Raw genomic sequence first — 54966 nt, 5'->3', positions numbered from 1 at the left:
TGTGCTACGTCACGCCGAAGGAACATCTCGGCCTGCCGGACCGCGACGACGTGAAGACGGGCGTGATCACGTACAAGATCGCCGCCCACGCCGCGGATCTGGCGAAGGGCCACCCGGGCGCGCAGGCCTGGGACGACGCGTTGTCGAAGGCACGGTTCGAGTTCCGCTGGGAGGACCAGTTCAACCTCTCGCTGGATCCGGACACGGCCCGGTCCTTCCATGACCAGACGCTGCCGGCCGAGCCCGCCAAGACCGCGCACTTCTGCTCGATGTGCGGGCCGAAGTTCTGCTCGATGCGGATCACCGCCGACATCCGCGCGTACGCCGAGGAGCGCGGCCTGACCTCCGCCGAGGCGATCGAAGCCGGCTTCACGGAGATGTCGGAGACCTTCAAGTCCGCCGACCAGAAGCTGTACCTGCCGATCACGGACTGAGTCCGTGTCCCGTCCGGCCCGGCGGAGCACTCCTCCGGGCCGGATACGGGGAGTGATCGGCTGAACCGCTTCAGGTTGTGGCCTTCACTGAGTGTGAATAAGACTGTAGCCTTAAGGCGTCCGGAAGGAGGTACAGGGCGATGGTCTTCGTTCTCACGGTAGATCAGCGGGGCAGCCGAAGCACGAGCGATCTCGTACCCGAGCTACTGAATTCCCTGAACCGCCGGCCGCGGCGGCCCGGGCTGCTGCGCAAGTTCGAGCGGACCGCCGGCGACGAGGTCCAGGGCGTGCTCTCCGAGCCGCGGCCGGTCGTCGACGTGATCGTCGAACTGCTGCGGTCCGACAGCTGGTACATCGGGCTCGGCGTCGGTACGGTCACCGAGCCGTTGCCGCGCAGCACCCGCGCCGGGAGCGGCGAGGCGTTCGTCTTCGCGCGGGAGGCGGTCACTCGGGCGAAGTTCAGCCCGCACCATCTGAACGTGATCGGTGCGGACAAGCGCAGCGCGGAGCAGGCCGAGACCGTGCTGTGGCTGATGGCGTCCGTACTGCGCCGCCGCAGCGAGCGCGGCTGGGCCGTGGCCGACCTGCTGGCCGAGGGACTGACGAGACGGGAGATCGGCGTGAAACTGGGGATCAGCCAGTCTGCGGTGACACAACGCGCGCAGGCCGCGGGAGTCACCGAAGAGCAGCGCGGACGGGTTCTGGCCGCGGAACTGCTCGCCGGGGGAGTTGCTGCGTGACGGCACTCGTCCTGTCACTGGCCGCCGTCGCACTGGTCCTCGCCGTGCTGGCCTGGATCCCGAAATCGGGCTCCACCCTCCAGATCGTCATCAGCGCCGCCATGCTGGCCTGTCTGGGCACCGTCGGCGTCCTGCTGCTCGTAGGAGACGGCGTGGCCGACTGGGCCGAGCGCTGGTGGAACGTGCTGCTCCTGGTGGCCGGAGCGCTGGCCGTGTCGGGTGGCGGGCCGCTGACGACCTCTGTGATGGCCCTGGCCGACAAGGGCAGCACACGCGCCCAGTCGACGCAGAAGGCCGGTGAGGTACTGCGTGGTGGCGCGCTGATCGGCGCCCTGGAGCGGATGGCGATCTACGCGGCCCTGGTGTCGGGCTGGCCGGAGGGGATCGCTGTGGTGCTGGCGATCAAGGGGCTGGCCAGGTATCCGGAACTCCGTAGTCCTGATCAGCCCGCCTCGGTCACTCCGCAGGCCGTCGCGGAGCGCTTCATCATCGGGACGTTCACCAGCGTGCTGTGGGCCGTGACATGTGCCGGCCTGCTGAAATCACGCTGACCATCACGCAGCAGCGCCGACGTCCTTCACGACGTACGTGTTGATCACCTTGTCGTGCCAGGTCTGGTGCTGCTCGTCCCACAGCGGCCACAGCACGTTCAGAAAGCAGGCGTTGTTGAATACGCCGGCGACGAAATCACGCAGGAACGCGCGTCCGGCGCCGATCGGCTGTGCGGTCTGCATGTCGACCAGGCGGATCTTGAGCACCGACTTGCCCACACTCTGCCCGGTGCGGCCCTGGCGGAACACGCGGTTCCACAGGCCCAGCGCGAGCGTGATCAGAAAACCGAGGACGAAGGCGAGGATCGCCCACGGCTCCGGTTCGTCGTCGGGGTACGTGTTGCCGGACCGCGAGAGGGCGTTCGCGATGAACACGGCGTACCCGATCATCGCCGGGATGCCGCTCACCAACGCGTCGACGAGCGAGGCGCCGACCCGCGCACCCCAGCTCGCCAGCGGCGCGAGTTGCCCGCCGTAGCCATAGCCGTAGCCGGGCGGCGGTGTGTAGATCGGCTGCCCGTACTGCGGCCCGTACTGCGGCCCGTGCTGCGGCCCGTACTGCGGCCCGTGGGGCCCGGAGGGAGGGGTAGTCACGAGGGATCCTTCCTGATTGCCTGGCCCGAGTATCGCGAACCTCGGGAACGCACCGAGCGCCGCGGCCGGATGCGGCCACGGCGCTCGGAGAACGACCAGGCCGCCGTCAGACCTTGACGACGTAGGTGTTGTTGATCTTGTCCGCGAAGGTCTGCTTCTTCGCGTCCCACAGCGGCCACAGGAAGCCGATGTAGCACGAGAGGAAGTCCAGGATGTGCGTGAGGTCGCGCACGATCGTCTTCCCGACGCCCAGCGGTTGGCCGGTGTCGGCGCCGACGAGCTTGATGTTGACGATCTTCTTGCCCCAGGTCTGGCCGGTCTTGGCCTGCTGGATCCACCGGTTGTAGACGAACAGGCCGATACTGACCAGCGACAGGATCAGCCCGATGATCAGCAGCGGGACGTTCTCGTCGTTCTGCGTCAGGGCGTTGCCGAGGCTGGCCGGGATGCCGCAGATGACACCGTCGATGAAGTAGCCCCCGACCCGGAGCGGCCAGGACGCCAGTTCGCCGCCCTGCGCGCCGTTCTGGCCGTACTGTTGCGGGTATCCCGGCTGCTGGCCGTACTGGCCTGGCTGCGGGTACCCCGGCTGCTGGCCGTACGCGCCAGGCTGCCCGTACCCCGGCTGCTGACCGTTACCGGGCTGGCCGTAGCCGGGCTGTTGACCGTAACCAGGCTGCTGACCGTATCCGGGCTGCTGCCCGTAACCAGGCTGCGGCTGGGCGCCGTACCCGGGCTGCTGCCCGTACTGCCCCGGCTGACCGGGCTGAACCGGCTGCTGGGGGTTCTGCGGGCCGTAACCCGGTGGTGGCGTCGGAGTGCTCACGACGATCCTTTCTTGCTGTGTCAATGAGGGGTTTGGTGCAGGCTAGTGGTCGGACGGATCAGGACGACCTGCGGATCCCACCTGGCGAGAGTTACCGTTGTCTCGTGTCGATCTCGCAGAGCGTCGTACTCCGCCCCACCGGTCCGGTCCAGCCGCTCGACCGTCGTGTCTGGGGGCTGACGGCCGTCGGCGTCGGCGGATTCGCTCTGGCCGGCGTGTACACGCTGTCCGGCGAGCGGATCGGTATCCCGTGCATCCTGCACGCCACGACTGGTCTGGACTGCCCGCTCTGCGGGTCGACCAGGATGGCAGCGGCCATGCTGCACGGCGACTTGGCCGCGGCGTGGCACTTCAACCCCGTGATCTTCGTTCTCGGGCCGCTGGTCGGCGTTGCCGTCGGCTACCAAGTGGTTGCCTGGGCCCTCGAGTCCTTGCGGCTGGTCAAGCTGCCGCGGCTGCAGCTGAGCTCGCGGACGGCGGATCGGTTACTGAACGCGGTGATCGTGTTGCTGGTGGTCTTCGGCGTCCTGCGAAACCTCGTCTGAGGCGTCGGTAGACCGGAGCAGGTGGCCGGGCGGTGCGGTCACCGCCCGGCCGGCCCGCTACTGTCCAGGCCGGTAGAGCCCGGTGGTGTAGGAGATGATGCCCAGCACCAGGAAGGCGATACCGCCAATCCAGGCGACCTTCGCCAGCGTGTCGGGCTGGTTCTGCTCGCGGTACTTGCTCTGCGCAATCAGTCCGAGGACGATCGCTGCCGGAGAGCAGCAGAACCAGCAGACGATGCCGATGATCGACAGCACCTTCGGAGTGTTGCTGGGCGGCGCGGCAGGAATCCCGCCGTACTGGCCATAGGCTCCCGGCTGCTGGCCATAGCCCCCGGGCTGCTGCCCGTACGCGCCCGGCTGCTGACCGTACCCGGGCTGCTGACCGTACTGGCCGGGCTGGCCGGGGTATTCGCCCGGCTGCTGGCCGTACCCGGGCTGGCCGGGCTGTTGTCCGGGTTGCTGGCCCGGCTGCTGGCCGTACCCCGGTTGCTGACCGTACCCCGGCTGCTGACCGTAGCCGCCGGACTGGCCAGGCGTGCCCTGCGGCCCGTCTTGGTTGTTCTGGTCGTCGCCGGGTGGCGTTGGTGTGCTCACCGTGGTTCCCTTCGCAGAAGGTTGCGGAATCAGCGCAGACTATCTTTTCCACAGGTTCGTGGTCTTGCTCCCACTCCGGTCCTGGAACCCTTAGGGTGCTGGCTGTGACCGAGACCCCTCCCACGCCCGCGCCCGACCCCTACGGCCCGGGTGCCGATTCCGCGCGCAATCTGCCGACCCCACAGGTGCCGCCCGGCGGTCCTCAGGGCCAGCCTGGACAGTACGCGCCGCCGCCCGCCGCGTTCCCGCCGCCCGTGGGCGGGAATTTCCAGCAGTACCCGCCGACCCAGCCCGGTGCCGCGCAGGCGCTGCCGGCCGGACCGGTCCTGGTGACGATCGGCGACATCTCCGTCGAGCAGCACCGGATCGTCACGCCGGCGGGTGTGCTGCCGACGAGCGGGGCGAACTGGTCGGCGATGGACATGTCCCGGACCGAGGAGAAGATCCCGTCGTGGGCGATCGTGCTCGGGATCATCTTCTTCCTGGCATGCCTGCTCGGTCTGTTGTTCCTGCTGGTCAAGGAGCGCAAGACCACCGGCTTCGTCCAGGTGACCGTGCAGAACGGCAACCGATCGCACAACACCAACATCGGCGTCAGCTCGCCGGATCAGGTGGGCGATGTGCTTGCCCGGGTCAACTTCGCCCGGACGCTCTGCGTATAGAGGCTTTTCGGCCGCCGCGGTGCTGCGGCGGCCGTGGCTGCCGTGGCTGCCGTGGCCGCACGGCCTGGTCGATCAGCCGAAACGGCCGGTGATGTAGTCCTCGGTGGCCTGCTCCGAAGGGTTCGAGAAGATCTGCTTGGTCGGCGCCATCTCGATCAGCCGTCCGGGCTTGCCGGTCGCGGCCAGGTTGAAGAACGCGGTCTGGTCCGAGACCCGCGCCGCCTGCTGCATGTTGTGCGTGACGATCACGACCGTGAAGCGATCCTTGAGTTTCTCGATCAGATCCTCGATCGCCAGCGTCGAGATCGGGTCCAGGGCGGAGCACGGCTCGTCCATCAGGATCACCTCGGGCTCGACCGCGATCGCCCGTGCGATACACAGTCGTTGCTGCTGGCCACCGGACAGGCCGGCGCCGGGCTTGTCCAGCCGGTCCTTCACCTCGTTCCACAGGTTGGCACTCCGCAGTGACTGCTCGACGACATCGGTCAGCTTCTTGCGGTCCTTGACGCCGTTCAGTTTCAGGCCGGACGCGACGTTGTCGAAGATCGACATGGTCGGGAACGGGTTCGGCCGCTGGAACACCATGCCGACCACTCGGCGGACCGCCACCGGGTCGACGCCGGACCCGTACAGGTCCTGCTGGTCCAGCATCACCTTGCCCTCGACCCGGGCGCCGGGGATCACCTCGTGCATCCGGTTCAACGTCCGCAGGAACGTCGACTTGCCGCACCCGGACGGCCCGATGAACGCGGTCACCGACCGCGGCTCGATCGTCATCGACACGTCCTCGACCGCCTTGAAGCTGCCGTAGTAGACGTTGAGGCCGCTGACCTCGATGCGCTTCGCCATATCGACTCAGAACCTCTCGTGACTATTTCGACCTGACAGCGCTGAACCGGGCGATCACCCGGGCCAGCAGGTTGAGAGCAAGGACCAGCAGGATCAGCGTGAGCGCAGCAGCCCAGACGCGATCGGCGGCGTTCGGCAACGCCAGTTCGGTCCGGTCCTGGTTGATCATCGTCGGCAGCGCCGCCATGAACCCGTCGAACGGGTTCAGGTTGATGCTCTTGGAGTAGCCGACCAGGATCAGCAGCGGTGCGGTCTCACCCATCACCCGGGCCAGACCGAGCATCACGCCGGTGACGATGCCGCCGAACGCGGTCGGCACGACCACCTTCAGGATCGTCTTCCACTTCGGTACGCCGAGCGCGTACGACGCCTCGCGCAGCTCGTCCGGGACGAGTTTCAGCATCTCCTCGGTGGAACGCAGTACAACCGGAAGCATCAGCAGCACCAACGACAGCGACACCGCGAAACCCACGCGATTGAAGCCGAAAACGGTGATCCAGACCGCGTACACGAACAACGCCGCGACGATCGACGGAACCCCGGTGAGGATGTCGATCATGAAGCTGACCACCCGTGCGGCACGGGTCCCCTTGCCGTACTCGACCAGATAGACCGCGCCGAGGACGGCGATCGGTACCGCGATCACCGCGGTGATCAACGCCATGATCAGCGTGCCCATGATCGCGTGGTACGCGCCGCCGCCGGCCCGTCGTACCGTGATGCCGCGCTGCGACTCGGTCCACCAGTCCGCGGTCAGCAACAGATGGTAGCCCTTGCTGATCACGGTCGCGAGAATCCACAGCAGCGGGATCATCGCGACCGCGAAGGCGAGCGCGATCAACACGGTCGCCAGCGTGTTCTTGGCAGCGCGGACGCCGGACTTCCCGGTCAGGTCGAGGACCTTCCCGTCGTACGACGGTTTGTTCTCGGTGAGTGTGGTCATGCCGATGCTCCTTCGGCGGCTCCGGCGCGGCGGTTGCGGCGCGGGCGTTTCGCCCCGGGGGCGCTGCGGTCGACGATGATCCGGGCCGCGGAGTTCACCAGGAACGTGACCACGAACAGCACCAGACCGGCCGCGATGTACGCGCCGGTCTTCTCCGGTGAGTCGAACTCTGCCGCGTTGTTGGCGATCTTCGACGCGAACGTCTCGCCGCCGGCGAAGATCGACGGGTTCCACGGATCGTTGCCGTTGGGAACCGACAAGATGATCAGGACGGCAACGGTCTCACCGAGTGCCCGGCCGAGGCCGAGCATCGACGCGCTGACCACACCGGACCGTCCGTACGGCAGCACGGCCAGCCGGATCATCTCCCAGCGCGTCGCGCCGAGTGCCAGCGCACCCTCGCGGTGCGCGATCGGTGTCTGCGCGAAGATCTCCCGGCTGATCGCGGTGACCACCGGCAGGATCATGATCGCCAGCACCACCGACGCGGTGAAGACCACGCCGACGTTGTCGCCCGGCGGCTTCGCGAACAGCGGGATCCACCCGAGTCCCGCGGACAGTCCGTCGATGACCGGACGCAGTACCTGGGCGAAGAACAAGATGCCCCACAGGCCGTAGACGATCGACGGTACGGCGGCCAGCAGGTCGACCGCGTGCGCGACCGGCGCGGCCAGCCGGCGCGGGGCGTAGTACGTGACGAACAACGCGACGCCGATCGCGATCGGGACCGCGATCAGCATCGCGATGATCGAGCTGACCACCGTGGTGTAGAAGAGCGCGGCGATGCCGAAGCGCGGTTCGTCGCCGCCCGGTTCCCAGATCCGCGAGAACAGAAAGTTGCTCTTGTCATCGATCAGCGCGGGAACTGCCAGCGCCAGCAGGAAGATGCCGACGAAGGCGACGATCAGCACCACCAGGCCGCCGGATCCGCGGGCGAGCCCGCCGAACAGCCGGTCGCCGAGGTGCCCCACCGGCCCGAGCGCGACCTCGCGCTCGGGCGGCGGCTGGCCCCCATCGGGTTCGGCGGACGGCGCCGTACCGTCTGGATTGGTCATCGGATCAGCTGATCGCCTGGATCGCGGCCTCGACCTTGGTCTGGATCTCGGCCGGCAGCGGCGCGTAGTTCAGCTCGGTCAGCGATGCCTGGCCCTCCTTGCTGACGAAGTAGCTCAGAAAGCTCTTCACCAGCGCGGTCTTCTCGGCCGGCAGGCCCTTGGTGCAGGCGATCTCGTAGGTGACCAGGATGATCGGGTAGGCACCCGGGGCCTTGGTCGCGTAGTCCAGCTTCAGAGCCAGGTCGGAGCCGGAACCGGCCGGCTGCGCAGCGGCCAGCGCCTTGCCGGCCGACTCGGCCGACAGTTCGACCGGGGTGCCCGAGCCGGTGTCGATCTGCGCGACGCCGAGCTTGTTGTCCACGGCGTACGACCACTCGACGTACGTGATCGAGTTCGTGGTGCTCTTCACACCTTCGGCGACACCGGCCGACTTCTCCTTGCCGGCGCCGGTGCCGGTCCACTTCTTGGCCGGCTCACCGGTCCACGCGCCACCGCCGGCAGCCTTCAGGTACTTGGTGAAGTTCTCCGTGGTGCCGGACTCGTCGGAGCGGAAGAACACCGAGATCGGTGCCGACGGCAACGTCACGCCCGGGTTCAGCGTCGCGATCGCCGGGTCGTTCCAGGTCTTGATCGTGCCCTGGAAGATCTTCGCGGCGGTCGCGCCGTCGAGGACCAGCTTGTCCACACCGTCGAGGTTGTAGGCGATCGCCACCGGACCGATCACCATCGGCAGGTCGATCGCCGGGTTGTTCTGGCAGCGCTTGGTGGCCGCGGCCAGCTCGTCCGGCTTCAGCGCCGAGTCCGAACCGGCGAAGTCGACCTGGTTCGCGGTGAACTGCTTGATGCCCGCGCCGGAACCGGTCGGGTTGTAGTTCACCGTGACATCGGCGCACTGCTCGTTGTACTTGCTGATGACTTCCTCGATGGCGTTCTTCTGCGCCGAGGACCCCTCGGCGTTCAACGTGCCCTGCGGGCAGTCGGCGGCGGCCGCGGACGTCGACGCGTCGGGACTCGACGAACCCGACGGTTCGGGGTCGCTGCCGCAGGCGCTCAGAGCGAGGACGCCGAGGGACGCCACGGCGACGGAGCCGGCGCGGAACAGGCGGTTGACGGACACGAGAGTGTTGCCCTTCTGCGGGAATCAGACTTCTGAACTTCCACAGAAGGTAGGGAGACCAGGTGACCGCCCGGCCCGTCGCCGGTGAACGACCGGTGAACGGTTCAGGTAGCCTGCGCGACACCCGGCATGCCGTCAGGCAGCCATCAGGTGAACTCCGTCACCAGTCGTCACGCTCCGTCGACAACGCCGGCCAGCCGGTAGCTCTCAGCGCACTGCTGGTGGGGGTCAGCTGGAGAAGTCTTCGGGGGCGACTTCGTCGAGGAATTGGCGGAAGCGTTCGAGTTCGGCTTGTTCGTCCTCGGGTGTCGCGACGCCGGCCTCGCGCAGGACCTCCTCGGCGCAGCGGATCGGCGTACCGAGGCGGACCGCGAGGGCGACCGAGTCGCTCGGCCGGGCGGACACGCGGGCGCCGTTCTCCAGCACGAGCTCGGCGTAGAACACGGCGTCCCGCAGCTCGACGATCTCCACCGCCTCGATGCTCACACCGAACGCCTCGATCAGGTCCCGCATCAGGTCGTGCGTGAGCGGGCGGGACGGACGCAGGCCCTGCTCCTCGTAGGCGATCGCGGTCGCCTCGACCGAACCGATCGAGATCGGCAGGTAGCGGTAGCCCTCGGTTTCCCGCAGCATCATCACCGGGGCCCGGTTGGGTGATTCCATCCGGATCCCGATCAGTGTCAGTTCTCGCATCATCGTCATGGTGCGCCCCGAACCTCTCCTCAGAGCGGCACCCGGTGGGGCGCCGGTTCCTCGGGTAGGAACATACCCGTCACCTCCAGTGTCACCCGAGCGGCCCGTCGGCTGTGCCTCGATCGTCACCGAGCCGTGTCGCACCGGTTGCTCACGGGGAGTGGAAGCGTTCCTGAACGATCCGCCCGTCGGCCAGCCGGTGCGCGACCAGCAGCGCGCCGGTGGCGAACTTCCCGACCTTCAGCCCGAGTTCCCTGGTCAGCGCGGGCAGCACCGGCCGGTGCGAACAGATGACGGTCACCCGACCCGGTTTCCACACCCGCTCGGCCAGGCCGCGTATCCCGTCTGGGTCGGCTTCGTAGCCGCGCTCGGAGATCTCCGGCCACAGATGGATGTGGCGGTCGATGAGTGCGCCGTACGGCGTGACCGTCGCCACGCACCGTTCCGCGTCGCTGCTGATGAGCCGATCGACCCCAAGTGCCTCCAGTACGCTGGCCAGCCGCTGCGCCACGTCCATACCTGAGCTGGACAGTGGGCGCAGGGTGTCCTTGCCGTCCCAGTCCTTCCGCTTCACTGCCTGGGCGTGCCGCAGTACGACGACTGTGGCGACAACGGGCAGAACGCGGTCCAGACGGTCCAAAATGTCCAGGTCGCGCGGGTAGCTGAGCTTCTCGCGCGCCTCGTCGACCGGGAACCAGGTGATGCCGTCGACCTCGTCGTTGGGTTCGAAGGCGGTCCCGTCGACGGGCTGGGCGGACCAGTAGTGGACCAGTTTCGGCGCGGTCCCGCCGTTCTTGCGGACCTCGTACCGCTGCACGCCGAGCGGTGGACCGAAGACGACCCGCAGCCCGGTCTCCTCCTCGATCTCACGGCGTGCGCACAGCAGCACGTGCTCATGGGGGTAGAGCTTGCCCTTGGGCAGCGACCAGTCGTCGTACCGTGGCCGGTGGACCAGCAACACCTGCCTGGTGCCGCGGCGCTCCCGCCACACGACACCCCCCGCGGCGATAACTGTCGCCGGGACGCTCATACCTTCACTGTAGGACGTGGTCAGCTGATTGCGTCGGATGCGCGGCGGCGGCCTCGCGTCGCGATCAGCCGGTCCTGCAGGTCGCGCAGCGGCTCACCGTCCGGGCCGCTCAGCATGGGCTGCCAGGTGTCGTCGGGCTGCAGCCACCACGAGCCGGTGGTGTCGTCCATCGCCAGGTCGAACAACTCACCCAGCTCGGCGATGTGGTCCGGCTGCTTCAGTTGCACGAGCACCTCGACTCGGCGGTCCAGGTTGCGGTGCATCAGGTCGGCCGACCCGATCCACACCTCCGGCTCACCGCCGTTCTCGAACAGGAACACCCGGCTGTGCTCGAGGAAGCGGCCCAGGATGCTGCGGACCTGGATGTTCTCCGAGAGACCCGGTACGCCGGGCCGCAGCGTGCAGATGCCCCGGATCCACAGCTCCACCGGTACGCCGGCCTGCGACGCCCGGTACAGCGCGTCGCACAGGGCCTCGTCGACCAGGCTGTTCACCTTGATCCGGATGCGCGCCGGGCGGCCCGCCAGGTGGTGCTGCACCTCGCGGCCGATCCGCTCGAGCAGCCCACGCCGTACCGACTGCGGAGCGACCAGAATCCGCCGGTAGCCGGCAGAGCGCCCGAAACCGGACAGGTGGTTGAACAGCAGTGCTACGTCCTCGGTGACCACCTTGTCGCTGGTCAGCAGGCCCAGGTCCTCGTAGATGCGTGCTGTCTTCGGGTGGTAGTTGCCGGTCCCGATGTGCGCGTAGCGGCGCAGTCCGTCGGGCTCGTCGCGTACGACCATCGACAGCTTGCAGTGCGTCTTCAGACCGATCACGCCGTACACCACATGGCAGCCGGCGTGCTCGAGCTGGCGGGCCCACTTGATGTTCGCCTGCTCGTCGAAGCGCGCCTGGATCTCTACCAGGACCAGCACCTGCTTGCCGGCCTCGGCAGCGTCGATCAGCGCGTCCACGATGGGGGAGTCGCCACTGGTCCGGTACAGCGTTTGTTTGATCGCCAGCACGTGCGGGTCCGCGGCGGCCTGCTCGATGAAGCGCTGCACCGACGTGGAGAACGAGTCGTACGGGTGGTGGACGAGGACGTCGCGCTGCTTGAGCGCGTGGAACATGTCCGCGGGGTTGGACGTCTCCACCTCCGCCAGGTGCGGATGCGTCGACGGGACGAAGCCCGGATACTTCAGCTCGGCACGGTCCAAACCGGCGATGGTGAACAACCCACGCAGGTCGAGCGGACCGGGCAGCTCGAACACCTCGGCCTCGGTGACGCCCAGCTCCGTCAGCAGCAGCGCCTTCACCTGCGGGTCGATCGACTCCTCGACCTCGAGCCGGACGGGCGGCCCGAACCGGCGGCGCAGCAGCTCCTTCTCGAGGGCGGCCAGCAGGTTCTCCGCGTCGTCCTCCTCGACCTCGAGGTCCTCGTTGCGGGTCACCCGGAAGGTGTGGTGCTGGATGACCTCCATCCCCGGAAACAGCTGGCCGAGGTGCGTCGCGATGACGTCCTCGAGCGGTACGAACCGACCATCGGCGACCATCACGAACCGCGGCAGCAGCGGTGGCACCTTCACCCGGGCGAAGTGCTCACCGCCGGTGTCGGGGTTCCGGACGACGACGGCGAGGTTCAGGCTCAGGCCGGAGATGTACGGGAAGGGGTGTGACGGGTCGACCGCGAGCGGTGTCAGGACCGGGAACACCCGCTCCCGGAAGAACCGGGTCATCTCCTCGCGCTCGCTGTGCTCCAGCTCGTCCCAGCGGAGGATGTCGATGCCCTCCTCGGTCAGCGCGGGCTGCACCGACTTCCGCCAGGTCTCCGCGTGCCGATCCATCAGCTCCCGGCTCCGCGCCAGGCTGCGGTCGAGGACCTCGCGGGGAAGCAGCCCGCTGGCCGCCTTGACCGCGACGCCGGCCGCGATCCGGCGCTTGAGACCCGCGATCCGGACCATGTAGAACTCGTCCAGGTTGTTCGCGAAGATCGCCAGGAACTTGGCCCGCTCGAGCAGCGGAATCCGCTCGTCCTCGGCCAGCTCCAGGACCCGCTGGTTGAACGCGAGCCAGCTCAGCTCCCGGTCCGAGAAACGGTCCACGGGGAGGTCGCCGGCCGCACTGATGTCGTACGGCGGCTCGACGTCGTACTCACGGTTGTGGGATGCCAGCAGGTCTCCAGCCACCCCTTCAGGATCCCATCCTTTGGTGAACAAGGGGTAGCCGTCCGCGCGTTGCCGATGTGACGTTTTCGGCCGCCTGTGAGCACTGTTTCGCAGCGGGACTTGCTAGCGTCACGCCTTGTGAACCTGCGACTGGATTCTGTACTGCGCGACGCGGTGACCGCTGCCCAAGCGAACTCCCTCACCCCGCTGTACGCACTGCCCGCCGGGGTCCGCCGACGCCTCGCCGGCGCCCCGATCCAGATCGACGGCAACACGCTGGACCCCGACGTACAGCTGCTGCTCCGCATCGACAACTTGTTGCCCGCTACAACCAAGACCGACGCCGCGACGGCCCGCACCCGCTTCCGGAACCTGTGCAAGCTCATCCCCGGTACGCCGGTCGACGTGCAGCGTGTCACCGAGCTGACTGTCCGTGGTGCCGACGGTCAACTCGGCTCCCGCCTGTACGTTCCGTCCCCGGACGCTCGCGCTCTGCTGGTGTTCTTCCACGGTGGCGGCTGGGTCGTGGGCGATCTGGGTACGCACGACGCGCTCTGCCGCGCGATCGCCGTCGACGCCGGCGTCCGCGTCCTGTCCGTCGACTACCGCCTCGCCCCGGAAGCGCCCGCGCCGACGGCCGCCGAGGACGCCATCGCCGCGTTCACCTGGGCCGTCGACCACGCCGCCGACCTCGGCGTCGACCCCCACCGCATCGCCGTCGGCGGCGACAGCGCCGGCGGCAACCTCGCCGCGGTCGTCGCCCAGCAGACCGTCCGCCGCGGCCTGCCCCAGCCGGCCCTGCAGGTCCTCCTCTACCCGGCCCTCGACCTCGTCGCCCGCCGCCCCAGCCGAGACCTCTTCGCCGAAGGCTTCATCCTCACCGAGGCCGACATCATCTGGTACCGCGACCTCTACACCCCCGACCCCACCCTCCGCCCCGACCCGATCGTCAGCCCCCTGCGCGCAGACGACCTCACCGGCCTCCCACCGACCTACCTCACCACCGCCGGCTTCGACCCCCTCCGCGACGAGGGCATCGAGTACGCCGATGCCCTCAGAGCAGCCGGCAACACCATTACCCACGCCCACCACCCCTCCCTCGTCCACGGCTACGCCAACCTCCTCACCGTCCCCGGCACCACCCGAGCCGCCCAAACCCACCTCACCACCCACCTCAAATCCACCCTCTGTGGATAACTCCAGCGGCGTCCTGCTGACCGCCGCTATCGTGATCGTCGAGTGAGCGACCTGATCGGAGTTCCATGGCATTCGACGTTGCGCGGTTCAACTCCGCCTTCGCGGCGGCGCGGCATCAGCAGGAGACCGACCAGGACTTCAATCTGGCCGCTGCGCAGCACAAGCTCCGCGACCTGATCGCCGACGAGCCGGACGGCGAGGACCGTGCCTGGGCGCTCCGCCTGATCGACAAACTCGCCGAGCCACGACCGGCACCACGCGAGTGGAGCCCGCTGTACTACGAAGCCGCCGCCATCCAAGCCGCGGCGTACCCGACCGAGGGGACCGACGAGCAGAAGGCCGCGGCCATCGCCGAAGCGCGCCGCAAAATCTGGGCGATCGCCGACCGCGCCCCTCACGACGAAGAACCCCACATCCGCGCGATGACCCGCCCCCTGGAACACATCGAGAACGAGCTCCGTGAACCGAGCTGGCCTCGAGACTGACGATGGACCTCGAGCGCCGTATCGACCCTGATTCGGCCATCTACCGCGAAGTCCAACGCCTCTACCGTGTCGCGGCCGCACTGCGCCCGACGGCGACCGCGCCACCTTGTCCCCCAACCGCCCAGAGCGAACCCGCGAGTAGGGCGTGTCTCCATCTTCGCGAAGCCAGAGTGTGATGGCGCGTAGGACGACGCCGCCTCGGTAGATGGAGGCGAGTCGTAGCGGGTGGCCAGTCCGCGCCGTCGCTTGTGGTCATTGAAGGACCGTCCGACGACGTTGCGGCCCTTGTAGGCCGTGGGTCGAAAGCGGGCGGACGGCCACCGGCCGCGCCGCGTCGTTGCCGGTGGGCGATCTGGTCGGCGGGCTGTGGCGTGTGGCGTGTGGCGTGTGGCGTGTGTCAGGTCGACAGGAGGTCTCCCGTGCCAGGGGCCGTAGCTGAGCGTGAATCAGACACCGAACAGACCCGCCCTGCACCATACGAACTGTCGAGCGTGCACACCTGCGGGCCATGCATCAATCATCTAGCGCCGGCGCAGCAAGGACTGCGAGCGCTGATCGCGGACGAACCCGACGGTGAGGAGCGCGCTTATTGCGCTGCAGATGATCGAGGACCTGGCCGAGCCGCCGTCTCCTCCGAGGGAGTACGGCCCGCTCTACCACAAAGCCGGAGCGATCCACGCGGCCGCGTTCACGGTCGAGGGCACGGACGAGGAGAAGGCGGACGCGCTCGCCGAAGCGAGGGGTGACCGACGCCGTCCACCAGGACGCCCTCGCCCCGTTCGCCGTCCAACCCGCATCGACGAGCGCCGGAGCCCACCCAAACCCTCACCCAAGGCGCCCGCCGCACCACCTCGTCCCCCAATCTCTCTGCGCGGCCTGATCGAGCCCGCGACTGAGCCATGTGGATAACTCCCGCGAGATCCGGCCCTTCGCGGATAGCGTTGCGTTCAGTCAGCAAACAGTTCTCAGGGAGTGGGGTTCATGGACGTCGTAGCTTTCAACACGGCCTACGCGGAGGCTCGCGATCAGCGTGACGCCGACCCCAACTTCGACGTACCAGGTGCGCAGCAACTTCTCCGAGCCATGATCGCCGGCGAACCAGACGGCGACGACCGTGCATGGGCGCTCCGCATGATCGACAAACTCACCACCCCGTCCCCGCCACCCCGCGAATACGGGCCCCTCTACCACCAAGCCGGCGCCATCCACGCCGAGGCGTTCGCATTCAAGGGAACGGATGCGGAGAAGGCCGACGCGCTCGCCAAGGCCCGGCGCGAGATCTGGGCGATCGCCGACCGAGCACCCGTTGACGAGGCCCCACATATCCGGGGGATGACACGAGCGTTGGAGTACCTGGAGACCACGCTCCGCGGTGACTGGCCTCGCGGCTGACCGTGGACGCCGATCAGCGCGTGCCAAGGGACTCATTCGCCTATCAAGAGGTCGCGCGCCTCTACGGACTCGCGCGATCCCTCCGTCCGACGGCAGCGGACCGCTGGAACGGAGCGCTGTACGCGACGAACTCGGACAACCTCGGCGGTCTCCACCCGGAGACGGGCGATCTCCGGCTGTCCGAACGCCGAGTCCTGCGCTACCTGACGGGATCGCGTGCGCAGGCTCACGCCGACGATCAGGCTGAGGCGCTGGCCACGGTGCTGTACCAGGCGACGCACGCCGCCATGCACGTCATGGCGCCAAACGAGCCGAATGCTGTGTGGACCGAGCATTCGCGTGGACTGATGGTGGGCTTCGCCGAGGTTCGGACTTTCGCTGACTTCGACGCTTTCGCAGACCGAGCAGGGTACGGGGCCCCGCCGCTCGGTGACCCCCAGTACGCCGGAGCCTTCACCGCTACGCGTGATCTGATGAATCACATCACCGGCCCCGCCTACCTGAAGCATGCCCTGATCAACGACGCCTGTCGCGGCCCTGCCCTAATGCATTTCGACAAGTTTGCGAAGGCCATCGTCGAGAACCGTCTGAGTGAACTGGTACGCCGTGACGAAACCGAACAGCGGGCGATCAGAGCCACGCTCATCGGCTCGATGCTCCACGACCACTGGCCAACGCTCCATAGTGCCCCGGCTGCTACCGGCCACCGCGTGGCCCACGAAATCCGCTCGAATCTTGACGCCAAGATCGACGAGATCCGGCGTCACTATCGCCTGCCTGGCCCGCGCCCCGCTCACGACCACTCGGGCACATCCCGCGACCGTGAGCCGACTCGGCCCGCGCCCACCGCTCGCCAAGACACACTGGACGGCCTCCGTTTCCTCGCCCAGCAAGCCCCACCGGCAGGCGCCGTCGCGCGCAACCCCAAGCTCGGCCAAGGCAGCCGCCGGCCGAACACCTCGCTCGACCGCCTGATCCGACCCAGCCACTCATCACCAGCCCGCGACTAAGTTGTCGAGGCATTCCGACTGGCCGTGCCCACATCTCAGCAGCGTGACGGTGGGCGGGGCCTTCTTGGTGTAATCCGCGACAGCCTTGCAGCCGATACAGCCTTTGTCGCTGGCTGCCAACAGCGCGTCAGAGTCACCCGTTCCGTACGAGTAGTTGAGAAGATCCACGTAGTACGCGATGAACGCCTTGCCTGCTGCGAGACTCCCTCCCTTCGCGGCGGACGGGCGCGCGGAGCTGCCGGGAGCGAGGTCGTGGCAGTGGTCGAAGCCCTTGGCTCAACTGTCGATCCACCAGCGTCAGCGCTGCCTGAAGCACAAGCCGTCAGCACAGATGTCAAGATGATGCAGCCCAGCAGCACGATGAGCGGCCGATGCTTCGTGTCACGAGGTTCACGCGTCGGGCTGCCTCCGCGTTCATTGCGACTCCAGCGCGGTCGCACGCATGATCCAGGAGCCCTCTCGAGGAGCCAGGGTGAACTCGCGTTGTGGGTTGGCCACCGTTGGGCTCATCGCTCGTGGTACTGGCCTCGCATGAGGCAGGAGCTGTGCCAGCTATCAGATGGCCCAGCAATAAGTGCGCTGGTGGGTCACGATGTCTCACCGGCCGGGATCAACGAGAACGGGTACCGCCTCTCGCACCTGGAGGGGTGTTGCTGGTCCGGTGATGGGCACGGTCCCGTCGACGTACTGCCAGCCGGTGTCGGCGACGTTGAAACGGGCGGCGTAGTTCGTCGTCAGGGTGAGTTGGACTCCGCCGCGCTTCATGTACTTGTGGGTGATGTCTTTCGCCGGGTACGGCTTCCCGGACGTACTCGTGGTGAGCGCCGGCGATCCGTCACCGAAGCGCCAGGTGTAGCTGATCGGCGTCGCCTCAACCACGACAGGAAAGCCGAGCAACGTCACAGTCGTACTCGAGACCTTGCTGTCGTCGGTGTACACAATCGTGTCGAGGTTGACCAACGTCCGACCGTTGGGCTGCACCTTCACCGCGAGCCCCGGAAACATGATGTTCTTGGTTTCAGAAAGTACTTCTTCCCACGTGACATCCTGAGGCCGTGGTCGGACGATCTCCGGCGGAATGGTCCGCAGCGTAACCCGGCGCTCATCGTCGCCACCGGGCTGACAACGCGCTGGCCCTGGCACGGTCCCGTCTGGTTGCATCCGCCCGCAGATGCCGATGTTCATCCGGATTACCTGGCGGTTAACCTGTCGCGGTCTCTGCGGCTCGATCGCGGCCGGTTTGCTCTTACGGGGCTGCTTGGCGCTGTTCCGTGTTGGCGTCAACTTCTTGGGCTTGAGTCGTCCAGGCTTCTTCGACGAGCCCTTGAGGGAGGCGCCCCAACTCGTCCGCTTCCCCTCAACCTTCGGCGATGGAGTCTTGGCGTGCGCCTCCACTCGACTCGACAGCAGATCAAGCGCAAGATGGCCCGTCGTACACAGGGCGACTGCGACAACCACGGCGGCTGCGTGCGCGATCCTGGTCATGACTCAGTGATCTGCATCTCGTACATGATCCAGTTTCCACCGCTCGCGGAGAGAGAGAACTCCAGCGTTCCCTTGGCGCTTTCGTGCGATACGGGGGAGGCGCCGGGAGAGCTGCGCTCCGTATACGAGCCGCCTGCGAGTGCGGCTGAACCTCCGATCCGGTTGCCCTCGCCTCGATAGATCTCCTTTACGTCGACCAGGTGGTCTCCGTAGTCGCCCTGAAGTCCACCGTTCTTCGCATTGACCTTCTTTGCGTAATCAGCGATGCCTTTGCATCCTTCGCAGCCCTTGTCGCTTGCCGCCATCAGTGGGCCAACGTCGCCAGTCGTGTATGCGTAGTTGAGCAGATCGATGTAATACGCAATAAACGCTTCACCTGCCGCGAGCGTGGATCCAACGGCCTGCGGAGGTCGGCTTGGAACTGTTCCCGGGATGGTGGCGGGAGGCATGGCTGTGCCGGTCGATGCTGGAACCGATGCCGTCGCTGACGACGTCGCCGATGGTGGAGTGGTGTTTGGGGTGCCGGCTTCTGGGCTGCCGGGGCCGCAGGCGGTGAGGAGTGTGGTGGCGGCCAGCCAGGTCAGTGCCAGGGAGCGGGATCGCCGGTTGCGGTGTGTCACTCTTGTCAGCCCTCCGTAGTCGTCACGATCGTAACGGGCTGTGGGCGGAGGTCTCTATGTCAATAGCTGCAACTGTGGACAAGGCCAGGAGCCGCCCGGCTGGGGGGTTAGAGGCTCGGGCGGCTCCTGGTTGCTGGTGGGACGGGGTGGGGTGCGGGTTTATGACGCGGAAGCCGGCGCGGGTTGCTTGTGGCGTCGTTCACATGGGGCGTGGGGCGTACTGGACGTCGAGGGCGGCGGTGGTGAAGCCGAGGGATTTGTAGAGGGCGCGCGCCGCAGTGTTGGTGCCGTCGACGTAGAGGACGACCTCGTCCAGGTTGCGGGTGTTCTGGAGGTACTGGAGGCCCTGCAGGGTCAGCGCCTTGCCGAGGCCGAGGCCTTGATGGGTGGGGGAGACGCCGACAACGTAGACCTCGCCGACGCCGTCCTCGATCTTGGTCCAGTGGAAGCCGGCGACGATGCCGGAGTCGTCGACGGCGAGGAAGAAGCCGTTCGGGTCGAACCACGGCTGGCGGAAGCGTTCGGTCAGGTCTTCGGCGGTCCAGCTGCCCTGTTCGGGGTGGTCGGCGAACGCGGCCGCGTTGACGTCCAGCCAGGCGGTGTCGTCTGCGCCGGGGACGAAGGTGCGTACCGAAATGCCCTCGGGCCAAACGGGTTCCGCGAGTTCGGCCCTGGTACGGCGGAGGAAGTAGAGCTCTCGTGCTACTTCGAGGTTGAGGCGGTTGGCGAGTTCGTCGGCGCCGGGCAGTCGGCCGTGGGCCCAGACGCGGGCATGGCGTCCGCCGTGGTCGAGCAGCATGCGGAGGAGCGCCGTACCGTAGCCCTGGCGCCGGGCCGACGGGGCGACGACGAGTTCGGCCGAGCCGTCGGGGGCCAAGGCGCCGTACCCGACCAGGTTGCGGGCGCTCTGCAGGCCGGAGACCTCGATGGTGCCCGGATCGCCTTCGTAGGCGAGGACGTGCAGGTCGTCGGGATGCTCGCCGTCGAGGTGTAGCAGGGTGCGTTCGGACAGCGGGTTGACGCCGTCGCTCTGTGCTGCGGCTCGGGCGAGTTCCGTGACGGCGGCAGCGGTGGCCGAGGGCAACGGTGAGGGAACGGCTTCAAGAGTCACCTGAATACCGTAAAAGGTCCGGTTGAGTTCATGCTCAGGTCCTGGCGACAGCGCGTCGTCAGCGGGTAACTTTCGCGGAACCGCGGAGGATTTCGCGGCACCGCAAACAGCGGTGACCGAGACGACGACGGAGAAGACATGGCCAGCAGAGGACGAGGCAGGGCGCGGTCACGGGGACGGCGGGCGATCGGGCTGCTCGCGGCCGGCACGGCCGTCGCGCTCGCCTTGGCCACGGGGGGATCCGTGAGCCAGGCAGGGGCCGCGACGCAGGACAAGAAGCCGAAGCCGACGCATACGCAGATTCAGTTGCTCGCGCTCAACGACTTCCACGGCAACCTGGAGCCGCCGAGCGGTTCGAGCGGCAACATCGCCGGGGTGCCGGCCGGCGGCGCCGCGTATCTCGCGACGCATCTGAAGGACCTCCGGGCGGCTGCCAAGGCGAAGGGACAGCAGTCGATGACGGTCGCGGCCGGTGACCTGATCGGCGCCTCGCCGCTGCTGTCGGCGGCGTTCCACGACGAGCCGACGGTCGAAGCGCTGAGCGGGATGGGACTCGAGGCTGCGTCGGTGGGCAACCACGAGTTCGACGAGGGCTGGCGTGAGCTGCTCCGGATGCAGACCGGCGGCTGCCTGCCCGACGGCGACGGCCAGAACAACCAGAACTCCTGCCCGGACCTCAAGCATCCGTTCGAGGGCGCGAAGTACAAGTACCTGGCTGCCAACGTGTTCTTCGAGAACACCCGCAAGACCCTGTTCGCGCCCTACACGATCAAGACCTTCAAAGGCGGCAAGAAGGTCGGCTTCATCGGTATGACGCTGGAGAACACGCCGAACATCGTGACCAAGTCCGGTGTCGAGGGCCTGACCTTCACCGACGAGGTCGAGACCGCGAACGCGTTGGTGCCGGTGCTGAAGAAGAAGGGCGTGGAGTCGATCGTCGTGCTGCTGCACGAGGGCGGCTTCCCGGCCGACCCGGCGGCGTACAACAGCTGCCCGGGCATCTCCGGCCCGATCGTCGACATCAACGCCGGTCTGGACCCGGAGATCGACGCGATCATCTCCGGTCACACCCACCAGGGCTACAACTGCACGCTGCGCGACAAGGACAACAACCCGCGCCTCGTCACCAGTGCGTCGTCGTTCGGTCGACTGGTCACCGAGGTCCGGCTGAGCATCGACAACGCGACCGGCGACGTCGACCGGCTGAACACACTGGCCACCAACCAGATCGTCACCCGGGACGTCGTGCAGGACCCGAAGACCGCGAAGCTGATCGCGAAGTACAAGGAACTGGTCGCCCCGATCGAGAACAAGGTGATCGGCCACCTGACCACGCCGTCGGTGGTGCGGACGCCGGACGACTCGCTCGAGTCGCCGCTGGGCAACCTGATCGCCGACGCGCAGCTCGCCGACCCGAGCGTGGTGACCGACGGCAAGACACCGGTCGCGGCGTTCATGAACCCGGGCGGTATCCGCGCCGACCTGATCGCGAACAACGGTGAGGTCACGTTCGGCCGGGCGTTCACCGTGCAGCCGTTCAACAACTTCCTGGTCTCGATGGACATGACCGGGGCGCAGATCAAGGAGCTGCTCGAGCAGCAGTTCTCCGGGGTCAACGGCCCCGAGCCGGCGAAGTTCAAGGTGCTCCAGGTCGCGGGCATCACCTACACCTGGAACCCGGCCGCTCCGGCGGGGTCGAAGGTCGTCGAAGGATCCGTCATGATCGGCGGGCAGCCGCTGGTGGACGCTACGACGTACCGCATCGTCACGAACAACTTCCTGGCCGACGGCGGTGACGGCTTCCCGGCCTTCACCACGGCGACGAACAAGTTCTTCGGCGGGCTGGACATCGACGCGTTCGCCAACTATCTGACGGCGCACGACCCGTACACGCCGGTCGCGACCGACCGGATCTCGCTGACTTCCTGATCGCAGCATCTGACTGACCGAGGGCCGGTACGCCGAGCGTGCTACGGCGGCGTACCGGCTTTTCGTTCTCCCGTGAGGAGCTGGTACCTTGCGTATTCAGGTACTTACGGAAGGTGAGCGATGGCACACGTTGCTCCGACCTCACACCGGCGGGCGCCCAGAGCCTCGCACCGCGGGCATCGCAGCGCGGACGGGCCGGTGCAGATCACCAGTTGGCTCGGGTTGACGTTCGCGTTCGTCGTGGGGTGGATCCTCACGCTGCAGTCGCACGTCGGGGTTCACGCGGCCGGCGTCACGCTGCTGGTGATGCTGGTGCCGATCACGATCGGGGTCTTCGTCGCGGGGGCCCGGCAGGGCATCGGCTCCGGGAAGGCGGCGCTGCTCACCGCGGCCGCGCTCGCATTCACCCTGCTGAAGTTCTTCCTGTAGCGGGGCGGTCAAGCAGCTCGCCAGGTGGGCTCAGGTGGTGACTTCGGCGGGTTCGCGGGTGTTCGCCGGTGGGACCACGAAGCGGTAGCCGACGTTGCGGACGGTGCCGATGAGCGACTCGTGCTCGGGGCCGAGCTTCGCGCGGAGGCGGCGTACGTGCACGTCGACGGTACGCGTACCGCCGAAGTAGTCGTAGCCCCACACTTCCTGGAGAAGTTGCTCGCGGGTGAAGACCCGGCCCGGGTGCTGCGCGAGGAACTTGAAGAGCTCGAACTCCTTGTACGTGAGGTCGAGCGCGCGGCCATTCAGCTTCGCCGTGTACGACGCCTCGTCGATCACGACGTCGCCGCTGCGAATCAGCGTGGACTCGGGCTCCTCGTTGCGGGTCGCGGCGAGACGGCCGATCACGAGTCGCAGGCGAGCCTCGATCTCGGCAGGCCCCGCGGTGTCGAGCAGTACGTCGTCGGCGCCCCAGTCGGCGTTCACCGCGGTCAGACCGCCCTCGGTGACGACCAGGATCAGCGGTACGTCGATGCCGGTGGTGCGGATCAGCCGGGACGCGCTGCGGACGGCGACCAGGTCGCGGCGGGCGTCGAGCAGCACGGCGTCGGCGTCCGGGGCGTCCACCAGCGCGGCGACCTCCGCGGGCAGGATCCGGATCTGGTGCGGGAGCAGGGCGAGCGACGGCAGGACCTCGGTGGAGGCCTGCAGTGCGTTCGTCAGCAGAAGCAACGTGCTCACGCTGTCTCCTTGTGCTGATCGTCGGATCCGGGAGCAGTGATCCGGTCCTCGTGCACGTCAGGCCCCGACGGCGTCGTTGCCGGGGGCCTGAGACACACTGGTTCTTAACAGCAGGCTGACATACTAACCGAGACTTAACCGATTAGTGAGGCGCGGACCACATGCCGGAAGTGACCATCAGGTACTTTGCGGCCGCGCGTGCCGCCGCGGGCGAGTCGTCCGCGACGGCCGAGGCCGGGTCGATCCGGGACCTGGTCGCTACGGTGTCGAGCGGCCGGCCGGAGCTCGCGCGGGTGCTGTCGATCTGCACGTTCCTGGTCGACGGGGAGCGGGTCGACCTCAGTGCACCCCTCCAGGACGGCGCCCGCGTGGACGCCCTCCCACCCTTCGCCGGCGGCTGACCCACCAGCCTCCGCCCACGGCTGCGGCGGACTTTGCGGGCTGTACATTGCCTGCGTGGCGATGGAGTCGGGGACGTTGCTCACCACGGTGGGGCGGGCGGGGGTTCTGTTCGGGAAGGCTTGGCCGCGGTTGCTGGCCGTCTTCCTGGTGGCCCAGTTGGCGCATCGCGGGGTGCAGTGGCTGGCTGTGCAAGCGGGCGCCAAGGCTGAGGCGGCCGGCATCGCGCTGCTGGCGCTGCTGGTCGTGGTCTCGCTGGCGATGTACGTGGCCATGTTCCTGGTGCTCCGCAGTGAGCTGCCGTTCCACCGGCGGGCGGTCGCCGAGGGAATGCTCGCTCCGGACGGGGTAGAGCCCGGCCGCGAGCACAAGCCGCTGGATGCGCTCGCGGCGGCGCTTCTCCCGTTCCTGGCGTTCTATGCCGCGTACAAGTTCCTCCAGAGCGAAGCCCTCGACTACGAGTACCAACTGGCGGTGCACAAGGCCAACGAGGTCGCGGCGACGGTGTTGACCGGCGGTGCGGTCCCCGAGCAGTCGGAGGGGTTGCAGTCGCTGTCCACCTGGTTGTTCCTCGGCCTGGGGGTATCGGCGTACCTGCTGCGGTTCGCGTTCAAGAAGTGGAAGCAGGAGAAGGAAGGGCCGGTACGGAAGCTGTTCGTCACGTACCTCGAGGCGCTGTGGATCTTCGTGGTCGCCTACCAGGCCACGTCGATCATCCCGCCGCCGATGACGTGGCTGAAGGAACGCCAGGTCTGGCAGTGGCTGCAGGACGCCTACACCTGGGTGCTCGACCACATCCTCGGCGTCAACCAGGTCCGCGAGGTGTGGGACACGATCACCGGCTTCGTCAGCGCGGGCATCGCCGACCTCTGGGACGCCGCGGTGCTCCCGCTGATGTGGATCACGATGACGGCGGTCATCTACGGCCGGGTGGTGCAGAAGCTGAAGACCCCGCGCTGGCGGTTCGACCGCATCACGCACCGCTGGCAGCAGACGCCGCGACTCGTCCGTGCCGCAGGCAACTCGGTGGTCGCCGACTGGAAGGACCGGTGGACGCCGGTCGTCGACGCGTTCCGGCTGGTGGTGCGCTCGGGGCTGCGGCCGATGCTGGGGTACTTCCTGGCCTGGGCGGTGGTGACGTTCGCGGCCAGCGCCGTATGGATCGCGCTCAAGGTGTGGGTGCTCGGCCCCCACACCCTGCAGTTCTGGCTGGTTGTCGACGAGCCACTGCACCTGGTGACCGACGGCCTGAAGATCATGCTGCAGGTCTGCCTGCTCGCCGCGGCGTACGACCGCATGATCGGCGGCCTGGCCGGCTACCTGACGCCGCGGACCCGCGCGGTGCACCAGCAGCCCGCCGGCGACCACGGTGTCACCGACCTGTCCGCGGCTACCTCGGGAATGCCAAGTACTGAGGGAGCTTCGTAGTCCACGTGACCGTCGGCTGCACGCTGTCAGCGACGGACGACGGTACGACGAACACGGCGACTGTCTCGAAAGGCTTCCCCGCCACCGGCTTCAGGTAGTACTGCGCCGCAGCACCCCGCCAGCTCGACAGCTTGTCGTCCGTGCCACCCGTGCAGCCGGTAGGACGGTCCTGGTACTCGTTCGCCAGCGCATCCTCGTCCCACACCCGACCGTCCGGCGCGCGTAGGTGCATCCGGCACCCACTCAGCCCCTCCAGCGCGGACAGGTCGTCCACCTGCAGCCGGAAGTACACCCGGATCCGCGTGGTCCCCTCAGGCAGCGCATCCGCGCCGAGCCGCTGCTTCACCGGCTGCGGATCCGCTGACACCGAAGCGCCGTACCACGTGGCCCCGTTGTACGGCGTACCTGCTGCCGCCACCTCCACGGGATCACGTGGCTCGGAGTTGTACCAGGACCTGTAGTCGCTGTGTGTGGTCCACCACCCGGCGAGCGGGATCGCCACCACCAACGTCACCAGCGCAACCGAGTTCTTGCCGAGCCACCCACGCCGTGCCCGCCGCGCGCCGCTCACGTGTCGCTCGCGGCGGTCAAGGGAACGACGTCCAGCACGGCAGGAGCGCCGTCGCCGAGCGGCACGGTGACCTGGGGCTCGAGTTCGTTCATGATCGACTTCTCCATCACCAGCAACGTTGCCCCGGGCACCTGTTCCGCGGGCATCTCGACCACGAAGGCGCCGCGGACCGGAATGTCCGGCGCGAACTCGGCACCGGTCAGGTCGACCCGGTCGAAGCCGTTGCGGTTGGCGGCGAGGTAGGTGATGCCGTCGGCCGACCTGATCTTGACGCCGGTCACGTGGATCGGCTCGCGGTTGGCCTTGACGGTGGCGTCGACGACCACGAACGCGGTCAGCGAGTCGCGGTCCTGTGACGAGCCGGGCAGGCGGAGCTTCTTGCCGATCCGGACGTTGTCGACGGTCAGATCGAAGCGCGGAGTGTGGACCGCGCGCCCGGGGATGCCCTGCACCGGCGTCGGGTCCTGGATGTCCTTCTGCGTCGGAGTCAGCCGGTACAGGCCGACGATGGCGACCAGCACGGCGAGGGCCAGGGCGATGTTCAGCAGCTTGCGCTTCACCGGCTGTTGTCCTTCACCGAGACTGTGCTTTCCGCGACGAGTGCGTTGGGCCGCCACTTCTCGTGGTGGTCGAAGATCGATTCCTCGTCGTGCTCGTAGCCCTGCACGGTCAGCTTGACCTCGCTCGGCAGTTCGGTGGCCTTCGGCAGCTTCCAGACGTACGCGACGTCTTCGGCGGCGTCCGGGGTGAGCACCGGGTGCATGGTCGCGTCGCGGAGGTTGGTGGTGCCCAGCGGCGGGTCGGTGTCCTTGACGCCGGGGACGCCGATCAGCCGGATCAGGTCCGACGGCGGTCTGGTCCCGGTGTCGTCGGTGACCTTCAGCTTGGTGACGACCGCGATCAGCGCGCCGCCCGCGTCCGGGGTGAACAGCGGCTTGAGGTCCTTGACGGTGACGACCCGCTGGACCGTGACCTCGAACTGACCGGCGTCGATCGCGGTCCCGGCCTCGACCCGCGGTGTCTCGTCGTCGGCCTTCTGCAGACCACCGAACGCCGCCGAGATCGCCAGCAGCACCGCGCCGGCGCTGAGCGCCCAGGTCCGCAGCGACCGTCCCCGCACCTTGAGGTCCTGCAGTTCCGGAAGTTTCTCCGGCTCGTCCTGCCCCCCGCTCCCCGTTTCCTGCACGGCGGAAGCTTAAAGGAGTCAGAGGTCGGGGCGGCCCCGCAGCCGCTTCGTCTCGCCACGGCGCTTCTTGGCGTCCAAGCGCCGTCGTACCGACGATTTGCTCGGCTTCGTCGGACGCCGTTTCCGGGGCGGCGGGGCGATCGCGTCCCGCAGTACGTCGGCCAGTCGCTCGCGTGCTGCCTCGCGGTTGCGCCACTGCGACTTGTACTCAGAGGCGGCGATCGTCAGGACGCCGTCCACCAGGCGCGACTGCAGCCGCTCGAGGGCCCGCGCCTTCAGTACGTCGCTGAGCGCCGACGTACTCGCCACGTCGAAGCTGAGCTCGACGCGACTGTCCGTGGTGTTCACCGACTGGCCGCCCGGTCCGCTCGACCGGGAGAAACGCCAGGCCAGCTCGGACTCCGGGACCACGACTCCCGACCGCACCACGACTCCGCTCTCCACACAGCCCATTAGACCGGACAGAATCGGCGGATGGCTGCCTGCGTGTTCTGCGGTCTGATCTCCGCCGACTCGGCCCGCTGGATCGCCAAGGAGGACGCGGCGGTCGCGTTCCTCCCGCTTCCGGGCGAGGAGATCGCTCCGGGGCACACGCTGGTCGTGCCGCGCCGGCACACCGGCGCCGGTCTGCTGGACGCACCGCCTGGGGACCTGGCTGAGGCGATGGATCTGGCGCAGCGCATCGCTCAGCGGATGGTCGACAGGCTCGGAGCGACCGGCGTCTGCCTGCTGAACGCCAGCGGTCCGGGGTCGGGTCGCAGCGTCGACCACCTGCATCTGCACGTCGTCCCGCGGTACCCGGGCGACGGCGACGACTGCCTGCCCTGGCCCACGGGTCGTTCGCAGCACCAGCTCGCCGCCGATCCCCAGGTGCTTCTCAGTCAGTGAAACGGCCGGTTGAATACCGCAGCAGGCCCCGTACCGTGGGTAGTTGTGAGCCTGGGCCTGTGGGTACTCGTCGCGGCGGTCGTCGCCGGTGTGGTGCTCAGCGTGCTCAAGACCTGGATCGACGGACGGTTCCGCAACAAGGGCGGGAAGAGCGAGGACGACGTGGAGCGGGTGACATCCGCCGAGCTGGGCGCGGAGCTGGGCGAGCGGGCGACGCTCCTGCAGTTCTCGTCGGCGTTCTGTGCGCCGTGCCGAGCCACCCGGCGGACGCTGGCCGAGGTCGAGGGCATGGTCGACGGGGTGCGCCACGTCGAGCTGGACGCCGAGTCGCACCTCGAGCTGGTGCGTCGGCTGGACATCCTCCGGACACCGACCACGCTGGTGCTGGACAGCACCGGAGCGGTCGTGAAGCGAGCCAGCGGAGCGCCCCGGAAACCGGACGTCATCGCCGCACTGGCCGTCGCGATGGAGCACCAGCCGAGCTGACGCCGTCCGGTAGCTGCCATCGGATGGCGGATTGACCGGCAGGTAGGCAACACTTTGCCGGTGAGCTCTCATGCACCAGGTTGGTACGACGACCCCGAGGACCCGGCCCAGCAGCGGTACTGGGACGGCAACGCCTGGACGGATCAGCGTCGTCCGCAGCAGGGCCCACCACCGTTTCAGGGTCAGTTCGGTCACAACGACCTGCCGCGATACGGCCAGCGCGCCGAGCACGGGCAGGTGTACGGGCAACAGACCGAGCCGGCTCCGCAGTACGGCCAGCGGATCACGCAGCAGGGAGCCTTCCAGCCGTACCCGTCGTACCCACAGGCCCCGCAGGGCTACGGTTACCAGCCGCAGGGGGTAGCCACGACCCCGGACGGCGTCCCGCTGTCGGGCTGGTGGCGTCGCGCTGTCGCACGGTTCATCGACGGGATCATCGCCTGGTTCATCGCGCTTCCGCTGACCGGATACTTCTACTACCGATCCAGCCAGGCGATGAGCAGCTGGCTCGAGGAGATCATGGGGGCCGCCCGGGCCGGCAGTACGACGCCTGCCTCGATGCCGCCCGAGGTGCTCCAATGGGCGGTACCGGCATCGGTGATCGGCTACCTCGTTCTGTTCGTGTACGAGTACCTGTTCCTGGTGGCGAAGGGCGCCACGCCGGGCAAGATGGCGCTCGGTATCGCGGTCCGGCTGCGCGACACGCCCGGCAACCCGCCGCGCGGCGCCGCGGCGAAGCGCTGCGGCCTCGACCTGGCGCTGTACCTGGCCGGATCGATCCCGGTGATCGGGCTGTTCGCCTCGCTCGCGCTGCTGCTCAACTACCTCTGGCCGCTCTGGGACGACAAGAAGCAGGCCCTGCACGACAAGGTCGCCGGCACGAATGTGATCCGCACGCGTCCGTGATGTGATCAGTTGTCTCATGTATTGGGACCACGGGCAGTGAGCCTGCCCGGGTTCCGTACGCTCGTGGCGTGGTTTACACGACATGGCTGACGAAGCGGCGCGCGGTGGACAACTGCCGTGTGCGCTCTTCGCTGTGTCGTCGCCGCTGACCAGGCGGCGTCCCGAGCGCTGCGGAACCGGTCGCTGAGCACGGTTCCGCGTACGTCGTCTCCCCGCACCACCGGGCGGGTCCGGCTCGACATCCTTCTCTCCTCCGGGAGTCGTCATGTCCGAGAAGACAGCCAAGGTAGATCCCCGCGGGCTCCGCTTCGCGGCCGCCGTGACCACCGTCGTCCTGGCGCTGACGCTCGTGCTGAACAATCCCTGGCCGCTCGCGGTACAGGCCGTGGTGTTCGCGGTCTCGGTCGTGTTCGGGGTGCAGGCGTCACCGTACGGGCAGTTGTTCAAGCGGTTGGTCCGGCCCCGCCTGGGCCCGCCGAAGGAGCTGGAGGACGCGGCACCGCCGCGGTTCGCCCAGTTGGTCGGTCTCGTCTTCGCGACTGCCGGTCTGATCGGGTACCTGACCGGTGTCACCGTGCTGGGCGTGGTCGCCACCGGATTCGCCCTGGTCGCCGCGTTCGTGAACGCGGCCGTCGGGCTCTGCCTCGGCTGCGAGGCCTATCTGCTGATCCACCGCATTCGTACGCCATCCACCGCTACCAACTGAGAAGAGGCAGCACACATGAGCAGGGAATCCGCGCTCGTCTCGGCCGACTGGGTCGAGGAGCACAAGAACGACGCCGGGATCGTCCTGATCGAGGTCGACGAAGACGTCTCGGCGTACGACGCCGGCCACATCGCCGGCGCGATCAAGCTGGACTGGAAGACCGACCTGCAGGATCCGGTCCGCCGCGACTTCGTGAACAAGGAGCAGTTCGAGGCGCTGCTGTCCGAGCGCGGCGTCAAGAACGACGACACGGTCGTTCTGTACGGCGGCAACAACAACTGGTTCGCGGCGTACGCGTACTGGTACTTCAAGCTCTACGGGCACGGTGACGTCCGGCTGCTCGACGGCGGCCGCAAGCGCTGGGAGCTCGACAGCCGCGAGCTGACCGACGAGGTCGTCAAGCGCGACGCCACCGAGTACAAGGCCAAGGACCCGGACCTGAACATCCGTGCCTTCCGCGACGAGGTCGAGGAAGCCATCGGTGTGAAGAACCTGGTGGACGTCCGGAGCCCCGATGAGTACGCGGGCCGGCTGCTCGCGCCGGCGCACCTCCCGCAGGAGCAGGCGCAGCGCGCGGGCCACATCCCGACCGCCGCGAACATCCCGTGGAGCAAGGCCGCGAACGACGACGGCACCTTCCGCTCCGACGACGAGCTGAAGCAGCTGTACGCCGAGGCTGGTGTCGACTTCGGCAAGGACACCATCGCGTACTGCCGGATCGGCGAGCGCTCGGCGCACTCCTGGTTCGTGCTGCACGAGATCCTCGGCCAGCAGAACGTGAAGAACTACGACGGTTCCTGGACCGAGTGGGGTTCGCTGGTCGGCGTACCCGTTGCCCTCGGCGACGAGCCCGGGGAGGCCTGACATGTGCGGAGCGACCAAGGGCGGTCTCGACCTCAAGGGCGTCGACGTCGACAAGGAAGCCGTGATCCAGGGCCAGGTGCTGCGCGGCGACGAGCCGGTCGGCGGCGCGTACGTGCGGCTGCTGGACTCCTCCGGTGAGTTCACCGCCGAGGTCCCGACCTCGGCCACCGGTCATTTCCGGTTTTTCGCTGCTCCGGGCAACTGGACGCTGCGCACGCTGGCTCCGAAGGCGGAGCCGGTGGACCGGCAAGTGGTGGCCCAGTACGGCGAGGTCGCGGAAGTGGCCGTCACCGTCTGAGCGGTCGCTCGTTACTGAAGGTGCCACCACTACCCGAGGTGGCCCACCCTGAAGGTAAGCACCGAAGGGCCCGGACCTTGCGCGTCCGGGCCCTTCGGCATGTCCGGGAAACTCCTGCAGGGCAAGGCGTTGCGGTCATCGCGGCCGGGTTACGGGTACGGGCCGGAAATCTCGCGCACCGAGCGGCAAGGTAACGGTTTGGTCTCGGAGCGGGGTCGGCTCGTCACCTACTGCAATCGGCTGAGTTGTGTCTGTGTCCTGACCCGCACTTCGGGTCACGTCATCACTCAGGGAGGAGGGGTCAATGCGACCCCGCATCGGATACAAGAAGCTCGCTGCCGTCGGAGTCGCGGCGGTTGTCGGCGTAGCTTCTACGATCGCGCTGACCTCGGGTTCGGCGTCCGCCTCGCCGGTTTTCGGATACAGCGGTTACTCGTACGGCACCGACGTCGAATCCGGTCTGGCGAACAGCGGCCCGCAGGTCGTCAGCAAGTTCGGCTGCACCACGGACTCGAACAAGGCTGACAAGAACGACCTCGCCACGGCGAACGTGAACGAGCAGGCGATCGCGCGGACGGTGAAGACCGACACGCACGCGTTCAACAACAAGAGCGGCACCGGCGTCACCAGCACCGCGACGGCGGCCGACATCAAGGTCGGCAACCTGGTCAAGCTGACCGGCGTGAAGACCACCACGACGGCGAAGTACTCGAAGGGCCAACTGTCCTACACCGGCAGCACCACCTTCGCCTCGGTGCAGATCGGCGCGATCAACGTGCCGTCGCTGCTCAACCCGAAGCCGAACACCAAGATCGCCGTTCCGGGTCTCGGTTACATCGTGCTGAACCGGGTCGGCGGCGTGAAGACCTCGTCGGGCATCTACTCGTACGCCCAGGCGGTCGTGCTGCACGCGACGGTGAAGAACCAGTTCATCCCGCAGGGCGTCGACGTCGCGGTGCTGAAGACCCGCGCCGAGATCTCGAAGCCGGCCACCGCGCTGGTGATCGGCGACGCGTACGGCACCAAGGCGCAGGCCGACAAGCTGGTCGTCTCCGGCCCGACGTCGCTCCAGACCACCTGCCAGGGTACTGAGGGCAAGACCGTCAAGGTCGCGGTCGGCGAGCTGAACATCCCGAAGGTCGCCTACGTCGGCGGTGTCTACACCACCAAGAACGGCGCCATCGGCGAGGGCAAGTCCTACATCAACTTCACCTCGCACGTCGCGGGTGTGAAGGTCGGCAACCTGTCCATCGGCGCGGTCGAGTCCTCGGCCTCGGCGTGGAAGACCAAGGACGGCAAGGCCGGCGTGAGCTCGTCCTCGAGCATCGCCTCGATCAAGGTCGGCAACAAGGTCTACCCGGTGAAGACCGGCGAGAACGCCACCCTGGACATCCCGGGTGTCGCCAAGCTGACCTTCAACGAGGTCGTGCGGCAGAAGCGGTACATCTCCGTGAACGCGCTGGTCGTCGACGTCTACAGCCTGAACACCAAGGTCATCGTCGGCCACTCGGCCGCCGGCGTCGTCGGCTGACCTCAGCAAACACCTTCTGAGTCGAACCTCACCGACCCAGAAACCCCGGCCCCCGGATCCCGCACGGATCCGGGGGCCGGTTCTTTGCGTCGTCCTGCTCCGGTCGAGGTTCAGGCCTCGAGGATCAGCGTGACCGGGCCGTCGTTGACCAGGGCAACGTCCATGTGGGCGCCGAAGACACCGCGTTCCACCTTGGCGCCGAGGTTCTCCAGGGCGGTGCAGAAGGAGTTGTACAGCGGCTCGGAGACGGGGCCCGGGGCCGCGGCGCTCCACGAGGGGCGCCGGCCCTTGCGCGTATCGGCGTACAGGGTGAACTGGCTGACGGCGAGGATCGGGGCCTGCTCGTCGGCGGCCGAGCGCTCGTCGTGGAGGATGCGCAGGGTCCAGATCTTCGCGGCCAGCGCGGCGGCCTTCTCTGAGGTGTCGTCGTGGGTGACCCCGAGCAGGACCAGTAGCCCCGGCCCGTCGATCGCTCCGACCACGGTGCCGTCCACGGTGACCGACGCCTGACTGACTCGCTGTACTACGGCTCTCATAGCGCTATCCTCTCGCGCGGGAGATCGTCCGGTGATCGGACCCTTTCACCGGCAAATATCCTTTCACCGTGCGATCTGGCAGGATTTGTCCATGGCGTCGACTCTGATCACTGTTGCTCCCACCGGTGCCGAGACCGCGAAGGCGGACTGTCCGGCGTTGCCGACCACGCTCGCCGAGCTGGTCGAGACCGCCAGGCGCTGCGAGGCCGCGGGAGCGGCGATGATCCACATCCACATCCGCGACGGCGAGCACAAGCCGACGCTGGACCTCGGCCGGCTGACCGACACGGTCGCCGCGATCCGGGAGAACACCGCGCTGGTCGTCCAGCTGTCGACCGGCGGCGCGGTCACCGATCCGTACGAGGACCGCCTGCGCGTCCTGGACGCCGCGCCCGACTCCTGTTCGCTCACGATGGGCACGGTCAACTTCGGTGACGACGTGTTCATGAACCCGTGGCCGTTCGTGACGCAGCTCTTCCAGCTCACCCAGGAGCGCGAGATCGTGCCCGAGTTCGAGCTGTTCGACCTCGGTCACGTCGCGGCGCTGCACCGGCTGCTGGACAAGTACGGTCTGCCGTACGGCGGCCGCGTGCACTGCGACCTGGTGATGGGGGTGCCCGGCGGAATGCCCGGTACGGCGGACGCACTCGTGGCAGCGGTGAACGCGCTGCCCGACGCGGTCACGTCCTGGTCCGCCACCGGCATCGGCCGTACGTCGTTGGCGGTCGCGCTGGCCGCGCTGTCAAAGGGCGGCCACCTCCGCGTCGGTATGGAAGACACGCTGACGCTGGCGAAGGGGCAGCCGGTGACGCACAACGCCGAGCTCGTCGAGCGCGCCGCCACGCTGACGACCCTGGCTCAGCGGCCGCCGATGTCTCCCGACGAGGCGCGCGACCTGTTGAACGTGAAGCGCTGAACCACCAGGGCGATCACACCGCCGACGATGATCGTTGCTTCCAGCAATAACCAGTCGCGGAGGTAGTCGCGGGGCAGGATCGTCGGGTTGACTCCCTTGCCCTGACGCAGCAGCAGCGGTACGGCGATCAGGCTGGTGATCCCGACGTACACCAAGGTCGTCCGGACCACACCGACCGTGCGGTGCCGACCGGGGCCCGTCGCCCAGCGGGTGACGAGCCACCCGGCGACGACCGTCAGCGGTACGAGCACGAAGTCGTCGGCGACAACGGCTCCGGCGAGCCAGATCGGCAGCCGGATCAGGGCGGGGATGGCGACCGTTTGGACGAGCTTCCAGACGCCCCAGAGTCCCGCCAGCACGCCGAGGGCGGCGAGTCCGACGCGCAGCTTCATGCGACAACCTCCAGCCGGTGAACCCACTTGGTCTGCAGTACGCCGGGACGGTTCGGCGCGATGATCCGCGCGGGGAAGCCATGGTCGAGTGCGAGCTCGGACCCGTTGAGGCGGAGCGCGAGCAGCGTCAGGGGATCGGCGGCGAACTCCTCGGGCAGCTCGCTCGTCCCGTAGAAGCCGCCTTTCTCCATCGAGACCACGCGGACCCTGGAATGCGGTGCGGCGCCGACGGCCTGGAGCAGGTCGCGGATCCGGATCCCTTCCCAGCGCGCTCCTTGGCTCCAGCCTTCGACGCAGGCGATCGGCAGGTCGGAGCGGTGCTGCGGGAGGGCGTTCAGTTGGTCGAGGGTGAAGGACAGTTGCTTCGGGCCCGCGATCGTGAAGCGCCAGGTCGCGTCGATCCCGCTCACTCCGGCCGCTTCCGCCGTACGGTTCACCGGCAGTCCTTGCGGGCCGATGCCGGGTTTGCGTGGCGCGAGGACGGCGATCGCGCCCAGCGGCGATGCGGACTGGCCGACCGTGGTGAGGCCGACGAGCGTGGCGGCGCCAGCAACGGTACGGAACAAGCCGCGGCGGGTCAGGCCGGTGGTGTTGGCCGGGAGCGATTCCGGTGTGGGTTCCGGCGTACGGCGCCAGTTCGCGCGGATGAGCGGCAACTTGACGGCGAGGTGGACGGCGAGCGCGCCGACGATGATCCAGGCGAGCGCGTAGTGCGTCTGCCGGAACGGGAACGGCCACGGGTACCACTGCAAGGTGTTGACGAACCCGATGAGGAGTTCGAGGGCCATAGCGGACACCAGGACGAGGATCGAGAGCCGCTCGAGCGTCGGGCCGATCGCCTTCGGGTTCAGCTTCGCGAAGAGCTTCGGGTAGACCGTCCACACCTTCGCGAGCAGCAGCGGTACGGCGACGATGCCGCTGAGGACGTGGAGACCTTGGGTCACGCGGTACAGGTGCGCCGGGCGGCTGGGGATCGGCAGCCAGCTCGGGGTGTCCTGCAGGAAATGGCTGTAAAGACCGGTCAGGAAGCAGATCACGACGGCCGTGCCGAGCCAGCGGCCGATGACTGTCGCCACCCGCGGGTGGTGCAACGGGGACTGGAACGACTTCTCCGTCGGCAGTACCGGAAGCTTCATGTTTCCACTACAACGCACGCCAGGCGGTGTGGACGGCGTACTTCGCTTACTGCTCGCGAACGGCGTACCGCGGCTTACTGTTCGCGAACGGTCCGCGCCGGGACCAGTTATCCACAGGTCTGCGTTCGGGCGGCCGGCAGTGGTACCGATCGGGGCATACTCTGAGCAAACTTGACGAAGGGAGTGTGGCGGCGTGAAGACGCAGGAGCTGCCGTCCGACGACGACGAGCGGGCGATGGCGGATCTGGCCGAGGTCGTCGACTGGCGATCGGTCTGGGGCCCGCCGTCCACCGGCATGGACGCGATCCGTGCCCTGGTGCACCGCGTCTCGACCGCTACGGGCTGGCGTCCGTGGGCCCCGGGCAGTATCGATCCCGATCGGTACACCTGGGGTCTGGTGACCCAGCGCGAGACGGTGATGCTCGTGCTGCCCGACGCTGTTCTCCCGGAGAGCCCACGCAGCGGCTGGTCCGCGTACGAGATCGGTCCGTCCGAGCTGACCGCGGCCGAGGAAGGCCTCGACGCGCACTGGCCGGATCAACTGGCGCTGGCCCGGCAGTACTGGGGCGCGCCGGTGTTCGTCGGTCCGGGTGACGACCTGCGCATCCCGCCTGAATGGCGCGGCCGCCGCCGGCACCTCGCGGTCTGGCTCCGGCCGGGAGCCGAATTCCATCTGTACGCGTCTCAGCCCGGGCCGGGCGAAACAGCAGCCGGCTTCGGGTACTCCGTCTATGCCAATGAGGTGGCGTGATGACGACGACCGGCGACGAACACACTGACGATGTCGTCCGCTCGCTGACCGCTGGTTTCCAGCGCGTGCTGCGGCAGGTGCGTGCCCTGCATCGAGCGCTGGCCGACCGGCAGCTCCGGCGGATCCTTGTCGAGCAAGGCCGCAACGCGAACCGCTGGGGACCGGACCGAACGACCACCGTTCCCGACGGCGCCGCTCGGACCTGGGCCATCGAGGAGGCAGCGCGCCTGGCCCGGCAGAACGAGGAACTCGCCGAGCAGAACCGCCAGGCCGAGGAGCGCAACCGGCAACTCGAAGAGCGCAACCGCGACCTTCGGGACCAGACCCGGGACGCGGACCTCGCGAACGACCGGGATCGGGACGGTCGCGACGACCGCGTACAGAACCGGACCGATCTGGATCGCGACGGCCGGGACGACTCGACCGAGCGCCGTGACGAGATCGACCAGCAGAACGACGACGCCAACGACCGTGACGGCGACGGTGTGGACGACGCGGTGCAGCGGCGCGAGGAAGATCGCGAGCGGCAGGACGAGGAGCGGCGCCGGCGCGAGGACGAGGACCGTCAGCGGGACCAGCGCGACGGCGTCGACCCGCTGGCAGCGGGCGCGGCGGCCGGTGGTGCGGCGGCCGTAGCTGACGAGCTCGACGACGAACTGGACCAGCAGCGCGCCGAGGGCCAGCAGGAAGGCGAGCGCGACGCCGACGGCCGCGACGAGCCGACCGTCGACACCGAGGACCCGCAGGTCGACACGGATATGGACCGCGAGGTCGACACCGCACCCGCCGTCGACGACCCGACCGCCGAAACCACCGCGGAACAGGACAGCCAGCAGCAGGACTCCGCGCTGGACGCCGAACCGGGCCAGGACGCCGAGGTCCGAGCGCAGCACGAAGGTCCGCAGGCGGACCCGCAGTCGGTGGACTCGCCGCAGGTGGACTCGCCTCAGGTCGACGGGCAGCAGGTGGACGGGCAGCAGGTGGACGCGGCTGAGGTTGAGGCTCCGCAGACCGATGTTCAGCAGGCCCAGCAGCCGCAGGCCCAGCAGGTGCAGGCCCAGCAGGTGCAGGCTCCGCAGGGGCAGGAGGTTCAGGCGCAGGAGGTTCAGGCTCAGGAGCAGGGTGCTGGTCAGGCTCCGCAGGGGAACGGGCCGAACACGCAGCAGCTCGCCGACGCCTCACAAACCGCGGTCAACGAGACCACCGGCCAGGGCCAGGAAAGCCAGGGGCAAGACGGCCAGGGGCAAGACGGCCAGGACGGTGCCAGGCCGAGCACCCAAACGCAGGGCCGGACGAGCGAAGCGCAAGCCACCCAGTGGCGTCCCCCGGAGGAGCCGGCGATCGCCGAGGCCCGCGCCGGCCAGCAGCCCGTCCAGGCGGGCCCCGGCCGTGACCTCCCGCCGAAGGAGCGCGAGGTGCTGGACAAAACCCAAGCCGGGCAGGCCCCCGCCGCCGGCGCAACCAGCCGCGAAGGCGCCGTGGCCACCAGCGAACGCCCCGGCACGCCCGCCGCCCAACGCACTCAAGACCGCAACCGCAACGAACGGGGCCCCCAAGACACCGGCCGCGAGCGCTGACCCAGGAGGACAGGTGCCGAACGTTGGAGGGATTTACCCGGATTATGGGGTGAAACCCTCCTACGTCCGGCGCAAAACCTCCTACGTCGGGCGCGAACTCCCTGGTGCGGCTAGTAGACGATCGCCTGGGTGTTGTCGGTGAGGATTTCTTCGGTGAAGGCGGGGGCGCCGGCTACTCGGGTGTTCGGGAGCAGGTCGGCCTCGGTGAGGTTGCGGCGTTTGGCGCACTGGGTGCAGACGGTGAGCTGACCGCCTTCCAGGACTGCCGCGAGCAGGTCTGCGAGCGGCGCGGCATGGGGGAGGTCGAAGGTCTCGGCGCGGCCGGGGACGGCGAACCAGACGGCTTCGCCGGTAAGCCACAAGGAGACGGTCGCTCCGGACGCGACGGCGGTGGCGGCGACGGTGAAGGCCTGGTTGGCGCGTTCGGGTTCCTCGGCGCCTGCGGTCAGCTTGATCACGAGCGTGCGGGACATCACGCCACCGTAGCCGAACGCCGCCGTACGCATCCTCTAGACTGGCGGACGTGCTGCATGTCGTCTTCACCACGCTGCTGGTCCTGGTCTGTGTGTTCATGGGCTGGTTCTCGGCATTCGTCGTCTACCGGCTGTACCGCGGCCGTAGTGCGAACTGAGCGATCGCATGCCGTTCGAGATCCCGCAGAACCTGCACCCTGACCTGGTGCCACTGGCGTGGCTGCTCGGTCGCTGGGAGGGGCGCGGGCACGGTGACTATCCGACGATCGAGAAGTTCGAGTTCGGACAGCAGATCGACTTCACGCACAACGGCAAGCCGTATCTGCACTATGTGAGTCAGACGTTCGTGGTCGGCGAGGACGGCACCAAGGAGCGTCCGCTCGCCGTCGAGACCGGGTTCTGGCGGCCGCAGCCGGACAACAAGGTCGAGGTGATCCTCGCGCACCCGACCGGCATCTCCGAGATCTGGTACGGCGACATCGACGGCGCGAAGATCGAGCTCCGCACCGATGTGGTGGCGCGGACCGTGACCGCGAAGGAAGTCACCGCCGGCCACCGGCTGTACGGGCTGGTCAACGGCGAGCTGCTGTGGGCGTACGACATGGCCGCCGAAGGCCAGGCGCTCCAGCCGCACCTCTGGGCCACCCTCGTCCGCGCCTGACCCTCAGCTCTCCGCCACCCAGGAGTACTCGACCTTCGGCCGCCCGCTGCGTCCGTCGTACCGCTGCGTCCGCAACGCCTGCCCCTGATCGGCGAGGTGTTCGAGGTACCGCCGCGCCGTGATCCGCGAGGTTCCGAGCGACGATGCCACCTCCTCCGCCGTCCATCCCTCACGGTCCGCGAGCAACTGAACCACCCGATCCAGCACTGATCCGGACAGCCCCTTGGGCACCGACGACATGGTTGCCGGATGCAACAGTCGGTCGACTTCGTCCTGATCCGCGACCACCTCACCGAGCATCGCCGCCCGCCGCTGTCGCGCGTACGCCGTCAGTCGATCGCGCAATGTTTCAAAGGCAAACGGCTTCAACACGTACTGCACGACGCCGATCCGCGCCGCCGCCTGTACCGCCGCGACCTCACGCGCCGACGTCACCGCGACCACGTCGGTTTGGTTGCCCAAGGCCCGCATTCGCCGGACCACGTCCAGTCCGTGACCGTCCGGCAGGTTCATGTCGAGCAGGACGACGTCGATCGTGCCCCGGGTCAGCACCTGCAGCGCGCGTCCCGCCGTACCGGCGATGCCGATGCAGGTGAAGCCGGGTAGCCGTTCGACGTAGGTGCGGTGGGCCTCGGCAGCGACGGGATCGTCTTCGACGACGAGGACGCGCAGGTCAGGCACTCGCGCCCACCGCCCGCGGCAACCGCACTCGTACGGTCAGCGCCGGTACGTCGTCCAGCTCGGAGTCCGGATCCACCATGAGAGAACCCTGCCACCGCTCGACCGTGCTGCGCACCAGCACGAGCCCCAGCCCGTGACCCGGCTCGGCCTTCGTGGTCCAGCCGCGCTCGAACATGCGGGCCAGCTCCATCGATCCCAGCTCCGCTCCCGTGTTCGTCACCACCAGGTCCACGGCGTCGACGGTGGTCGCGGCGCGGAGCTCGACCTTGCGTGGCGCCGGGCCGCCGCGCGCGGCCTCGATCGCGTTGTCGAGCAGGTTTCCGACCACGGTCACCACGTCCTGCGCCGGCAGCCGAGTGCTCAGCGCCTCGTGGCCGAGGTCGAGCGAGAGGACGACGCCGCGCTCCTGCGCTTGCGCCAGCTTCGCCAGCAACAGCGAGGCGAGTACCGGATCACCGACCGTGCCGACCACCCGGTCCGTCATCGCCTGGGCGAACTGCAACTCCGACACCGCGAACTCCCGCGCCTTTTCCGGTCTTCCGATCTCGATCAGGCTGACGACGGTGTGCAGCCGGTTCGACGCCTCATGATTCTGTGCCTGCAGCGATTCCGCCAGACTCCGTACGGCGTCGAGCTCACCGAGCAGCGCCTGCAACTGCGTGTGGTCCCGCAGCGTGACGATCCGTCCGCGGCCGGACGGTTGCTGGTTCACGACCACGACACCGCGCGCGCCGAGGTGCAACTCGTCGTACGCCGTCCGCCCGGTCGCGAGCAGCTCGGCCAGCGAGGTGTTCAGCGGGAGCTCCTCGAGCGGAGTGCCGGGGTCGACGGAGCGCAGGCCGAGCAGCGTCAGCGCCTCGTCGTTCGCGAGCTGGACGCGGCCGTCGATGTCGAGCAGGATCAGGCCCTCGCGGGCGGCATGCAGGACGCCCTCGTAGAAGTCGAGCATCCGCGCCAGCGACTGGGTGCCGACGCCGCGGGTCGCGCGCCGGACCCGCCAGGTGACGAGCGCGTTGCCGGCGATCGCGACCCCGAGCATCAGGCTGGCAATGCCGAGCATCGAGCGCAGATCGAGCCGGATCAGCTCCCACAGGCCCGGCGCCGGGATCCCGCTCGCGGCCTGGTCGCGGAGCGCCTGCGCCCGGGAACGGCTGACCATCACGGTCCAGACCATGGCGATGAGTACGGTGACCGTGACGGTCTGCAACCAGAGAACCTGGCGGCGCAGCTCCCACGGCCGATGTTTCATGGCGAACAGTCTGCCCCGAGTTCGCGCGGCGAACGATATGAACGAAATGCCCGCTTCGCTTGTGCGTCACGTCACAGTTACTCACCAAGCCCCGCAACAGGCTGAGCAGTCCCCTCCGCCACAGGCCGATACAGGGAGTCCCACCACATGTCGAGCCAAACCGAACCCCGCCCGACCCCGGTCCGCAACGACCGCACCCATTTCCTCTACATCGCCGTCATCGTCGCCGCCCTGCTCGGCATCGGTGTCGGGCTGCTGTTCCCCAACTTCGCGGTCGAGCTGAAACCGCTCGGCACCGGCTTCGTGAACCTGATCAAGATGCTGATCAGCCCGATCATCTTCTGCACGCTGGTGATCGGCATCGGCTCGGTCCGGCAGGCCGCCAGCGTCGGCAAGGTCGGCGGTCTCGCGCTCGTCTACTTCCTGGTGATGTCGACGGTCGCGCTCGCCATCGGTCTCGTGGTCGGCAACCTGGTCCAGCCGGGCTCCGGGCTGAACCTGACCGACAAGCTGCGCGAGGCCGGCCAGAAGCAGGCCGCCGGCGCGCACGAGACGACGACCGACTTCATCCTCGGCATCATCCCGAAGTCACTGCTGTCCTCGCTGACCGAGGGCGAGGTACTGCAGACCGTACTGGTCGCGCTGCTCGTCGGATTCGCGCTGCAGGCGATGGGCTCGAAGGGGCAGCCGATCCTGACCGGGATCGGGCACATCCAGCGGCTGGTCTTCAAGATCCTGTCGATGATCATGTGGACGGCGCCGATCGGTGCCTTCGGTGCGCTCGCGGCGGTGGTCGGTGCGGCCGGGTCGACCGCGCTGGTCAGCCTGCTGAAGATCATGCTGGCCTTCTACGTCACCTGCCTGCTGTTCGTGATCGTCGTCCTCGGCACGATCCTGCGGGCGGTCGCCGGGGTCTCGATCTTCCAGCTGCTGCGGTACCTCGGCCGCGAGTTCCTGCTGATCGTGTCCAGCTCGTCGTCGGAGACCGCCCTGCCCCGGCTGATCGGGAAGATGGAACATCTCGGCGTCGACAAGTCCGTGGTCGGTATCACCGTCCCGACCGGGTACTCGTTCAACCTCGACGGTACGGCGATCTACCTGACGATGGCGTCGTTGTTCATCGCGGAGGCGATGGACACGCCGTTCTCGATCGGGCAGCAGATCTCGCTGCTGTTGTTCATGATCGTCGCCTCGAAGGGCGCCGCCGGTGTCACCGGTGCCGGTCTCGCGACGCTGGCCGGCGGCCTGCAGTCGCACCGCCCGGAGCTGGTGGACGGCGTCGGCCTGATCGTCGGCATCGACCGGTTCATGTCCGAGGCGCGGGCGCTGACGAACTTCGCCGGCAACGCGGTCGCGACCGTGCTGGTCGGCCACTGGGTCGGCGAGTTCGACAAGGAGCAGGCCCGTCAGGTGTTCGCCGGCGAGGACCCGTTCGACGAGGTCGCGTTCGCGGCCGGTGACACCCACGGCGGCGACGCCCCGGCCGCGATCCCAGCCGCAGCCGGTGCCGGTGCCGGCGCTGGTCGCGCCAACGATTCCTGAGCTACCTGTCCCACCCCTCCCAGCCCTGCCCGCCGGACCTCAGACCCGGCGGGCAGCGCTGTGTCATTTGCCGTTCAGCAGCTCGACGACCGGCGCGAGGTCGTCGAGGTACGTCGAGTTCACGCTGATGTACGACGTGTGCAGCTCGTCACGCCGCCGCTGCAGCTCGTCGGCCATCTGCTGCGGCGTACCGCGCAGCATCATCAACGAGTCGCTCTGCTCCAGAACCTCGGGCTCGACGCCGGCCGCGCGCCTGGTCCACGGCGGCAGCTCGCGCGTCCCGGCGGCGAACAGGTTCAGTGCCAGCTCGATGTCGTCGGCCCGAGTCCCGGCCAGCTCACGGAGTTCGCGGACCAGCCGGGCGACCTCTGCGCGCGGGGTCATCGCGTCCTTGGCCAGCGACACGATGTCGGCACGCGCGGCGGCGAGGGCGAGTGCCCGCGGTCCGCCGGCCGCGAGCATGATCGGCGTACGGCGCTCGCCGTCGAGTTCCTGCAGATGGTCCAGGGTTCGGCGGACCTGATCGCGTCGCTCCCTGGCCGATCCCCATGGCAGGCCGATCTCGGCCGTCTGCTGCTCCGCGTCCGGCCGCCCGGTCCCGATGCCGAACTCGAACCGGCCGTCGGTCAGCACGGTCAGCGTGTGCGCCTCCCACGCGGTCGCCCGCGGCGTCCGTAGTGGCGCAGCCACGACGAACGTGCCGACCCGGACGTCCGCGACCGCGGCGGCCATCGCCAGCGACGGGAACGGCGACGGCAACTGCAGCCCGTCCGGCATCAGCACGGTCGCATACCCGGCATCCGCCGCGCGGCGAACCGTCTTGATCCACTCGTCACCGGACCGCGGGCTACCCACCACGCCGAACCGGAATCGCCTGTCACTCATCGCTCGCTCCCTTCACCGAAAGTTGATGCCTCCAGCCTCGTCGGAGCGGCGGTTGTCCACATCCCACGGTGGGAGGCGATCGCCGTACGCCACCCGACGTACTCTGGTGACATGTCACGCAAGCGCAGCCCCCTGCTGGACCGGCCCGGCGCGGTCGAGGCCGACGGAATCGACGCCGGCGTCGCGGCGCACTACGGCTCCGATCTGCGCGAGCAACGGGCGCTGATCGCCGGTGCGGCGTTCGTGGACCTGTCGCACCGTGACGTGGTGACCATCACCGGCCCGGACCGGCTCACCTGGCTGCACGCGCTGACCACGCAGTTCTTCGAGGGCCTCAAGCCCGGTACGTCGACGACCGCGCTGCTGCTGTCCCCGACCGGGCACGTCGAGCACGTCATGTACGGCGTGGACGACGGCGAGACGTTCTGGCTGCACACGGAGCCCGGCGCGGCGACCGCGCTGGTGGAGTGGCTGCAGAAGATGGTGTTCATGTCCCGGGTCGAGATCGCGGACGTGACCGACGACTACGCGATCGTCTGGCGCCCGGGCGCGCCCGAAGGAGAACATCTGACGCGCAGCGGCGAGGACTCGCTGGGTGGTCACGAGGTGTTCCTGCCGCGTGCCGAGCTGGCCGGGCTGGAAGGTCCCGCGGCCGGTGTGTGGGCGTACGAGGCGCTCCGGATCGAGAGCGGTGCGCCGCGCTTCGGGCTGGACACCGACGAGCGCGCGATTCCGAACGAGCTCGGCTGGCTCGGCGTCGGCGTCCACCTGAACAAGGGCTGCTACCGCGGCCAGGAAACCGTGGCCCGGATCCACAACCTCGGCCGTCCGCCGCGCCGCCTGGTGCTGCTGCACCTGGACGGTTCGGTCGACCACCTGCCGGCCCACGGGTACGCGGTGAAAGCCGGTGCCAAGCAGGTCGGGTTCATCGGGTCCGCGGCCCGGCATCACGAGCTCGGTCCGATCGCGCTCGCGCTGGTCAAGCGCAACGTCGACCCGGCCGCCGTGCTCGAGATCGTCGCCGAGGATCAGCCCACGGTGACGGCCACGCAGGAGGTCCTGGTCGACCCTGAGGTCGGTCTGCACGTCCGCGCCCGGCTGTGAGGGGAATCATCCCCAACCAGGTGTTTTGCACCTGTACAGTTCAGCCGTGACCGAACCCGTGATCCTGGCCGACGTCGTCCGCAACGGCTTCGTCGAAGGCCGCCACCGCGGCTCCGTCGTGGTGACCGACCCCGACGGCACCGTCGCCTGGTCCGCCGGTGTCGTGGACCAGCCGATGTTCCCGCGCTCGTCCAACAAGCCGATGCAGGCGCTCGGCATGCTCCGCAACGGGCTCCCGCTCGACGGCAAGCTCCTCGCCCTGGCCGGCGCCTCCCACTCCGGCGAACCCTTCCACCTGGACGGCGTCCGCGAGATCCTCGCGCTGGCCGGTCTCGACGCGTCCGCGCTCCGTACCCCGGCGGCGTACCCGCTGGACGGCCCGGACCGGGACGAGTGGATCCGCACCGGCCGTACGCCGGAACGCATCGCGATGAACTGCTCGGGCAAGCACGCCGCGAAGATCCTGACCAGCACGCTGAACGGCTGGCCGATCCACGATCCGGCGACCGAGAGCGACCCGCAGGCGCGCTGGGGCCGCGACGACTACCGCTCGCCGGACCACCCGCTGCAGCAGGCGATCCGGACCGCGATCGAGGACACAGCCGGCGAAAAGGTCTCCTACGTCGCCGTCGACGGCTGCGGCGCGCCGATCTTCGCGCTCAGCCTCGCCGGCTTGGCGCGCTCCTTCGGTCTGTTCGCAGCCGCGGCCCCGGACACGCTCGAGGGGCGGGTCGCCGACGCGTTCCGGCAGTACCCGGAGTACGCCAGCGGGAGTACACGGGACGAAACCGAGCTGATGCGCGGTGTCGACGGCCTGTTCTGCAAGGTCGGCGCCGAGGGCGTGTACGCGGTCGGACTGCCGGACGGGCGGGGGATCGCGGTGAAGATCGAGGACGGTGACGCCGCCAAGCGCGCCCGACTGGTCGCGACCGCTGCCACGCTGCGCCGGATCGGTGTCGACGCACCGGTCGTCGGCCGGCACCTCGACGCCGCCGTGGTGGGTGGGGGCGTCAAGGTGGGTTCGGTTCGGCCCAACCCGGCCGTCTTCGGCTGAGTCGCGGCTCGGTCACTTCGTTGATGTGGACGACGACGTCGACACTGCGGCTCACCCCGTCGCGCGCAGCACTCCGCAACCGCACCCGTCTCTTCCGGTGGAACCCGTCGCGATCACTTGGCCCGCAGCCGGTCGACGGGCGGTGACGGCACCGGCAGCGGCGCCGCGGGCATCGGCAGGCCGTACCCGGCGTACAGCCGACGGCGGATGTCCTCGAGCGGGAACGTCTCGCGGTAGATCGCGAGCTTCACGGTCACGCCCTCCAACGTTGCTCTGAGCAACATCTCTTCGACCGCCGGGTCGGCCGCGCCACGGGCCGCGAAGACGTCCCGGATCGCGTCCTCGACCAGGCACAGGCGGTCGGACTTGGCCTGCTCGACGCGGGCGAACACGTCGTGGGTGCTGGGCTGCATCATCAGCGAGATCGCCAGCCGCTGGATCGGCAGCGTCGTCGCGGCCGCCATCAGGGCGCCGTCGATGATGCCGGCCAGGCGCTCGTCCGGGGTGCCCTGGATCGACAGGATGCCCGCGATGCCGTCCAGCCAGCGGTCCAGGAGCTCGGCGGCGAGCTGTTCCTTGGTCGCGAAGTAGTACGCCAGCAGACCGCGGGAGACGCCGGCGGCGGCGGTGATGTCGGAGATCGAGGCGGACTCGAACCCCTTCGCCGCGAAGACCTCGAGCGCGGCGGCCAGGATCCGCTCCCGGGAGCGGGCTCGCAGCTCCTGGTTCAGGGCGGCCGATCGCGGCAACGAACCTTCCTCTTCCGGTCGAAGCCTGAAGCGCCGGGCAAACCCCCCAACTCGTGTGCCCGACGCCTCGGGCTGACCCCCCGTTGTTTCCAGACCCCTCCCCAGGCGCCGCTTATAGACTGGACGTCCAGTCAACAAAAGTCAAACATGGATCCGGCCGTTTTCCGGCCACGATCGGTCACCGGTAGGATGAGAGGGCTGCGCCCTGTGTCGAGTGGCACGTGAAACCAGCCGTAGCCACCGCCTAACACCCTTCGATGACTTGGAGCGCTCCCTCATGCCTGTCCGTAACGACCTGCGCAACGTCGCGATCGTGGCCCACGTCGACCACGGCAAGACCACCCTCGTCGACGCGATGCTGTGGCAGTCGGGCGCCTTCGGAGCCCACCAGCACGTCGACGAGCGCGCCATGGACTCCGGCGACCTGGAGCGTGAGAAGGGCATCACGATCCTCGCCAAGAACACCGCCGTACGGCACAAGATGGCCAACGGCGAGCAGGTGACCATCAACATCATCGACACCCCCGGCCACGCCGACTTCGGCGGCGAGGTCGAGCGCGGCCTGTCGATGGTGGACGCGATCGTGCTGCTCGTCGACGCCTCGGAGGGCCCGCTGCCGCAGACCCGGTTCGTGCTCCGCAAGGCGCTCGCCCGGAAGATGCCGGTGATCCTTGTGGTCAACAAGGTGGACCGCTCCGACGCCCGGATCGCCGAGGTCGTCGACGAGACGTACGAGCTGTTCCTCGACCTGCTCGACCACGACGCCGACCAGAGTGCGCTGGACTTCCCGGTCGTGTACGCGTCCGCCCGGGCCGGCCGCGCCTCGCTGAACCAGCCGGAGGACGGCGGCCTGCCGGATTCCGACGACCTCGAGCCGCTGTTCGAGACGATCCTCAACAACGTCCCGGCCCCGGAGTACGTCGAGGACGCGCCGCTGCAGGCCCACGTGACCAACCTGGACGCCTCGCCGTTCCTCGGCCGGCTCGCGCTGGTCCGGGTGCACGAGGGCACGCTGAAGAAGGGCGCCCAGGTCGCCTGGTGCAAGCACGACGGCACGATCGAGCGGGTCAAGATCACCGAGCTGCTGGTCACCGAGGCGCTCGAGCGGGTGCCCGGCGACTCGGCCGGGCCGGGTGACATCGTCGCGATCGCGGGAATCCCCGAGATCATGATCGGCGACACCCTCGCCGACCCGGAGAACCCGAAGCCGCTGCCGCTGATCACCGTGGACGAGCCGGCCATCTCGATGACGATCGGCACCAACACGTCCCCGCTGGCCGGCCGCCAGAAGGGGACCAAGGTCACCGCCCGCCTGGTCAAGGACCGGCTCGACAAGGAGCTGGTCGGCAACGTGTCGATCCGGGTTCTGCCGACCGAGCGTCCGGACGCCTGGGAGGTGCAGGGCCGTGGTGAGCTGGCGCTGGCGATCCTGGTCGAGCAGATGCGCCGTGAGGGGTACGAGCTGACCGTTGGCAAGCCGCAGGTGGTCACCCGCGAGATCGACGGCAAGCGCCACGAGCCGGTCGAGCGGCTGACCATCGACTGCCCGGAGGAGTACCTCGGCACGGTCACCCAGCTGCTCGCGGTCCGCAAGGGCCGGATGGAGCAGATGACCAACCACGGCACCGGCTGGGTGCGGATGGAGTTCCTGGTCCCGGCCCGCGGCCTGATCGGTTTCCGGACCGAGTTCCTCACCGACACCCGCGGCACCGGTATCGCGCACCACGTGTTCGAGGGGTACGAGCCGTGGTTCGGCGAGCTGCGCACCCGCCCGAGCGGTTCCCTGGTCGCGGACCGGGCCGGCGCCGCGACGTCGTACGCGATGATCAACCTGCAGGAGCGCGGCACCCTGTTCGTCGAGCCGACGACCGAGGTGTACGAGGGCATGATCGTCGGCGAGAACTCGCGCGCCGACGACATGGACGTGAACATCACCAAGGAAAAGAAGATGACCAACGTCCGGTCGTCCACGGCCGACGAGTTCGAGAAGCTGGTGCCCGCGCGCAAGCTGTCGCTCGAGCAGTCGCTGGAGTTCTGCCGCGAGGACGAGTGCGTCGAGGTCACCCCGGACGCCATCCGGATGCGCAAGGTCGCCCTCACCCAGATCGAGCGGGCGAAGCTCGGTCGCAAGTCGAAGAGCTGATGAAGAGCTGATGATGCTGGATCGTGCCGTGATCGACGGGCTGTTCCCGACCGACCTGCCGGAGCCGCAGTACTGGGAGGACCAGTACCCGCAGCGCGACCTGCCCGAGGGCGCCAAGGTCACCCGGCTGGGTCCGTCGCCGACCGGGTTCATCCACATCGGCGGCATCTACGTCGGGATGATCGACCGCGACATCGCGTCGAACACCGGCGGCGTGTACCTGGTGCGCGTCGAGGACACCGACCAGTCCCGGGAGGTCGAGGGTGCGCTGGAGCAGTTCGCGCGCGCCTTCGAGTATTTCGGCATCAGCTCCGACGAGGACAAGGATCACGGCGCCTACGGTCCGTACCTGCAGTCGCAGCGCGAGCGGATCTACCTCACGTACGTGCGGCACCTGCTCCGCCAGGGCAAGGCGTACCTGTGCTTCGCGACCAAGGACGAGCTGGCCGACATCACCGCCCGCCAGCAGGCCGCGAAGGTCCCGACCGGGTACTACGGCCGCTGGGCGATCTGGCGCGACGCCGATCCGGCCGACGTCGCCGCCAAGCTCGCCGAGGGAGCGCCGTACGTGGTGCGCTTCCGGGCGCCGGAGGACGCCGACGGGCAGCGCACCAGCTTCGTCGACGCGATCCGCGGCCGCCTCGAGCACGAGGCGAACCGGAACGACGCGGTCATCTTGAAGTCCTCGGACCAGTCGCCGCGGCTCCCGACGTACCACTTCGCGCATGCGGTCGACGACCACCTGATGCGGGTGAACCTGGTGATCCGCGGCGACGAGTGGATCTCGTCCGTGCCGCTGCACCAGCAGCTGTTCGCGGCGCTCGAATTCGAGCCGATCACGTACGCACACATCGCGCCGCTGATGAAGCAGATCCCTGGCGGCAAGCGGAAACTGTCCAAGCGCAAGGATCCCGAGGCAGGCGTCGACTTCTACATCAGCGCCGGCTACCCGGCCGAAGCGGTGCTGTACTACCTGCGCGGCCTCGCCAACGGCCGGCTCGCCGAGCTGCCGCTGGCCGAGGCGCTGTCGACGCCGATCGACCTCAGCCAGTGCGGTGTCGCCGGTCCACTGGTCGACCTGGTCAAGCTCGAGGACATCAGCGCCGACCACATCGCGACGTTGAGCGGGCAGCAGATCCTGGACGCCGTACGTGTCTGGGCCGTGGAGTACGACGCCGAGCTGGTACCCGTGCTGGACAACGAGAAGGACCTCGCGCTGCGGGCCCTCGCGGTCGAGCGCGACGGTGTGGAGAACCCGCGCAAGGACCTGCGGAAGTGGTCGGACTTCCGGCCCGCGTACGGCTTCTTCTTCCCGGAGCTGTTCCAGCCGGTCGCGGGGCCGACCGACGAGCGGCTTGCGCCGCTCGGAGTCGCGCCTGAGGTGACCACCGCGTTCGCCGCCGATCTGGTCGCGAGCTACGAGCACCTGGATGATCCGCAGGAGTGGTTCGACCAGATCCGGACCCTGGCCGGCAAGCATCGGTTCGCTCCGAACAACAAGGAGTACAAGAAGGATCCGGACAGCTACGTCGGTTCGATCCGTGAGGCCTCACAGCTCGTCCGGGTCGCGATCACCGGTGCCACCCGCAGCCCTGATCTGCACGCGACCGCGCAGGCACTCGGGGCCGAGGAAGTCCTGCGCCGGCTGCGTGCCCTTTCCTCCTAGAACACGTTCTGGAAACGGTCGCTGACGGAGCGCGCGCGGTCTCGCGCGGGTGTGATACACCAGTCCTCGGTCAGTGGCGGGGGACAGAAAGTTCTGATTCGTTACCAACCGGACGTGAAGTATCGACGTCTGTCTTGTGGAAGCACACTTTGGGGGAAGGACAAGGAAACAATGGGCATTCTGCGTAAGGTCGGCGCCACCCTGACGGCCGCCGTCTTCGTGGGCGTCGGCACGCTGTCGGCGACCACCTCGGCCGAGGCCGCGCCGCAGGGGGCGACGTCGGCGCAGAAGGCGACCGACGCTCCGCAGCCGATCGGGCAGCCGCCGAAGGCCACCCCGGACAAGCCGAAGGCGACGTCGAGCAGCGCGCTGATCGCGAAGTACCGGATCGACCGCCGCTGCGTCACCAAGGGGCGGGTGCTGTGCATCAACAAGAAGACCCGCAAGCTGGTCTACATGGTGAACGGCAAGCCGGTGCAGATCATGGACGTGCGCTTCGGCTCCAGCAAGACCCCGACGCGCAACGGCGTCTTCCGGGTCTACCGCAAGTCGAAGAACCACGTGTCCTCGCTGTACGGCTCGAAGATGCCGTACGCGATGTTCTTCAGCGGCGGCCAGGCGGTGCACTACTCGTCGGACTTCGCGGCCCGCGGGTACAACGGCGCCTCGCACGGCTGCGTGAACGTTCGCGACAAGAAGAAGATCGCCTGGATCTTCGCGCGGGTGAAGGTCAACGACCGCGTGGTCGTCTACAGCAAGTGAGCTGAGGTTTGCGGCGGCGGCCGGGGAGCTACTCCCCGGCCGCTGTTGCGTTGCTGAATGCCTTGAAGAGCCGTGGTTCGATCAGGCAGAACGTGGCTCGCGCGACGCGCGTCGGCGTACGGCGCAACGTCTCGACAGCGATGTCCGCGGCCGATTGGGTGGGCCAGCCGTAGATACCGGCCGACACCGCGGGCAGGGTCATCGTCTTGACGTCGAGCTCGTCGGCGATCCGCAGCGCGTTGCGGTAACAGGACTCCAGCAGGGCGGGATCCCGCTGGCCCGCGGTGTAGTTCGGTCCGACGACGTGGATCACGTACGTCGCCGGTAGCGCGCCGGCCGTCGTCCACACCGCCGTACCGGTCGGAGTGCCGTTCGGATACCGCTCGACGAGCTCCGCGAGGATCTCCGGTCCGCCCGCCCGATGGATCGCGCCGTCGACGCCTCCGCCGCCGCGCAACGCGTGATGCGCCGCGTTGACGATCGCATCCGCGGGTACCGTCGTGATGTCGGCGGTACTCAGGACGATCTCCATCGTGCGATTCCTCCGGTACTCTGAAACGCCAACCGAATTGGCTGTGAGGGCGTCCTACCAGTGTAGGAACGGGGCTGCTGAAGGGGTGTCCGATGCGCGGGCTGATCATTCGCAAGGTGCTGGGCGGGTTGGTGGTCGGAGGCGTGCTTGCGGCACTGCTGAGTACCGGTACCAATGCGACCGCGGCCCCGCAGGACCTGAAGACCGTGCCGTTCGAGGTCACCGGCGAGCTCCCGATCTACCCGAAGGCGCTGTGGAAGAACGGCTCCAGCGGGACCAACGTCCGCAAGGTCGAGGCGCGGCTCGTGCAGCTCAACCTGCTCGAGAAGCGGTACCAGGACGACGAGTTCGGGACGATGACCCGGTCCGCGGTGAAGAAGTTCCAGAAGTCCAAGGGCATTCCGCCGCTCGGGTACGTCGACCAGAACACCTGGGACCAGCTGGTCAAGGTCACCCGTGAGCCGACCCAGACCGAGCTGTACCCGCCGGCGCCGGTGGTGAACGGCAAGAAGCTCGACCCGCGCTGCGCGACCGGCGTGGCGCTGTGCATCGACAAGACCACCCGCAAGCTGCGGTACGTCGTCGACGGCGTCGTGAAGATGCAACTCGACGTACGGTTCGGCGCCGCCAAGACCGCGACCCGTGAAGGCGGCTTCACCGTCGGGTGGAAGAGCCGCAACCACGTCTCGAAGCTGTACGACTCACCGATGCCGTACGCGATGTTCTTCAGCGGCGGCCAGGCCGTGCACTACTCCTCCGACTTCGCCGCCCGCGGCTACAACGGCGCCTCCCACGGCTGCGTGAACGTCCGCGACCTCGCCAAGATCAAGGTCCTCTTCGACCAGATCAAGGTCGGCGACAAAGTCATCGTGTACCGCTCGTAGCACCATCCGCGCTCGCCCGGTACGCCGGTGTGCCGATGCCTGCTCTGGTGGGTGTGAACAGGTTGTGGTGGGTTTGGACGGGAAATTCGGTGTTCAAGCCCCCTGGAAGGGGTGCACACCCGCGCGAACTGCCTCGCCCGCTGCAGCCCGCACACCCCCGCGAACTGCCTCCCCGCTGCAGCCCGGCGCAGGCTCTGGTGGGTGTGAACAGGTTGTGGTGGGTTTGGACGGGAATTCCGTGTTCAAGCCCCCTGGAAAGGGTGCACACCCCCGCGAACTGCCTCCCCGCTGCAGCCCGGCGCCGGCTCTGGTGGGTGTGAACAGGTTGTGGTGGGTTTGGACGGGAATTCCGTGTTCAAGCCCCCCGGAAAGGGTGCACACCCCCGGCGAACTGCCTCGCCCGCTGCAGCCCGCACACGCCCGCGAACTGGCTCGCCCGCTGCAGCCCGGTGCCGGCTCTGGTGGGTGTGTACAGGTTGTGGTGGGTTTGGACGGGAAATACCGTGTTCAAGCCCCCTGGAAAGGGTGCATACCCCCGCGAACTGCCTCGCCCGCTGCAGCCCGCACACGCCCGCGAACTGGCTCGCCCGCTGCAGCCCGGTGCCGGCTCTGGTGGGTGTGAACGGGTTGTGGTGGGTTTGGACAGGAAATTCGGTGTTCAAGCCCCCCGGAAAAGGGTGCACACCCCCGCGAACTGCCCTCACTTCGGCGCCAGGGCGCTGCTCTGTGCGCGGGCGTTGTCCGGTGAGCGGTGCGTGGAGTGCGCGGGTGCACCTGGTGGGCGGTACGTCGGCTCGCGCGAAGACCGCCGTACGACAGGCCGAGCGCGCCGGCTCTGGTGGGTGTGAACAGGTTCTGGTGGGTTTGGACAGGAAATTCCGTGTTCAAGCCCCCTGGAAAGGGTGCACACCCCCGGCTAGCTGACGCTGACAGTGGCTGCCACTGACGTCGACAGTGGCTGACCCGACGGGGCCGGATCGCGCGTGGTGGGTGGGAACTGCGGCGGATGCTACAGCGGGCGGGGACCGCGGCGGCGGCGGATGGCGCCCCAGCCGCCTCGGCCGCGGCCAGTGGCGGCGCGGAGGGCGGGTCGGGCGTCGACGAGGTAGACGGCGGACGCCACGATGCCGATCAGGCCGAAGAAGCTGAGCCAGCCCTGGAAGAACTGACTGAGGGTGAACACGCTCAGGATCAGCACCCACCCGGGCTTGGTGAGCTTGTCGGCGGCGATGAACACCGCGCGCGGTCGGAACAGTGCGTCGACGAGCGCGACCAGCTTGATCGCGAGCAGCACCCACCAGATGACCGACAGCGGATCGCCGAATCCGGGGATCAGGCTCTGGAAGGTGATCATGCTCCGAGCCTAACCGACAGACCGGGCGGCCCACCGCTGTGAAGTCACAGCTGTGGACCGCCCGATCGCAAACTCACACTCACAGTGGGCAAATAACTACGGTCAGTCGCCGACCTTGGTGGCCGCAGACTGGGTCGCCTTGGCGGCGGACTTCGCGGTCTTGCGGGCGCTGGTCGCGGTCGACTTCGCGGCGCGGGTCGCGGACTGCGCGGTCTTCCGGGTGGTGGTCCGGGTGGCCTTGGCCTTGCTCGCCGTGGTCTTGGCGGACGCGACCAGGTCCTCGGTCGCCTTCTGGTGGCGGATCCGCTCGACCAGGTCCTTGCCGCGGCCGGCCAGGTCCTCGTAGGTCTCCTCGGCCTGGCCGAGCACGGCAGTGAAACCGGTCTGCGCGGTCTTCGGCAGCTCGCGCAGCTTGGCCGGGGCGGTGCGGGCATCGGCGACGAGTGCCTCGAGCCGCTTGGTCAGCTCGCTCTGCGCCTTGATCAGCTCGGACTGGGCCTTGGTCAGCTCGTTCTGCAGGGTCTTCTGGTCGAGCTTCGCGATCCGGGCAGTGACGTCCTCGCCGACAGCGCGGAGCTTCTCGACCGCGACGTCGCCGGCACCGGCGATCGCGTAGAACGGGGTTACAGGCGTACGGGTAGCCATCAGGCTTCTCCTCGGGGTGTTGTCAGCAGGTTCAGTCAGCGGTGCCCTCGCGAGCCGGCGGCTCGTCGGGGGTGTTCTCGCGGACGAACGACATGTACACGTCCAGCAGGACGCGTTTCTGCCGCTCGGTCAGCGCGGGGTCGAGCAGGACGGCGTCGACCACACCGGACGCCTGACGGCTACCGGAGCCGTCCGGGTCGTCGTCCGGATCGAGGATGCCGGCCCGCACGTACAGAGTCTCCGCGGAGATCCGCAACGCCTTCGCGAGCTGCTGCAGCACTTCGGCCGACGGTTTCCGCAGGCCGCGCTCGATCTGGCTGAGGTACGGGTTCGACACACCGGCCAAGTCGGACAACTGCCGCAGCGACAACTGCGCCTGCCGCCGCTGCTCGGCGAGGTACTCCCCGAGGGAGCCCACCGCCCCAGCCGCCCGATCACTCAACTTGGCCATGCATCCAGTGTGCTAGCAACGTGCTTGCAATTGCAAGCACCCCTGCGGTGACCCCGGTCACCCACCCGCATCGCCCCCGCGTCACGGCGCCTGCGCTTGCCCCCACAACCGGAAGGTTGGCTATTCAAGTGGAGGGTTGCCCAGTGGAATTTTCGGTAGGCAACCCTCCAGTTGAGGGGGTGCCTTCTCATCTGGGGGGTTGGGCCGGGCGTGTGGGGGTTGCCTATTCAAGTGGAGGGTTGCCCAGCGGAATTTTCGATGGGCAACCCTCCAGTTGAAGGCGCGCGGGCCCTGACCCTGGTTCTTGGACACGCTGAATCCAGCCATGTGCTGGGGAAGCGAGATGATCAGGACCATGGCCCGCAAGAACTACTCCGAGGA

Annotated in this window: 61 protein-coding genes and 1 pseudogene (1 of these 62 only partly in view); 31 read left to right on the top strand and 31 right to left on the bottom strand. The window is 68.2% G+C overall.

Translation table 11 applies throughout. The annotated features are described in order from the left end of the window. The 3 genes from thiC to AB0B82_RS18100 form a co-directional block, all read left to right on the top strand. Positions 1–434 carry the 3' portion of a phosphomethylpyrimidine synthase ThiC gene (gene thiC / locus AB0B82_RS18110; protein WP_360169134.1) on the top strand. 1189 nt of this gene lie to the left of the window's left edge, so only the last 434 of its 1623 coding nucleotides appear in the window; its start codon lies off the left edge, out of view; the stop codon is at positions 432–434. A gap of 140 nt (positions 435–574) precedes the next feature. Beyond that, positions 575–1174, top strand: coding sequence for a transposase (locus AB0B82_RS18105; protein WP_360169131.1), 600 nt, complete (start codon positions 575–577; stop codon positions 1172–1174). Then, positions 1171–1725, top strand: a complete 555-nt coding sequence (locus AB0B82_RS18100; protein ID WP_360169128.1) for a hypothetical protein — start codon at positions 1171–1173, stop codon at positions 1723–1725. Before AB0B82_RS18105 ends, AB0B82_RS18100 begins: the two co-directional genes overlap by 4 nt. Before the next feature lie 3 nt (positions 1726–1728). Here AB0B82_RS18100 and AB0B82_RS18095 read toward each other — a convergent pair whose 3' ends face one another. Both AB0B82_RS18095 and AB0B82_RS18090 read right to left on the bottom strand, forming a co-directional pair. Continuing rightward, positions 1729–2319, bottom strand: coding sequence for an RDD family protein (locus AB0B82_RS18095; protein ID WP_360169125.1), 591 nt, complete (start codon positions 2317–2319; stop codon positions 1729–1731). A gap of 106 nt (positions 2320–2425) precedes the next feature. Continuing rightward, positions 2426–3145 (bottom strand): RDD family protein, encoded by a 720-nt coding sequence (locus tag AB0B82_RS18090; RefSeq protein WP_360169122.1) that lies wholly within the window; start codon positions 3143–3145, stop codon positions 2426–2428. Between the two features lie 104 nt (positions 3146–3249). On the opposite strand from AB0B82_RS18090, the gene AB0B82_RS18085 reads away from it, so the two are divergent. Continuing rightward, positions 3250–3690, top strand: a complete 441-nt coding sequence (locus tag AB0B82_RS18085; protein ID WP_360169119.1) for a DUF2752 domain-containing protein — start codon at positions 3250–3252, stop codon at positions 3688–3690. A gap of 57 nt (positions 3691–3747) precedes the next feature. Here AB0B82_RS18085 and AB0B82_RS18080 read toward each other — a convergent pair whose 3' ends face one another. Then, positions 3748–4284, bottom strand: a complete 537-nt coding sequence (locus tag AB0B82_RS18080) for a DUF4190 domain-containing protein (RefSeq protein ID WP_360169116.1) — start codon at positions 4282–4284, stop codon at positions 3748–3750. Between the two features lie 104 nt (positions 4285–4388). On the opposite strand from AB0B82_RS18080, the gene AB0B82_RS18075 reads away from it, so the two are divergent. After that, on the top strand, positions 4389–4946 hold the full coding sequence (locus AB0B82_RS18075) for a hypothetical protein (protein ID WP_360169113.1): 558 nt from the start codon (positions 4389–4391) through the stop codon (positions 4944–4946). 72 nt (positions 4947–5018) lie between these two features. Here AB0B82_RS18075 and pstB read toward each other — a convergent pair whose 3' ends face one another. The 7 genes from pstB to AB0B82_RS18040 form a co-directional block, all read right to left on the bottom strand. Continuing rightward, positions 5019–5795 (bottom strand): phosphate ABC transporter ATP-binding protein PstB, encoded by a 777-nt coding sequence (gene pstB / locus AB0B82_RS18070; protein ID WP_360169110.1) that lies wholly within the window; start codon positions 5793–5795, stop codon positions 5019–5021. A 22-nt stretch (positions 5796–5817) separates the two neighbouring features. Beyond that, the gene (gene pstA, locus AB0B82_RS18065) at positions 5818–6738 is read right to left on the bottom strand and encodes a phosphate ABC transporter permease PstA (protein WP_360169107.1); all 921 of its coding nucleotides are present in this window, start codon (positions 6736–6738) and stop codon (positions 5818–5820) included. Next, entirely contained in the window at positions 6735–7793 is a 1059-nt protein-coding gene (pstC, locus tag AB0B82_RS18060; RefSeq protein ID WP_360169104.1) for a phosphate ABC transporter permease subunit PstC, read from the bottom strand. Before pstC ends, pstA begins: the two co-directional genes overlap by 4 nt. A gap of 4 nt (positions 7794–7797) precedes the next feature. Continuing rightward, positions 7798–8910, bottom strand: coding sequence for a phosphate ABC transporter substrate-binding protein PstS (pstS, locus tag AB0B82_RS18055; protein ID WP_360169101.1), 1113 nt, complete (start codon positions 8908–8910; stop codon positions 7798–7800). Positions 8911–9138: 228 nt separating this feature from the next. Next, on the bottom strand, positions 9139–9603 hold the full coding sequence (locus tag AB0B82_RS18050) for a bifunctional nuclease family protein (protein ID WP_360169194.1): 465 nt from the start codon (positions 9601–9603) through the stop codon (positions 9139–9141). A 151-nt stretch (positions 9604–9754) separates the two neighbouring features. Beyond that, positions 9755–10633: an NUDIX domain-containing protein gene (locus AB0B82_RS18045; RefSeq protein ID WP_360169098.1), complete on the bottom strand. Its 879-nt coding sequence runs from the start codon at positions 10631–10633 to the stop codon at positions 9755–9757. Positions 10634–10653: 20 nt separating this feature from the next. Then, positions 10654–12741 (bottom strand): RNA degradosome polyphosphate kinase, encoded by a 2088-nt coding sequence (locus AB0B82_RS18040; RefSeq protein WP_360169191.1) that lies wholly within the window; start codon positions 12739–12741, stop codon positions 10654–10656. 177 nt (positions 12742–12918) lie between these two features. Here AB0B82_RS18040 and AB0B82_RS18035 point away from each other — a divergent pair, with 177 nt between their 5' ends. The 4 genes from AB0B82_RS18035 (at position 12919) to AB0B82_RS18020 (ending at position 16864) form a co-directional block, all read left to right on the top strand. Next, on the top strand, positions 12919–13977 hold the full coding sequence (locus tag AB0B82_RS18035) for an alpha/beta hydrolase (RefSeq protein WP_360169095.1): 1059 nt from the start codon (positions 12919–12921) through the stop codon (positions 13975–13977). Between the two features lie 65 nt (positions 13978–14042). Next, positions 14043–14462, top strand: a complete 420-nt coding sequence (locus AB0B82_RS18030; RefSeq protein WP_360169092.1) for a hypothetical protein — start codon at positions 14043–14045, stop codon at positions 14460–14462. Between the two features lie 981 nt (positions 14463–15443). After that, positions 15444–15854 carry a hypothetical protein gene (locus AB0B82_RS18025; protein ID WP_360169089.1) on the top strand — a complete coding sequence of 137 codons (411 nt, stop codon included), beginning with the start codon at positions 15444–15446 and terminating at the stop codon, positions 15852–15854. Positions 15855–15856: 2 nt separating this feature from the next. After that, the gene (locus AB0B82_RS18020; protein WP_360169086.1) at positions 15857–16864 is read left to right on the top strand and encodes a hypothetical protein; all 1008 of its coding nucleotides are present in this window, start codon (positions 15857–15859) and stop codon (positions 16862–16864) included. Here the strand turns inward: AB0B82_RS18020 and AB0B82_RS18015 are convergent. The 4 genes and pseudogenes from AB0B82_RS18015 to mshD all read right to left on the bottom strand — a co-directional run. Then, positions 16847–17080, bottom strand: a pseudogene (locus AB0B82_RS18015) (DUF6318 family protein); the annotation flags it as partial. The gene AB0B82_RS18020 and the pseudogene AB0B82_RS18015 sit on opposite strands and share 18 nt — an antisense overlap. A gap of 381 nt (positions 17081–17461) precedes the next feature. Then, the gene (locus AB0B82_RS18010; protein WP_360169083.1) at positions 17462–18349 is read right to left on the bottom strand and encodes a PKD domain-containing protein; all 888 of its coding nucleotides are present in this window, start codon (positions 18347–18349) and stop codon (positions 17462–17464) included. Continuing rightward, positions 18346–18969 (bottom strand): DUF6318 family protein, encoded by a 624-nt coding sequence (locus tag AB0B82_RS18005; protein WP_360169080.1) that lies wholly within the window; start codon positions 18967–18969, stop codon positions 18346–18348. The genes AB0B82_RS18010 and AB0B82_RS18005 overlap by 4 nt, the downstream gene beginning before the upstream one ends. Before the next feature lie 199 nt (positions 18970–19168). After that, positions 19169–20080 (bottom strand): mycothiol synthase, encoded by a 912-nt coding sequence (gene mshD, locus AB0B82_RS18000; RefSeq protein ID WP_360169077.1) that lies wholly within the window; start codon positions 20078–20080, stop codon positions 19169–19171. Positions 20081–20323: 243 nt separating this feature from the next. Here mshD and AB0B82_RS17995 point away from each other — a divergent pair, with 243 nt between their 5' ends. Together AB0B82_RS17995 and AB0B82_RS17990 are read left to right on the top strand one after the other, a co-directional pair. Then, positions 20324–22009 carry a bifunctional metallophosphatase/5'-nucleotidase gene (locus AB0B82_RS17995; RefSeq protein WP_360169075.1) on the top strand — a complete coding sequence of 562 codons (1686 nt, stop codon included), beginning with the start codon at positions 20324–20326 and terminating at the stop codon, positions 22007–22009. Between the two features lie 120 nt (positions 22010–22129). Then, positions 22130–22438: a hypothetical protein gene (locus tag AB0B82_RS17990; RefSeq protein ID WP_360169072.1), complete on the top strand. Its 309-nt coding sequence runs from the start codon at positions 22130–22132 to the stop codon at positions 22436–22438. A gap of 30 nt (positions 22439–22468) precedes the next feature. Here the strand turns inward: AB0B82_RS17990 and AB0B82_RS17985 are convergent, their stop codons facing one another. Next, entirely contained in the window at positions 22469–23179 is a 711-nt protein-coding gene (locus AB0B82_RS17985) for a response regulator transcription factor (RefSeq protein ID WP_360169069.1), read from the bottom strand. 161 nt (positions 23180–23340) lie between these two features. Here AB0B82_RS17985 and AB0B82_RS17980 point away from each other — a divergent pair, with 161 nt between their 5' ends. Together AB0B82_RS17980 and AB0B82_RS17975 are read left to right on the top strand one after the other, a co-directional pair. Then, positions 23341–23580, top strand: coding sequence for a MoaD/ThiS family protein (locus tag AB0B82_RS17980; protein ID WP_360169067.1), 240 nt, complete (start codon positions 23341–23343; stop codon positions 23578–23580). Between the two features lie 61 nt (positions 23581–23641). Beyond that, the gene (locus AB0B82_RS17975; RefSeq protein WP_360169188.1) at positions 23642–25006 is read left to right on the top strand and encodes a hypothetical protein; all 1365 of its coding nucleotides are present in this window, start codon (positions 23642–23644) and stop codon (positions 25004–25006) included. Here the strand turns inward: AB0B82_RS17975 and AB0B82_RS17970 are convergent. Genes AB0B82_RS17970 through arfB form a run of 4 tightly spaced genes read right to left on the bottom strand, consistent with a single transcriptional unit; the run spans position 24969 to position 27216 of the window. Next, a complete protein-coding gene (locus tag AB0B82_RS17970; protein WP_360169064.1) occupies positions 24969–25577 on the bottom strand; it encodes a hypothetical protein in 609 nt (202 codons plus the stop codon). The genes AB0B82_RS17975 and AB0B82_RS17970 overlap by 38 nt on opposite strands. Continuing rightward, the gene (locus tag AB0B82_RS17965) at positions 25574–26137 is read right to left on the bottom strand and encodes a hypothetical protein (RefSeq protein WP_360169061.1); all 564 of its coding nucleotides are present in this window, start codon (positions 26135–26137) and stop codon (positions 25574–25576) included. The genes AB0B82_RS17970 and AB0B82_RS17965 overlap by 4 nt, the downstream gene beginning before the upstream one ends. After that, entirely contained in the window at positions 26134–26763 is a 630-nt protein-coding gene (locus AB0B82_RS17960; protein WP_360169058.1) for a hypothetical protein, read from the bottom strand. Before AB0B82_RS17960 ends, AB0B82_RS17965 begins: the two co-directional genes overlap by 4 nt. An 18-nt stretch (positions 26764–26781) precedes the next feature. Continuing rightward, positions 26782–27216 (bottom strand): alternative ribosome rescue aminoacyl-tRNA hydrolase ArfB, encoded by a 435-nt coding sequence (arfB, locus tag AB0B82_RS17955; protein ID WP_360169055.1) that lies wholly within the window; start codon positions 27214–27216, stop codon positions 26782–26784. Positions 27217–27237: 21 nt separating this feature from the next. On the opposite strand from arfB, the gene AB0B82_RS17950 reads away from it, so the two are divergent. From AB0B82_RS17950 to AB0B82_RS17920, 7 genes are all read left to right on the top strand, one after another. Continuing rightward, positions 27238–27651, top strand: a complete 414-nt coding sequence (locus tag AB0B82_RS17950; protein WP_360169053.1) for an HIT domain-containing protein — start codon at positions 27238–27240, stop codon at positions 27649–27651. Between the two features lie 45 nt (positions 27652–27696). Further along, a complete protein-coding gene (locus tag AB0B82_RS17945; protein WP_360169050.1) occupies positions 27697–28137 on the top strand; it encodes a thioredoxin family protein in 441 nt (146 codons plus the stop codon). A 60-nt stretch (positions 28138–28197) separates the two neighbouring features. Continuing rightward, a complete protein-coding gene (locus tag AB0B82_RS17940) occupies positions 28198–29043 on the top strand; it encodes an RDD family protein (protein ID WP_360169047.1) in 846 nt (281 codons plus the stop codon). 265 nt (positions 29044–29308) lie between these two features. After that, a complete protein-coding gene (locus AB0B82_RS17935) occupies positions 29309–29749 on the top strand; it encodes a DUF4395 domain-containing protein (RefSeq protein ID WP_360169044.1) in 441 nt (146 codons plus the stop codon). Positions 29750–29764: 15 nt separating this feature from the next. Then, complete coding sequence (locus tag AB0B82_RS17930; RefSeq protein ID WP_360169041.1) at positions 29765–30613, top strand: sulfurtransferase; 849 nt, start codon at positions 29765–29767, stop codon at positions 30611–30613. Position 30614: 1 nt separating this feature from the next. Continuing rightward, the gene (locus tag AB0B82_RS17925) at positions 30615–30911 is read left to right on the top strand and encodes a DUF1416 domain-containing protein (protein ID WP_360169038.1); all 297 of its coding nucleotides are present in this window, start codon (positions 30615–30617) and stop codon (positions 30909–30911) included. Positions 30912–31215: 304 nt separating this feature from the next. Beyond that, positions 31216–32442: a choice-of-anchor P family protein gene (locus AB0B82_RS17920; RefSeq protein ID WP_360169035.1), complete on the top strand. Its 1227-nt coding sequence runs from the start codon at positions 31216–31218 to the stop codon at positions 32440–32442. 110 nt (positions 32443–32552) lie between these two features. Here AB0B82_RS17920 and dtd read toward each other — a convergent pair whose 3' ends face one another. Then, positions 32553–32978: a D-aminoacyl-tRNA deacylase gene (gene dtd / locus AB0B82_RS17915; RefSeq protein ID WP_360169032.1), complete on the bottom strand. Its 426-nt coding sequence runs from the start codon at positions 32976–32978 to the stop codon at positions 32553–32555. A 91-nt stretch (positions 32979–33069) separates the two neighbouring features. Between dtd and AB0B82_RS17910 the strand changes: the two genes are divergently transcribed. Next, positions 33070–33894 carry a 3-keto-5-aminohexanoate cleavage protein gene (locus AB0B82_RS17910; RefSeq protein ID WP_360169029.1) on the top strand — a complete coding sequence of 275 codons (825 nt, stop codon included), beginning with the start codon at positions 33070–33072 and terminating at the stop codon, positions 33892–33894. Here AB0B82_RS17910 and AB0B82_RS17905 read toward each other — a convergent pair. After that, positions 33837–34286 (bottom strand): hypothetical protein, encoded by a 450-nt coding sequence (locus AB0B82_RS17905; protein WP_360169026.1) that lies wholly within the window; start codon positions 34284–34286, stop codon positions 33837–33839. The genes AB0B82_RS17910 and AB0B82_RS17905 overlap by 58 nt on opposite strands. Beyond that, positions 34283–35422, bottom strand: coding sequence for a molybdopterin-dependent oxidoreductase (locus tag AB0B82_RS17900; RefSeq protein WP_360169023.1), 1140 nt, complete (start codon positions 35420–35422; stop codon positions 34283–34285). Before AB0B82_RS17900 ends, AB0B82_RS17905 begins: the two co-directional genes overlap by 4 nt. A 193-nt stretch (positions 35423–35615) precedes the next feature. On the opposite strand from AB0B82_RS17900, the gene AB0B82_RS17895 reads away from it, so the two are divergent. Beyond that, a complete protein-coding gene (locus AB0B82_RS17895; RefSeq protein WP_360169020.1) occupies positions 35616–36173 on the top strand; it encodes a hypothetical protein in 558 nt (185 codons plus the stop codon). Further along, a complete protein-coding gene (locus AB0B82_RS17890; protein WP_360169017.1) occupies positions 36173–37750 on the top strand; it encodes a hypothetical protein in 1578 nt (525 codons plus the stop codon). Before AB0B82_RS17895 ends, AB0B82_RS17890 begins: the two co-directional genes overlap by 1 nt. Positions 37751–37860: 110 nt before the next feature. Here the strand turns inward: AB0B82_RS17890 and AB0B82_RS17885 are convergent, their stop codons facing one another. Then, positions 37861–38223: a DsrE family protein gene (locus tag AB0B82_RS17885; protein ID WP_360169014.1), complete on the bottom strand. Its 363-nt coding sequence runs from the start codon at positions 38221–38223 to the stop codon at positions 37861–37863. A gap of 166 nt (positions 38224–38389) precedes the next feature. Here AB0B82_RS17885 and AB0B82_RS17880 point away from each other — a divergent pair, with 166 nt between their 5' ends. Beyond that, positions 38390–38884 (top strand): FABP family protein, encoded by a 495-nt coding sequence (locus tag AB0B82_RS17880; protein WP_360169011.1) that lies wholly within the window; start codon positions 38390–38392, stop codon positions 38882–38884. Positions 38885–38887: 3 nt separating this feature from the next. On the opposite strand, the gene AB0B82_RS17875 is transcribed toward AB0B82_RS17880, so the two are convergent. Together AB0B82_RS17875 and AB0B82_RS17870 are read right to left on the bottom strand one after the other, a co-directional pair. Continuing rightward, complete coding sequence (locus tag AB0B82_RS17875; RefSeq protein ID WP_360169009.1) at positions 38888–39565, bottom strand: response regulator; 678 nt, start codon at positions 39563–39565, stop codon at positions 38888–38890. Then, positions 39558–40814, bottom strand: coding sequence for an ATP-binding protein (locus tag AB0B82_RS17870; RefSeq protein WP_360169006.1), 1257 nt, complete (start codon positions 40812–40814; stop codon positions 39558–39560). Before AB0B82_RS17870 ends, AB0B82_RS17875 begins: the two co-directional genes overlap by 8 nt. A gap of 147 nt (positions 40815–40961) precedes the next feature. On the opposite strand from AB0B82_RS17870, the gene AB0B82_RS17865 reads away from it, so the two are divergent. Further along, entirely contained in the window at positions 40962–42356 is a 1395-nt protein-coding gene (locus AB0B82_RS17865; protein ID WP_360169003.1) for a cation:dicarboxylase symporter family transporter, read from the top strand. A 63-nt stretch (positions 42357–42419) separates the two neighbouring features. On the opposite strand, the gene AB0B82_RS17860 is transcribed toward AB0B82_RS17865, so the two are convergent. Further along, positions 42420–43241, bottom strand: coding sequence for an LLM class flavin-dependent oxidoreductase (locus AB0B82_RS17860; RefSeq protein WP_360169000.1), 822 nt, complete (start codon positions 43239–43241; stop codon positions 42420–42422). Between the two features lie 111 nt (positions 43242–43352). Here AB0B82_RS17860 and AB0B82_RS17855 point away from each other — a divergent pair, with 111 nt between their 5' ends. Next, entirely contained in the window at positions 43353–44345 is a 993-nt protein-coding gene (locus AB0B82_RS17855) for a glycine cleavage T C-terminal barrel domain-containing protein (RefSeq protein ID WP_360168997.1), read from the top strand. Between the two features lie 46 nt (positions 44346–44391). Beyond that, positions 44392–45399 (top strand): asparaginase, encoded by a 1008-nt coding sequence (locus tag AB0B82_RS17850; RefSeq protein WP_360168994.1) that lies wholly within the window; start codon positions 44392–44394, stop codon positions 45397–45399. A 113-nt stretch (positions 45400–45512) separates the two neighbouring features. Here the strand turns inward: AB0B82_RS17850 and AB0B82_RS17845 are convergent, their stop codons facing one another. Then, complete coding sequence (locus AB0B82_RS17845; protein WP_360168991.1) at positions 45513–46148, bottom strand: helix-turn-helix domain-containing protein; 636 nt, start codon at positions 46146–46148, stop codon at positions 45513–45515. Between the two features lie 277 nt (positions 46149–46425). Here AB0B82_RS17845 and typA point away from each other — a divergent pair, with 277 nt between their 5' ends. The 3 genes from typA (at position 46426) to AB0B82_RS17830 (ending at position 50719) form a co-directional block, all read left to right on the top strand. Continuing rightward, positions 46426–48291 (top strand): translational GTPase TypA, encoded by a 1866-nt coding sequence (gene typA / locus AB0B82_RS17840; protein ID WP_360168988.1) that lies wholly within the window; start codon positions 46426–46428, stop codon positions 48289–48291. 10 nt (positions 48292–48301) lie between these two features. Continuing rightward, complete coding sequence (locus tag AB0B82_RS17835) at positions 48302–49957, top strand: glutamate--tRNA ligase family protein (protein WP_360168985.1); 1656 nt, start codon at positions 48302–48304, stop codon at positions 49955–49957. Between the two features lie 171 nt (positions 49958–50128). After that, the gene (locus tag AB0B82_RS17830; protein ID WP_360168982.1) at positions 50129–50719 is read left to right on the top strand and encodes a L,D-transpeptidase; all 591 of its coding nucleotides are present in this window, start codon (positions 50129–50131) and stop codon (positions 50717–50719) included. A 28-nt stretch (positions 50720–50747) separates the two neighbouring features. Here AB0B82_RS17830 and AB0B82_RS17825 read toward each other — a convergent pair whose 3' ends face one another. Continuing rightward, on the bottom strand, positions 50748–51251 hold the full coding sequence (locus AB0B82_RS17825) for a macro domain-containing protein (protein ID WP_360168979.1): 504 nt from the start codon (positions 51249–51251) through the stop codon (positions 50748–50750). Between the two features lie 92 nt (positions 51252–51343). Here AB0B82_RS17825 and AB0B82_RS17820 point away from each other — a divergent pair, with 92 nt between their 5' ends. Then, on the top strand, positions 51344–52135 hold the full coding sequence (locus AB0B82_RS17820) for a L,D-transpeptidase family protein (RefSeq protein WP_360168976.1): 792 nt from the start codon (positions 51344–51346) through the stop codon (positions 52133–52135). A gap of 1009 nt (positions 52136–53144) precedes the next feature. On the opposite strand, the gene AB0B82_RS17815 is transcribed toward AB0B82_RS17820, so the two are convergent. From AB0B82_RS17815 to AB0B82_RS17805, 3 genes are all read right to left on the bottom strand, one after another. Further along, on the bottom strand, positions 53145–53489 hold the full coding sequence (locus tag AB0B82_RS17815) for a DUF2516 family protein (RefSeq protein WP_360168973.1): 345 nt from the start codon (positions 53487–53489) through the stop codon (positions 53145–53147). Between the two features lie 102 nt (positions 53490–53591). Next, positions 53592–54134 (bottom strand): hypothetical protein, encoded by a 543-nt coding sequence (locus tag AB0B82_RS17810; RefSeq protein WP_360168970.1) that lies wholly within the window; start codon positions 54132–54134, stop codon positions 53592–53594. 31 nt (positions 54135–54165) lie between these two features. Next, complete coding sequence (locus AB0B82_RS17805) at positions 54166–54585, bottom strand: helix-turn-helix transcriptional regulator (RefSeq protein ID WP_360168967.1); 420 nt, start codon at positions 54583–54585, stop codon at positions 54166–54168. Positions 54586–54966: the final 381 nt, after the last annotated feature.

It is taken from the genome of Kribbella sp. NPDC048915, assembly GCF_040649595.1.
Taxonomy (GTDB): Bacteria; Actinomycetota; Actinomycetes; order Propionibacteriales; family Kribbellaceae; genus Kribbella.
Note: the sequence above shows the minus strand (reverse complement) of the source record. Positions and strands in the feature narration are given on the sequence as shown.

Bases quoted from the DNA above. Each gene is read 5' to 3' on its own strand.
- AB0B82_RS18105 (WP_360169131.1), top strand. From the start codon at position 575: ATGGTCTTCGTTCTCACGGTAGATCAGCGGGGCAGCCGAAGCACGAGC.
- pstB (WP_360169110.1), bottom strand. From the start codon at position 5,795: ATGGCGAAGCGCATCGAGGTCAGCGGCCTCAACGTCTACTACGGCAGC.
- pstA (WP_360169107.1), bottom strand. From the start codon at position 6,738: ATGACCACACTCACCGAGAACAAACCGTCGTACGACGGGAAGGTCCTC.
- pstC (WP_360169104.1), bottom strand. From the start codon at position 7,793: ATGACCAATCCAGACGGTACGGCGCCGTCCGCCGAACCCGATGGGGGC.
- AB0B82_RS18050 (WP_360169194.1), bottom strand. From the start codon at position 9,603: ATGCGAGAACTGACACTGATCGGGATCCGGATGGAATCACCCAACCGG.
- AB0B82_RS18045 (WP_360169098.1), bottom strand. From the start codon at position 10,633: ATGAGCGTCCCGGCGACAGTTATCGCCGCGGGGGGTGTCGTGTGGCGG.
- AB0B82_RS18030 (WP_360169092.1), top strand. From the start codon at position 14,043: ATGGCATTCGACGTTGCGCGGTTCAACTCCGCCTTCGCGGCGGCGCGG.
- AB0B82_RS18025 (WP_360169089.1), top strand. From the start codon at position 15,444: ATGGACGTCGTAGCTTTCAACACGGCCTACGCGGAGGCTCGCGATCAG.
- AB0B82_RS18010 (WP_360169083.1), bottom strand. From the start codon at position 18,349: ATGACCAGGATCGCGCACGCAGCCGCCGTGGTTGTCGCAGTCGCCCTG.
- AB0B82_RS17990 (WP_360169072.1), top strand. From the start codon at position 22,130: ATGGCACACGTTGCTCCGACCTCACACCGGCGGGCGCCCAGAGCCTCG.
- AB0B82_RS17980 (WP_360169067.1), top strand. From the start codon at position 23,341: ATGCCGGAAGTGACCATCAGGTACTTTGCGGCCGCGCGTGCCGCCGCG.
- AB0B82_RS17975 (WP_360169188.1), top strand. From the start codon at position 23,642: ATGGAGTCGGGGACGTTGCTCACCACGGTGGGGCGGGCGGGGGTTCTG.
- arfB (WP_360169055.1), bottom strand. From the start codon at position 27,216: ATGGGCTGTGTGGAGAGCGGAGTCGTGGTGCGGTCGGGAGTCGTGGTC.
- AB0B82_RS17950 (WP_360169053.1), top strand. From the start codon at position 27,238: ATGGCTGCCTGCGTGTTCTGCGGTCTGATCTCCGCCGACTCGGCCCGC.
- AB0B82_RS17935 (WP_360169044.1), top strand. From the start codon at position 29,309: ATGTCCGAGAAGACAGCCAAGGTAGATCCCCGCGGGCTCCGCTTCGCG.
- AB0B82_RS17930 (WP_360169041.1), top strand. From the start codon at position 29,765: ATGAGCAGGGAATCCGCGCTCGTCTCGGCCGACTGGGTCGAGGAGCAC.
- AB0B82_RS17925 (WP_360169038.1), top strand. From the start codon at position 30,615: ATGTGCGGAGCGACCAAGGGCGGTCTCGACCTCAAGGGCGTCGACGTC.
- AB0B82_RS17920 (WP_360169035.1), top strand. From the start codon at position 31,216: ATGCGACCCCGCATCGGATACAAGAAGCTCGCTGCCGTCGGAGTCGCG.
- dtd (WP_360169032.1), bottom strand. From the start codon at position 32,978: ATGAGAGCCGTAGTACAGCGAGTCAGTCAGGCGTCGGTCACCGTGGAC.
- AB0B82_RS17910 (WP_360169029.1), top strand. From the start codon at position 33,070: ATGGCGTCGACTCTGATCACTGTTGCTCCCACCGGTGCCGAGACCGCG.
- AB0B82_RS17905 (WP_360169026.1), bottom strand. From the start codon at position 34,286: ATGAAGCTGCGCGTCGGACTCGCCGCCCTCGGCGTGCTGGCGGGACTC.
- AB0B82_RS17900 (WP_360169023.1), bottom strand. From the start codon at position 35,422: ATGAAGCTTCCGGTACTGCCGACGGAGAAGTCGTTCCAGTCCCCGTTG.
- AB0B82_RS17890 (WP_360169017.1), top strand. From the start codon at position 36,173: ATGACGACGACCGGCGACGAACACACTGACGATGTCGTCCGCTCGCTG.
- AB0B82_RS17885 (WP_360169014.1), bottom strand. From the start codon at position 38,223: ATGTCCCGCACGCTCGTGATCAAGCTGACCGCAGGCGCCGAGGAACCC.
- AB0B82_RS17880 (WP_360169011.1), top strand. From the start codon at position 38,390: ATGCCGTTCGAGATCCCGCAGAACCTGCACCCTGACCTGGTGCCACTG.
- AB0B82_RS17870 (WP_360169006.1), bottom strand. From the start codon at position 40,814: ATGAAACATCGGCCGTGGGAGCTGCGCCGCCAGGTTCTCTGGTTGCAG.
- AB0B82_RS17865 (WP_360169003.1), top strand. From the start codon at position 40,962: ATGTCGAGCCAAACCGAACCCCGCCCGACCCCGGTCCGCAACGACCGC.
- AB0B82_RS17860 (WP_360169000.1), bottom strand. From the start codon at position 43,241: ATGAGTGACAGGCGATTCCGGTTCGGCGTGGTGGGTAGCCCGCGGTCC.
- AB0B82_RS17855 (WP_360168997.1), top strand. From the start codon at position 43,353: ATGTCACGCAAGCGCAGCCCCCTGCTGGACCGGCCCGGCGCGGTCGAG.
- typA (WP_360168988.1), top strand. From the start codon at position 46,426: ATGCCTGTCCGTAACGACCTGCGCAACGTCGCGATCGTGGCCCACGTC.
- AB0B82_RS17835 (WP_360168985.1), top strand. From the start codon at position 48,302: ATGATGCTGGATCGTGCCGTGATCGACGGGCTGTTCCCGACCGACCTG.
- AB0B82_RS17830 (WP_360168982.1), top strand. From the start codon at position 50,129: ATGGGCATTCTGCGTAAGGTCGGCGCCACCCTGACGGCCGCCGTCTTC.
- AB0B82_RS17825 (WP_360168979.1), bottom strand. From the start codon at position 51,251: ATGGAGATCGTCCTGAGTACCGCCGACATCACGACGGTACCCGCGGAT.
- AB0B82_RS17820 (WP_360168976.1), top strand. From the start codon at position 51,344: ATGCGCGGGCTGATCATTCGCAAGGTGCTGGGCGGGTTGGTGGTCGGA.
- AB0B82_RS17815 (WP_360168973.1), bottom strand. From the start codon at position 53,489: ATGATCACCTTCCAGAGCCTGATCCCCGGATTCGGCGATCCGCTGTCG.
- AB0B82_RS17810 (WP_360168970.1), bottom strand. From the start codon at position 54,134: ATGGCTACCCGTACGCCTGTAACCCCGTTCTACGCGATCGCCGGTGCC.
- AB0B82_RS17805 (WP_360168967.1), bottom strand. From the start codon at position 54,585: ATGGCCAAGTTGAGTGATCGGGCGGCTGGGGCGGTGGGCTCCCTCGGG.